Raw genomic sequence first — 57,671 nt, 5'->3', positions numbered from 1 at the left:
GATCAACAATGGCCGTAGGTATTATGCCAATTTGGACGTACTATATTAGCCATGCATTTCCGTTAGTTTGGTTATTTCGCTTTTTCCGCGATTTTGCCATGCGAGGGCGCTCACTGATTGATATGTTAGCAACTTATGGGGCTTTTATTATCTATTTAACTGTGATCGCTTTTGTCGTGATGCTGTTTGTTGATCGAGCAAAAAAACAGTTGATGTACAATAATATTAACGAAACATAAAAAACAAATTTTATACACAAACACTGTATTTTCTGAAAGTTTTTTACAAAACATTGAAATACGCTAAGCATGATCTTATTTTGAGCGTTTTGTTAAGCATACAGACGCTCGTACTGAACTAGCATGCTACTATTATCAATAATATATTAATTTTTAATACCTTTTAATAATTAATCTTATCCTTATATCAACCCATGTATCTAAAAATCTGATCCAGATCACAAAAAAAACTTTTTCAAATTGCAAAAAAAAGATTAATGGGTAACATGTTACCCGTAACAATAAGAGCATGAAGGATTAATTGTGACTAAAACAAATAAACAAGTTTTTGTATTAATGGGAGTATCAGGTTGTGGTAAATCAGCAGTTGCTAAACAAGTTGCTTACGATCTAGATGCGGCTTTTTTAGATGGCGATTTTTTACATCCCAAAGACAATATTTTAAAAATGCGCAGCGGTACACCATTAAACGATGAAGATCGGATGCCTTGGCTTAAACTAATTAGTAATGCCGCATTTGCCATGAGTAATGTTAACGATGTTTCAATTATTATCTGCTCGGCATTAAAACGAAAATATCGAGATATTATTCGCGGTGAAAATGAAAACGTACATTTTATTTATTTAAAAGGAGGTTTTGATGTCATTGCTGAACGGCTCGCTAAACGTAAAGGTCACTACCAAAAAACAGGTATGCTTCAATCACAATTTGATACTCTAGAAGAACCCACTGCTGATGAGAATGATGTCTACAATATCAACATTGAACAACCATTAAAAGAAGTTGTCCACGATACTGAACTAGTAATACGAGCAATATGCCATTGCTAAAAAATAGAAACAAAATAAAAAGAGGCCAATGTGAATCTAACTGTCCAAGCTGTAACTCAACGTATTATTGAACGTTCTAAAGCTTCTCGTGCTGCTTATCTGCAAAAAATAGAACGAGCGATACATAAAAAAGTAACGCGATCTAGTTTACCATGTAGTAATTTAGCCCATGGTTTTGCGGCTTGTTGTACCGATGATAAAAATGATCTAAAAAACATTTTAAAAAGTAACATAGGGATTATTAGTTCTTATAATGATATGCTATCAGCTCATAAACCGTATGAGTTTTATCCTGAACAAATTCGAAAAGCACTTCACGAAGTTGGTGCAGTTGGACAAATGGCTGGCGGAGTACCCGCTATGTGCGACGGTGTAACCCAAGGCGAGCCAGGAATGGAACTATCATTAATGAGCCGTGATGTGATTGCGATGTCGGTTGCTGTCGGGCTTTCACATAATATGTTTGATGGTGCTCTATATCTTGGAATATGCGATAAAATCGTACCAGGTTTATTTATTGGTGCATTAACATTTGGTCACTTACCTGCTATTTTTGTACCTGCAGGACCAATGCCATCGGGCTTACCTAATAAAGAAAAAGTGCGTATCCGCCAGCTTTACTCGGAAGGTAAAGCCTCGCGTCAAGACTTACTTGAATCAGAATCTGCATCTTATCATACTAGCGGTACTTGTACTTTTTATGGTACAGCAAATAGTAACCAAATGGTTATAGAATTAATGGGACTACATTTGCCAGGGACGGCCTTTGTTCATCCTGAAACAGCATTACGTTATGAATTAACCAATGCTGCTGCTAAACAAATTACTCGCCTAACCAACCAATCAGGAAACTATATGCCTATTGGTAAAATGGTAGATGAAAAGGTGATTGTCAATGGTCTAGTTGCACTACTCGCAACTGGCGGTTCAACTAATTTAACAATGCATATTGTGGCGATGGCTAAAGCAGCAGGCATAATTATTAATTGGAATGATATTTCAGATCTATCAACAGCAGTACCACTACTTTGCCGAATTTACCCGAATGGTCCAGCCGATATAAACTATTTTCAAGCCGCTGGAGGGACATCTTTATTGGTTCGCGAACTATTATCTGGTGGTTTATTACATGAAGATGTTGAAACTGTAGTAGGACGTGGACTTAGTCGTTATACTCAAGAACCTATTTTAGAAAATGGCAAACTTACTTTCCGTGAAGGCCCAACAAAATCATTAGATGACAGCGTCATTGCGTCAATCAAAAAACCATTTAATTCTCATGGAGGATTAAAAGTGATGTCAGGTAACCTTGGCCGTGCAATTATGAAAACATCAGCCGTTGCACCTGAACATCAAATTATTGAAGCACCAGCAGTGATCTTTAATAGCCAATATGATTTAGATGCCGAATATAAAGCAGGCAAACTAGATAAAGACTGCGTAGTTGTTGTCCGTTATCAAGGACCAAAAGCAATTGGTATGCCGGAATTGCATAAACTGATAACGCCGCTAGGTGTTCTGCAAGATAAAGGTTATAAAGTTGCGTTATTAACTGATGGTCGATTATCGGGAGCTTCAGGCAAAGTGCCCGCCGCAATTCATGTCACCCCCGAAGCTTATGATGGAGGTTTACTCAGTAAGGTACAAGATGGCGACATGATCCGTGTTAATGGTCAAACTGGCGAAATAACATTATTAGTAGACGAAGCAGAATTAGCCAAACGTGAACCTTATTCTTTCGATTTAGCGGATTCACATCTCGGTTATGGGCGTGAACTATTTACCGTTATCCGAGAAAATTTAACTTCCGCAGAAGAAGGCGCCGTTAGTTTTTAATTCATTTATTCTGCCGCAAATCAGCGGTAGATCCCCCCAAATTATACTGAAACACCCCTATTTCCTGAAACTTTTTAACAAAAAATCTCTGTAAACTTGTCATTTAAAATAAATATAAAAAATAATATAAACTATTTCTTGATAAAATTATCCACCAATAGATTTACTACATCGCCCATTTTCCCTTGCAATGAAGCTTTTACACTGTAAAGCGCCATCCCCATAACCTGCGATGCTTGAATTTCAGGCGGCATAACTAATTCATTAGAGCTGGTTTTAACATCTAATAATGCAGGACCTTGATGCGATAAAAATGATTGCATTGCTTCATCAAGAAAATCAGAATTATCGACTCTTATCGCAAATAATCCCATCGATTCAGCAACTTTTGCAAAATTAGGATTCTGTAGATCGGTATAGTGATCAACTAAACCTTCTGATTTCTGTTCCAATTCAACAAAATTAAGTGAACTATTATTAAGTACAATAATTTTAATTGGCAAATTTTCTTGAATTGTAGTTAATAAATCACCTAATAACATACTAATACCCCCATCACCTGATAAAGTAATGACTTGACGATTAGGGAATGCTTTTTGCACACCTAACGCTTGCGGCATTGCATTTGCCATTGTGCCATGTTTCAAACTAATTACCGTACGCCTTTTTCCATTGGTATTAAAATGCCTACAAGCCCAAACCATAGCTGAGCCAACATCAGCACAAAGCACAGCATCTTGTGTCGCATATTTATCAACAAGCTCGGTTAAATATTGAGGATGAATCATTGTTTGAGAAGGTACAGCTTTCTTATTCAATTTATCCATTGCTTTTATATACAATTGGCGACATTTTTCTAAAAACTTAGTATCTTGTTTTTCATTAACTAAAGGAATTAAAGCGGCTAAAGTTGGCTTACTACTACCAACAACCCCCACATTCACTGGATGACGCCGTCCAAGATGAGTAGCATCAATATCAACTTGAATAATAATCGCTTTATCAGGATAAAATTGTGACCACGCAAAATCAGCACCTAACATAATTAACACATCACACTCTTTAATCGCTGTTGTTCCTGACTCCATACCAAACATACCAGTCATACCAACGTTATAAGGATTATCATACTCAACAAAATCTTTTCCCCTTGAGGTATGCACAATAGGTGATTTTAATTTTTCAGCAAAGGCAATAAGCTCATCGTGAGCCTCACACACTCCTTGCCCAGCAAAGATAGCTATTTTATGATTATTATTAAGTATTTCTGCGATTTGATTCAGTTCTTCATTTGACGGACGAATAATAGGTTTAGGGTGATAAATCTTATGCCTACTATTATCTTCAACCTTAATTAAACTAATATTATAAGGTATCACTAAAACGGCTACACCTCGTTGATTAATTGCAGCTTGAACTGCTGCGGTTGTTATTTGTCTTGCTTGGGTTGGATCATTGATTTGCTGACAAAATACAGAACAATTTTTATAAATAGATTCAAAGTCAACTTCTTGTGGAAAATCGGTACCTTGTTGCGAAGTCACCAATTGGCTTGCCAATAAAACAACAGGTACTTTATTACGGTGTGCTTCATAAATACCGTTAATAAAATGCAAACTTCCTGGACCACAAGATCCTGCACAAGCTGTAATTTGGTCTGTTAAATAAGCTTCTGCCCCTGCGGCAAAAGCACCGACTTCCTCATGACGAACATGTACCCATTCAATATTACTTTTTTTAATAGAAGAAGTAATATGATTTAAAGTATCCCCAACAATACCATAACAATGCTTAACACCTGCTTCAGACAAAACATCAACTATAATTTGTGCAACAGATTTCTTTGATGACATATTCTCTCCTAAAGAGTTAACGATTAAATAGGTTTAGTTGCTTAAATTACACCTACTTTTCAATAATGCGAATATGTCATAAAGAAAATAGCAGAAAATGTTAAAAAACGAAAAATAACGTAAAAAAAATTAACAATAAAGTAATTATAGCCATATAAACTTTATTTAGAGATATTCCCTATTACAATAAATCAAGGTATTATGTACAAAATGTAATCTGTATCATAGAGCTACTTTTTGTGGAACATTTATCATCTGAGGATGGTTTAGTATCATCAATCGCTAAATTCTTACCTAATTATTTTATTGAATATTACCCACTTATTACCGTTTGCATATTATTATTAATAGCAATTTTAATGTTTTCGTTCAGCAAACTAAGAATGGACATTATTGCATTGCTCACAATCACAGCAATCACCATCACAGGCGTATTAACACCAGCCGAAGCCCTAGCTGGATTTAGCGATCCCAATATTATCTTAATTGCCCTTCTATTTATTATTGGTGAAAGCTTGGTTAGAACAGGCATTTCATACAAAATGAGCGAATACATATTAAAAGTCGCAGGCAAAAATGATATTCGTATTATCACCTGTATCATGTTAGGCGTTGCTTTGCTTGGATCAGTGATGAGTTCAACTGGCGTAGTTGCAATTTTTATACCCGTTGCCATTAGCATTGCTAACCATACCGGTATTCATGTAAAAAAATTAATGATGCCACTTTGTATTGCGGCATTAATAAGTGGCATGATGACACTGGTCGCCACAGCACCAAACCTTGTTGTAAACAGTGAATTAAACCGTGCCGCTTTAACTGAATTTAGTTTTTTCTCGATCACCCCAATTGGTATCGGTGTTTTAATTGTCGGGGTTATTTATTGCATATTAACACGCAATTGGTTACTCACAGCAGAACAAGTCACCCCAACCAATACCCAACCACAAAGACGAAAAATCACCGATTTAATTCGAGACTATAAATTAATTGGCCGAGCCCACCGAGCACAAATACTAGCTGGCTCACCTTTTGTTGGGCGCACAATTGATGGCTTACATTTGCGTAGTGAACATGGTGTAAATGTTATTGGTATTGAACGTTGGCGCAAATTCCACAAAGTACTAATCCCCGTTAATGGCTCAACCGAATTTCGTGAAAATGATATTTTATTACTCGATATGTCGCACTCTGAAGCGGATTATCGAACCTTCTTAACCACTAATAACCTTGAACCCAAAGTTTTACGCGGTGAATATTTTTCAGAACAAGTTAAACAAGTTGGTATGGCTGAAGTTGCCTTACTGCCCGAATCGACACTATGTGGAAAAACACTCAATGAAATTGATTTTAGAGGAAAATATTTCCTAACCGTAATTGGGATTTGGCGTAATCATGCACCGGTTGAAACAAACAACTTATTCCAAGAACGTTTAGAAATGAGTGATACATTATTAGTTTGTGGTGACTGGGGTTCGATCCAAAAACTACAAACTCGAACCAATGACTTTGTTGTATTAGACTTTCCGGCAGATATCGACGACATTGCACCAGCAAGCTCACAAGCACCAGCGGCTTTAATTAACCTAGCCATTATGATTATTTTAATGGTGACAGGTATTGTGCCTAATGTGGTTGCGGCATTAATCGCCTGCTTACTGATGGGGGCAACACGATGCATTGACATGACCAATGCCTATAAATCCATACATTGGCCAACCTTAATTCTAATTATAGGTATGATGCCTTTTGCACTAGCACTCAACAAAACGGGGGGGATTTCGCTCATATCAGCTTGGCTTGAAGTCCATTTACGCTCTTTCGGCCCATACATAGTGCTAACATTCGTTTTCTTATTATGCTCAACAATTGGATTATTTATATCCAATACTGCAACAGCAATTTTAATTGCGCCAATCGCTATTGATTTAGGACTAAAATTTGGTTACTCACCTTATCCATTTGCCATGACGGTGGCAATTGCCACATCAGCGTCATTTATTACGCCCGTATCCTCACCGATTAAAACCATGGTGGTAGCACCTGGAGGATACAGCTTTGGCGATTTTGTCAAAATTGGCATACCGTTAACTTTTTTAGTAATGGTGGTAGATATTGCTTTAGTTCCGGTGTTTTTCCCATTATAATGCGCAAATTAATAACATAATTAATGCTACTAAATTTAATATAAATAAGGAAAAGTTTATTTTTTAATTAAGGATTAGAAATTATGAAATTTTTAGAAGCTATTTTAGGTTGTGCTTTCTTACTATTTTTGTTTTTTGGCTTGTGGTTTTGTTTTGCGCATTATATTCGATTTTTAAGTAAGCTAACGTATAAAAGAATTAAAAAAGACTTGAATCAGGAAAGATTAGCGATGCAAAATTAATCCGTCGTTATAACAGTTTCAAAAAATGGAAAGATTGCAAATGGTTGGCTATACTTACGTTTGGTTTACTTTATAAAGAATATATTAAAATACAAAATATGTGGTTTGGTGCTTACAAAGAAGAAATGAGTAAACGTAATCTTCCTTTATAATTTTCACTCACCAATTTAAACTATAATGGTGACAATACCGCTATTTCGATTAAGTCATCAACTATAGTTTGTTTCAGAACAAAACATTCTCCATGCCAAACACCCCTGTTTGGCATGCTAATCTAGCTTTGTTGTCGGCGCATTCTGATACTGGAATAAGACAGACAATATAGCTAATTATTTTTCGGGATTATTTTTGTTTTTAAAAACCTAGATTACACCATGAAGAGCAATTCGTCTTAACTCCTTAGAATAAAAAGCGGCAGGGCTTTTAAACTTATGCCGTTTTCTTGGGCGAGAGTTCAATAGATATTGAATTTTCTTTATCTGTTCGTCGTCAACTAATGAAATAGCCGCTGACTTAGGTATAAACTGACGTATTAAGCCATTAGTGTTTTCATTTGTGCCTCTTTACCAGCTTTTATAAGGTTCCGCAAAGTATACGGTAGTATTTAAATAATGCTCAATAGCATGATGATAATTAAATTCGGTTCCATTATCAAAGGTGACGAATTGCACTTCATGGTGTAATTTAGGTAAAGCATGAAAATTTATTTTTATTTTTCAATGTATACGTTTATTCCTTACTTTGTAAATACCATACTGTCATTTCCATTCTTGATTTAAAATTAAGTTTTTTGAATATACTTTTGATATGTACTTTGACTGTGCTTTCAACGATACCTAAATCTTTTGCAATTAGCTTATTTGGTAGTCCTTGTACTAATAAATTAAAAATTTCATTTTCTCTTGGTGTCAATAAACTGACATCATGCATTTGTTTTGTAGTTAGTTGTTCGTTATTACGCATATAATTGAAGATAATATGTGAAATAGCATTATCCATAATTAGCTTTCCAATCGAGATTTCTTGTAGTGATTTTAGAAAATCTTCAGGCTCCATATCTTTTAATAAATAGCCATCAGCACCTGTTTTTAGTGCGGTGATTATATCTTCTTTTGCATCTGATACTGTAAACATAATAATGCGACTCGATATTTTTTTTTCGCGCAAATAGCGTAATATTTCTAATCCATTAACATCTTGCATATTGATATCAAGTAGAATAATATCAGGATCATGCTCTTCGGCTAATCTAACGCCTTCTATTCCAGAGCCAGTTTCTCCTACAATATCAAAATGGTTTACTGTATTTATCAGCTGTTTTACGCCATTTCTTAACATTGGATGATCATCAATAAGAAGTATTGAGCAATTTATTTGTTCCATTTTTACTCTTCTATTGCTTTGAATGAAATGGTTTTGTTAACCTTAAATGCTATCATAATTTGTGTCCCTTTGTGGGGCGGGCTGTTTATTGTTAAATTACCATTTAGTATTTCAACTCTATCACGCATAATGATTAGACCATAACTATTATCTTGTTTAATATTGTTTTGTAAACCAATGCCATTATCCTCAATACAAACAGAAATAATTTGATGGTCATCAATTTTTAAACTAACAATAACCTGTGTAGCTTTAGCATGTTTGTATATGTTATTTAGTCCTTCTCGAATTATTTGCAATAAATGAAATGCATATTTACTATTGATAATATTCAGCGGTAATAAATATTCAAACTGAATATTGAATTGTAATTTTTGATTAAATTCCTCAATTAATTCTATTAAATTTGCATAAAAACCTGTTTGGTTAAGGCGTAAGCGAAAAGAGGTAATTAGTTCTCTTAGCTGAGAGTAGGTTATATTGACTTCTTTACGCATTGTTGCCAATAAATCAATACTGCTTTGTGATGTTAAATCTGATTGCATTTGTAAGCAACTAAGGTGTATTTTTAAACAAGATAGAGATTGAGCAATGGAATCATGCAGTTCTCTAGCCATTGCTGAGCGTTCTTTTATTAATAAATATTGTTTTTGTTGTTCGATTTGTCTATCGAGTTTTATCGCAGTAGTCATTTGCTCAATCATCCCCATAATTAAGTTTTCTTGTTCATTGGTTAATATGATATTTTCTGGCTGCAAAGCAAATAATATTCCATATTTTTCCCCGTTTTCTTGAAGGTGCCAATGGCGTTGAAAGTTATTTTTTTGATAAGATTTTGACGAGATTAAACAAGCTTTGCATTTAGGATTTTGGCAATAAGGTAATTTTTGCTCATTATCGTAACTGATTTGTTGATAATGCTCAGGATCATTTGATTCATAAAAACGGATTTTAAATTGAGTTAATGGTACTAAATCTTCTAATTTGTGTAGTATTTTTAGAAAACGTTCACACAATGGCTCTGAAGTATGTAGTTGCTTAATTGTTTGATATTGAAATGAAACAATTTTATTGGTTTGTTGTAATTTAGCTGTTTTTTCTGCAACTTGTTTTTCTAACAATAAATATTGTGATTCGATTTGCTCGGACATTTTGTTAAAAGCTAGCCCTAAAAGATCAAATTCATTCTTTCTGCTTTTAATATTAAAACGCGCTTTAAAATTGTGGTTAGAAATTGCTTCAGCCATGCTAATTAGTTTTTGCCATGGCGCAAGAAGGCAGTAACGTAAGTAATAAATTTGAACAGCTAAAAAAATTACGATAATAACAATAAATAATTGTTGTAATTGAGAAATATAATAAATTTTGTTTTCGGTTTTTTGATCAATCCTATCTACTAAGTGGTTGATACGAGAAACATAGTTTTCAATATCAATTTTTATTTCATCGATTTTTTGTGCTTGCTGTATTTTAGTAATAAGTCGAGTATTCCAATCTGTTTCTAGTTGATTAAATTCGTTAATTAAATCGTAGCGTTTTAAGAGCGTTAAATGTTTCTGTGATGAAGAAATATTAATAAAAATATTTAAATTATCATAATCTTTCTTATTGAGTGGAATCATGGTTAGTATTTGGTAGTTCTTCATTCTTAGTAAGCCTAATTGATTAACCATATATGCCCCACCTTTTGTATCATTGGCTACCTGGATTGAAAACGATAAAGCGATTAAAGCAATAGCACCTAAACAGAACAGTAATAGTGTTAAACGATTAATAATTGATTCGGTGAGGCGAATTTTTATTTTCGACATATAAACACTCAATATTATTTTGTAATTTTATTTTAGCTAAATAGTAATTTATGGTTATTGTAGCTTGAAAAGAGTATCTATCTGATCTTTTTTGTAACTTTTTGCGATCTTTTGTTAAACAGCGCTTGCAACAAGAATAAAATTTGCGTAAAATTCACGCCCTATAAGATTAATCACGCAGACATATATGTTTAATCAAGTAATCGTCTGCTTTTTATTGCGGAGTTAAGTATGTACGCAGTTTTCCAAAGTGGTGGTAAACAACACCGAGTTAGCGAAGGACAAGTCGTTCGCTTGGAAAAAATTGAAGTCGAAACAGGCGCAGAAGTTGTTTTCGATAAAGTTTTAATGGTAGCAAATGGTGAAGACATCAAAGTTGGTGCTCCGTTTGTTGAAGGTGCAACAATTAAAGCAGAAATTGTTGAACACGGTCGTGGCGATAAAGTGAAAATTGTTAAATTCCGTCGTCGTAAACACTATCGTAAACAACAAGGTCACCGTCAGTGGTTCACTGATGTGAAGATCACTGCAATCGCTTAATAGGAGTATCGAACAATGGCACATAAGAAGGCTGGTGGTTCATCACGTAATGGTCGTGATTCCCATAGTAAACGTTTAGGTGTTAAACGTTATGGTTCTCAAGAAGTTCTTGCTGGTAATATTTTAGTTCGTCAACGTGGAACTCAATTCCACCCAGGCACTAATGTAGGTTGTGGTCGTGATCATACATTATTTGCTTTAATTGATGGACAAGTAAAATTCGAAGTTAAAGGACCTAAAAATCGTCGTTATGTTAGCGTTGTTGCTAACAGCTAATTCATAAACGGTTCAAAAGTTATAGAAGCCTCACAATTATTGTGGGGCTTTTTTCATTTCTTGAAGTTAATATAAAATTGATGGTGATATGATAAAGCAGCAAAATGTTAAATTAGGTTTTGCACTTGCCATGTTAACCGCAGTGATGTGGGGCATTGTGCCAATTGCAATGAAATATGCGCTAGTGGTAGTTGATCCATTGACATTAGCTTGGTCGAGATTGGCTATTTCAGCGCTCGGTATTACCATCTGGTTGGCTTATAAAAAGCAATTTCCTAATTTAATGATGTTTAGAAAACGTCGTCGTTTTATTTTATTGATGATTGCCGGTTTTGGGCTGTTGGGTAATTTTGCATTGTTTGCTAGTGCAGTTCAGTATCTTTCAGCTACAACCGCTCAGGTTGTTGGGCAAACAGGCATTGTGATTTTTATGATTTCAAGTGCTTTTATTTTTAGAGAGCGACTCAGACCGACTCAGATTATTGGTATTTTAGTATTATTAGTTGGGCTGGGGTTATTTTTTAATAAAAATATTGTAGATCTGTTTTCTAATATGTCTTCATATGGCATTGGCGTGTGGCTTGGTTTACTGGCTTCGGTATCATGGGCTTGTTATGCGCTTGCTCAAAAAGTACTATTACAGAAATTACGTGCAAAACAGTTACTTTGGTTGATTTACCTTATTTGTACTGTTTTTTTGTTGCCTTTTACGTCGCTAAGTAAAATTACAAATGCTGATGCAACTCAACTGTTTGCTATCATATTTTGTGGTTTAAATACTATTATTGCTTATGGCGCATTAGTGATGGCTATGGAACGATGGCAAGCAGCACAAGTGAGTGCAATAACAACCCTAACGCCATTGTTTTCGCTGATCTTTTCAGATTTGTTTGCTTTAATTTGGCCTGAAAAGTTTGCTATGCAATATTTAAATATTTTAGGTTATATTGGTGCAGTATCTGTTGTTGCGGGTGCTATGTTTGCGACCATTGGGCATTATATTTGGCATCCAAGAAAAGGCTGGCTAATTAACCGCAATAAAGGGGAAGAATAATGAAATTTGTTGATGAAGCATCAATCCGTGTTGAAGCTGGAGATGGTGGAAATGGTTGTGTCGGTTTTCGCCGAGAAAAGTATATACCTAAAGGTGGCCCTGATGGTGGTGATGGTGGTGATGGTGGTGATGTCTTTTTTATTGCTGATGAGAATTTAAATACACTAGTTGATTTTCAGTTTGAAAAAAATTACCGTGCTGAGCGTGGCCAAAATGGACAGGGTTCTGATTGTACCGGTAAGCGTGGTCGAGATATTACCGTTAAAGTACCTGTGGGAACAAGAATTACCGACAAATATACTGGTGAAATTATTGGTGATTTAACCCATCACCAACAAAAAGTATTGGTTGCCAAGGGCGGTTTTCATGGGCTTGGAAATGCGCGTTTTAAATCATCGGTAAATCGTGCACCAAGACAAAAAACTGATGGTACTCCAGGTGAAAAGCGCGATGTATTATTAGAATTATTGTTACTTGCTGATGTGGGGATGTTGGGCTTGCCTAATGCTGGTAAATCAACTTTTATTCGCTCAGTTTCAGCAGCTAAACCGAAAGTTGCTGATTACCCATTTACTACTTTAGTGCCTAGTTTAGGTGTAGTAAGAATGGATAATGAACAAAGTTTTGTTGTTGCTGATATTCCTGGTTTAATAGAGGGGGCATCAGACGGTGCAGGACTTGGTATTCGTTTCTTAAAACATCTTGAACGTTGTCGTGTTTTAGTTCATTTGATCGATATGGCACCAGTAGATGAATCAGATCCGATAGAAAATGCTAAAGTGATAATCCAAGAGGTTCAACAATATAGCGAGAAGTTAGCTAATAAACCACGTTGGTTGGTGTTTAATAAAATGGATGTATTAGGTCCTGAAGAGAGCGCTAAACGCGCGGCTGAAATAGCTAAGGCTCTTGATTGGCAAGATAAATATTATATTATTTCAGCCATTAATCAAGAAGGTGTAAAGGCCTTATGCTGGGACTTAATGGAATATATCAATGTGCATCCACGTGAAGCAGAGCAAGAAGAGTCATCGCCTGAAAAAGTGGAATTTATGTGGGATGATTACCATCAACAAGCAATGGATGAGGCTTTTGACGATGACGATGACGATGATTTTGATGACTGGGACGAAAGCGATGAAGAGGGTGTTGAATTTATTTATCAAAAATAATGAGTACTATACTCTGTTTTATTTCGCCTAAATTAACCATTGCATAGAATTTTTTATAAAAGCAGGATAGGAATATTTTGCTTATTTTTTTATATTGTTAAATATCAATCCTCTTATTATGAAATTAGTGGATAAAGCGTTTATTTTTATTTAGCTTAGAAAAATAAAAAAATGCTTGATTTTGTTAATGATAATTATTATCATTAAAAAGTACTTTGCTAGAGTTTTTGAGACTTCTAAAAAAGTATGACATTGCTCACATTGCTTCCAATGTTTACCAGCTTGACGTTATCGCTAAGCTGGTTTTTTTGTTTTGTGTTATTAACAACTACTTTTAAACATTAATCTTTAGTTAAAGTTATTTTAATTGTTGTTTTTATCTACATACTAAATTCGACACAAAGGTTTAGATAAAATTAACGGAAGGAGAGTAAAAAATTATTTTTATGATTATCCAGATAGTTAAGTTTTCAAAAACTAGCTATTTATTAGTTTGTTCTCGATATCAAATAAAATCAGAAGCGCTGCGTTGCCACCAAATTCTTTAGGCGCTTGATGAAAACAGATAACATGAGGATGCTGAGCTAGCCACATGGGTGTTTGTTTCTTTAAGATGTTTTTCCCATGTCCATACATGATACAAGCACAATGAGCTCTTTCACGTAAACATGCTGCGATAAGAGCTGCAATTTCTTTTTTAGCCTCTTGTTGAGTTAACCCATGTAGGTCTAAAAAGAATTCTGGTTCATAAAATCCACGACGCAATTTTTTTACTTCGTAGGGATCTGCATTTTCTCGACTATAGCGAATTGGGTCTTCTTGCAATAGTGGCTGATAATCATCAGAAAAATAAAATTCAGCATTGATTTTTTCATATTGCTGTTTTTGGGTTTCTATTGCTTTTTGTGAACGTTTTTGTGGTTTATGAACGACAGTATCTTGTTTTAGTTTTTTGGTGATGTTACCAATACTATTTTTAAACAAGTTTATATCATCTTGGTCTAAATTAAATTTATTTGGCATTGATTTCTACTCTGGGTAAATTTTTTCTTTAAATTCGCACAAATCTTCTATAACACAGGATCCACATCTAGGCTTTCTGGCAATACAGGTATAACGGCCATGTAATATTAGCCAGTGGTGACAATTTATTTTATATTCTTTGGGTACGACTTTCAGCAATTTTTCTTCAACAGCCTCTACAGTTTTACCTGGTGCAAAACCTGTACGGTTACTTACTCTAAATATGTGTGTATCAACGGCAATGGTAGGCCAGCCAAAGGCTGTGTTTAACACAACATTTGCCGTTTTACGTCCAACGCCCGGTAATTCAATTAGTGCATCAAAACTTTCAGGGACTTCACCCTGATATTTATCTACTAAAATTTGGCATGTTTTTATAATGTTATCCGCTTTACTGTTATAAAGACCAATGGTACGGATATAGCTTTTTAGTTTATCAATACCGAGATCCAAAATTTGTTCAGCTGTATTTGCAATAGCAAACAGTGGTTTTGTGGCTTTGTTTACACTAACGTCAGTCGCTTGAGCAGAAAGAACAACTGCAATTAATAGTTCAAAAGGTGTTTCATACACTAGTTCTGTTGTTGGATCTTTAATATGATCCTTTAATCTTTCTAGAATTTGAATTCGGGTTGATTGTTTCACAAAATAATTTTATTAAAAAATAGTAAGGTGCATATTATATACTTTTATTTACTGTTTATCTGTAAGTTGCCTTTAGTTTTTTTAATATAGATTGGAACGATGAAACATACTGATTAATAATTGTAAGACACTTTTATTTTTAATGTTGCTTAGTTTTTTGTTATTTGTGTATTCCATTCATACTCACTGACTTTTTAGCATAGTGATTTTATGATAAGCTAGAGTACTATTTTCTTAATTTTATCAAATAAGGTTTTTTAAAGATATGCCCTTACCAATGATTGTCACCTTTGCTGTATATATTTTAGGCATGATTGCCATAGGCTTTTTTGCGTTTCGCTCAACGCAAAATTTTGGTGATTATATTTTAGGTGGGCGTCGTATCGGTAGTGTTGTGACTGCACTTTCAGCTGGTGCATCAGATATGAGTGGTTGGCTATTAATGGGATTACCTGGTGCTGTTTTTTTGTTTGGTATTTCACAAAGTTGGATTGCAATCGGATTGATTATTGGTGCTTATTTAAATTGGCTACTCATTGCAGGACGATTACGAGTCTTTACTGAAATCAATCATAATTCATTAACTTTACCCGATTATTTTGCTCGTCGATTTGATGATAAAAGCTCACTTCTACGCATTATTTCAGCTGTCATTATTCTAATATTCTTTACTATTTATTGTGCTTCTGGTGTAGTTGCGGGCGCAAAGTTATTCGAGAGTACATTTGGTATGAGCTATGGCTGGGCGATGTTAGCGGGTGCAGGTGCAACAATTGCCTATACGTTTATCGGTGGTTTTTTAGCAGTAAGCTGGACTGATACTATTCAAGCTAGTTTAATGATGTTTGCACTTATTCTAACGCCAATTATGGTTATGGTGAATGCTGGTGGGCTTTCTGATGCATTGACATATATTGAATCGCTTAATTCAGATTATACCAATTTATTTGCTCATATGGATTTTATTGCCATTATTTCATTATTAGGTTGGGGGCTTGGATATTTTGGGCAACCTCATATTTTAGCCAGATTTATGGCTGCTGATTCACATGAAGTAATGAAAAACGCTCGACGGATTAGTATGACATGGATGATTTTATGTTTAGCTGGCGCAATCACGGTTGGTTTTTTTGGTATCGCCTTTTTTGCTCATAATCCAGATTTATCTTACTTGATTAACGATGGTAAACATGAACGTATTTTTATCGAATTGTCGAAATTACTTTTTAATCCTTGGATTGCTGGTATTTTGTTGGCCGCTATTTTAGCAGCGGTTATGAGTACATTAAGTTGTCAGTTATTAGTTTGTTCAAGTGCTCTAACGGAAGATTTTTATCGTGCGTTTTTTAGACCAAAAGCAAAACAAAAGGAACTGGTTTGGGTTGGTCGTATAATGGTGCTATTAGTTTCTGTTATTGCTATTTTATTAGCTATTAATCCAAATAATAGCGTACTCGATTTAGTAAGTCATGCTTGGGCTGGATTTGGTGCGGCGTTTGGTCCTATAATCGTATTTTCTGTTTTTTGGTCGCGTATGACACGGAATGGAGCACTAGCTGGAATGATAACTGGTACTGTAACTGTGTTGCTATGGATTAATTTTAATTGGTTTAATGTGTATTCACTTATCCCTGGATTTTTATTTGCTTCTATAGCTATTATTATTTTTAGTCTTTTTGATAAAAAGCCAAACGAAATAGTAGCAGATCATTTTAAACAAGCGTATAAACGTTATCACAACAAAATAAATTAGAATAAATTTTATTTAAACTAGAATATAAATGTAATAAATTTAATAGGTAAAATATCATGACAAAAAATGTGATCAAGCAACTACAAGAACGTGGGCTGATTGCTCAGCTTACTGATGAAAAAGCACTAGTAGAACAAATTGAACAAAATCCTATTGCGCTTTATTGTGGTTTTGATCCAACAGCAGATAGTTTGCATCTCGGTCATTTAGTTCCATTACTTTGTTTAAAACGTTTTCAGTTAGCTGGTCATAAACCTATTGCGCTTGTAGGGGGAGCAACAGGATTAATTGGCGATCCAAGTTTTAAAGCTGTTGAACGAAAACTTAATACTGAGGAAACAGTTATTGAGTGGAGTGAAAAGATAAAACAACAAGTGTCACCATTTTTAGATTTTAATTGTGGTGAAAATTCAGCGATAGTGGCTAATAACTATGATTGGTTTAGTGGCATGAATGTACTGACATTTTTACGTGATGTTGGTAAGTATTTTTCAGTTAATGCGATGATCAATAAAGAGTCAGTTAAACAACGTATAGATCGTGATGAGGTGGGTATTTCATTTACTGAATTTTCTTATAGCTTATTACAATCTTATGATTTTGCTTGTTTGAATAAATCACATGATGTTGTTTTACAAATTGGTGGATCTGATCAGTGGGGTAATATTACTGCAGGTATTGATTTAACCCGTCGTTTACATCAAAAACAAGTTTATGGTTTGACTGTACCGTTAATCACTAAATCAGATGGTACCAAATTTGGTAAAACTGAAAGTGGTGCTGTATGGTTAGATCCGAAAAAGACAAGTCCTTATAAATTCTATCAATTCTGGATAAATACTGCTGATGCTGATGTTTATCGATTCTTAAAATTCTTCACATTTATGCCTCTAAGTGAAATTGATGCATTGGAAGAGGAAGATAAAAATAGTGGTGTTGCCCCACGAGCTCAATATGTACTTGCTGAGCAAGTTACACGCTTAGTTCATGGTGAAGAAGGATTGATTGCAGCAAAACGTATTACAGAAAGCCTATTCTCTGGTAAATTAACTGATTTGTCTGAAGCTGACTTTGAACAATTAGCTCAAGATGGTATGCCAACATTAGCTGTTGAGGGAAATGTTGATTTACAACAAGCAATTGTTAATGCGGAATTTGCACCATCAAGAGGACAAGCTAGAACGATGATTGAATCTAATGCTATTTCTGTTAATGGTGAACGTAATACCACAACCGATTACCATTTTACTGATAGCGATAAACTTTTTAATCGTTATACTTTACTTCGTCGTGGTAAAAAATATTACTGCTTGTTAATTTGGAGTTAATTTCATGAAAAATATTTTATCGATTCAGTCACATGTTGTATTTGGTCACGCTGGAAATTGTGCTGCTGTATTTCCAATGTGTCGATTAGGGGTAAATGTTTGGCCTTTAAACACTGTACAATTTTCTAATCATACTCAATATCGCCAATGGACTGGAACGGTAATGTCTGCATCTCATCTAACGGAGATTGTGGATGGAATTAATGAGATTGATGAACTCAAACGTTGTGATGCGATATTAAGTGGTTATATGGGGTCGCCGGAACAAGGCAATGCCATTATTGAGATTGTTAAAAAAGTAAAAACAGTTAATCCTAATGCTATTTACTTTTGTGATCCTGTAATGGGACACCCTGAAAAAGGGTGTTTTGTTGCACCGGGGGTATCGGAGTTTTTATGCAATACTGCGTTACCTATAGCCGATATGATGGCACCTAATATTCTAGAGCTCGAAGAGCTTAATGGTAAACAACGTATTAATAATGTTGATGAAGCAATTTTAGCTTGTCGAGAGTTATGTAAAAAAGGGCCTAAAGCGATTTTGGTTAAACATTTAAGCAGAGCTGGATATAAAATTGATCGTTTTGAAATGTTGCTTGTAACTAGCGACGAAGCATGGCATATTGACCGTCCACTAGTTGATTTTGGTGTAAGACAACCCGTTGGGGTTGGTGATATGACAAGTGGGCTTTTTTTAGCTAATGTTTTACTTGGAAAATCATTGGTTGAAGCTTTAGAACATACTACTTCGGCCGTGTATACGGTCATGCTTGAAACCTTAAAACAAGATGAATATGAATTACAATTAGTTTCAGCTCAAAATGAAATTGAAAAACCAACACAATGGTTTAATGCAAATAAAATTGATTAATTGTAAAAATATGTAACTGTGTGTAAAGATTAAATTAGCTAACGATTAGTATTAAATTTATGAGGGTATGATGGATAATATTTCATTAGGAGTGATGCTCGTTGATTTACGAGAACAAATGGGATTAACTCAAGATGATATTGCCAATAAAATTCATGTGAGAAAAACAGTGGTTGTCGATATTGAAAATGACCAGTTGCCTCATGTCCCTCTTGTTTTTGTCAAAGGTTATATTCGTTCTTATGCTGAAATTGTTGGTTTATCAGTAGACCAGTATCAACCTTATATCGATGAGTTAACCAAACAAGCTAATTCGCAGCAAAAGAAAATTCAAACTCAAATGTTTATAACAAAAAAGCGAAGAAAGGCCCCTGTTATCTTTATTGGTATATTTATTCTTCTTTGTGCGCTTGGTGTTACTTTATATCATGGTAATAAAAATAATAAAAATAATCTCATTGAAATAAGCCACTATATTTCTCCGTCCCCTTCTACTCGTGTTAATAGTTAGCAAATTTTCTTATTCTCATACAGACATTTGCCTTAAATCTTGTTAAGATCTCTGGCTAGTTATTTTGTGATATGGTTAAGTATGTATGAGTCATCAATATTCACCAATTGTTAGACGAAAATCTACCCGAATTTATGTCGGTAACGTTCCTATTGGAGATGGTGCACCAATCGCAATCCAATCAATGACAAATACTCGCACGACTGATGTAGAAAAAACGGTAGCTCAAATTCAAGCACTTGAACGTATTGGTGTGGATATTGTACGTGTTTCTATTCCAACAATGGAGGCGGCTGAAGCATTTAAATTGATTAAACAGCAAGCCAAAGTTCCACTCATTGCTGATATTCATTTTGATTATCGTATTGCTTTAAAAGTTGCCGAATATGGCGTTGATTGTTTAAGAATTAATCCTGGAAATATAGGTAATGAATCAAGAATTCGAGCCGTCGTTGATTGTGCCAGAGATAAAAATATTCCCATACGCATTGGCGTTAATTCAGGATCACTTGAAAAAGATATCCAAGAAAAATATGGCGAACCTACTCCAAAAGCAATAGTTGAATCAGCGATGCGTCATGTCGATATACTTGACCGACTTAATTTTGAACAGTTTAAAGTCAGTGTGAAAGCATCTGATGTATTTACTGCAGTTGATGCTTATCGATTGTTAGCTAAGCAAATAAAGCAACCATTACATCTAGGTATAACTGAAGCAGGCGGTGTTCGAAGTGGTGCTATTAAATCGGCCATTGGATTAGGGTTATTGCTATCAGAAGGGATAGGCGATACACTCCGAGTGTCCTTAGCAGCTGATCCGACGGAAGAAGTGAAAGTTGGATTTGATATTTTAAAATCGCTGCGTATACGGTCTCGAGGTATTAATTTTATTGCCTGCCCAACCTGTTCTCGCCAAGAGTTTGATGTGATTAATACAGTCAATACATTAGAACAACGATTAGAAGATATTATTACACCAATGGATGTATCTATTATTGGTTGTGTGGTTAACGGTCCTGGAGAGGCATTAGCTTCAACTATGGGAGTTGCTGGAGGTCATAACAAAAGTGGTTTTTATGAAGATGGTGTACGTATTGGCCGTATTGATAATGAACAAATGATTGATGAATTAGAAGCTAGAATTCGTGCTAAAGCATTAATATTGAAAAACAGAATTGCAGCAACTGAATTATAATTTTATTAGATAGCGAATAAATAAATGACAGAGAAAAAGATCCAATCTATACGAGGGATGAACGATTTACTCCCAACAGATAGTGCAAGTTGGCAACAGATTGAAAAAATCGTTAAAGGTGTACTAAATAGTTATGGTTACAACGAAATTAGAACGCCTATTGTTGAAGATACTGCGCTATTTAAACGAGCGGTCGGAGAAATCACCGATATTGTTGAAAAAGAGATGTATACTTTCAATGACCGTAATGATGAAAGTATTACTTTACGTCCAGAAATTACTGCAGGTTGTGTTCGCGCAGGAATTGAACACGGCTTTTTTTACAATCAAGAACAACGTCTTTGGTATTTAGGACCAGCATTTCGTTACGAAAAACCACAAAAAGGACGTTATCGTCAATTTCATCAATTTGGTGTTGAGGTTTTTGGGCTTGAGGGTCCTAATATTGATGCCGAGCTAATTTTATTAACGGCTCGTTTTTGGAGAGCTCTTGGTATCGAACAGCATACTTCTCTCGAACTTAATTCAATTGGTTCGCTTGGGGCTAGGGTTAACTATCGAAATGCATTAGTTACTTTTCTTGAACAATATAAAGATAAATTGGATGAAGATTGTTTACGTAGAATGTATACTAATCCGTTGCGCATACTTGATTCAAAAAACCCAGTTGTTCAAGAGCTGCTGAATCAAGCTCCAAAATTGTTTGATTATTTAGATGAAGAGTCCAAAATTCACTTCGAAAGCTTATGCCGACTATTGGATAGTGCTGGGATAGAATATAATATTAATCAAAGATTAGTACGCGGTTTGGATTACTATAATCGAACAGTTTTTGAATGGGTAACTAACAGCCTAGGAGCACAGGGAACCGTTTGCGGTGGTGGACGATATGATGGCCTTGTAGGTCAACTTGGAGGAAAACCAACACCAGCAGTTGGTTTTGCAATGGGAGTTGAACGTTTAGTATTATTAGTTCAAGCGGTTAATCCATCATTTAATGGTGATAATTCGATTGATATTTATATGATCACCTCTGGTGAAGAAAAAACCATTTCAGTTGCTCAGAGTGTTGCAGAGCAATTGCGTGATGGTCTACCTGATTGGCGAATTATGACAAATTATGGTAGCAGTAATTTTAAGAAACAATTTACCAAAGCAGATAAATTAGGTGCTAAGATAGCAGTTATTATTGGTGAAAATGAATTAGCTAATCAGACAGTAATGATTAAAAATTTACAAACAGGCGAACAATTTGAAGTGGCACAAACAGATATTGTCCAAACTTGTTTGTCTATTAAGTAAAGGAAATAGGAGAAAAACGTGAGTCATCAGTTATCCAGTGAAGAACAAATTGAAGAGATAAAAGGTTTTTTTGCTAAAACATGGAAAATTATGGTTGCCATTATTGTGATCGGATTATTGGTCTTTTATGGCTGGCGTTATTGGCAATCATATAAAGTTGAAAAGGCGATAGCATCATCAGATAAGTATGAACAATTAATTGCTCAATTAGATGATAATAAACCAGATTCTGTTAATGAATTAGTATCTTTTGCTAAAAACAACGATACTATTTATAGCGTGTTTGCTAATTTAAGTGCTGCAAAATTTTACGTTGAAGTATTAAAAGATTATTCTGGAGCTCAATCTTTGTTAGTTGATGCATTAAAGAAAGCTGATTCAGAGCCAGTTAAAGCGATTACCAATATTCGTATAGCACGCTTACAGTATCAACAAGGTCAATATCAAGAAAGCTTAACATCTTTAGGTAATGTAACTAATGAAAGTTGGGGTGCAGTAATTAATGATCTCCGTGGTGATGTGCTTGTTAAAATGACTCGTTATGCTGACGCAGTGAGTGCTTATAATGTTGCTTTGACTTCTTCACCAACTAAAGATTTAGAAGAAAGTATTAAAATGAAGTTGAACCAAGCTGAATATTTAAAAGCAAAGCAACAAGCTGAACAAGAAGCTCTGGCAGCCAAAGAAAAAGCAGAGCAAGAAGCTAAAGCGAAACAAGCTGCATCTGAAGAAAGTAAAAATTAATTTATCCTGCTATAAGGGTCTATACAATGAAGTTATCAAAATATCTTTTTGTTGGTGTTTTTGTTTTTTCACTAGCTGGGTGTTCTTTATTCGGTAAAGAAGATGAGATTGTACAAATTGCACCGTCACCGAAAGTAGATAATCAATTTTCTATCCAACAAGTATGGAAAAATAGTACTGCTGGTAATACTCATATTTATTCATTATTAGGTCCGATTAATTATGATAATGCTATCTATGTAGCGAGTCGTAGTGGACAAGTTAAGGCAATTGATTTATCAAGCGGTAATACTATATGGGATGTTAATTTATCTAAAAGTACACTTTTCAGTAGTAAAACTGCACTATTTTCAGGTGGTGTAAGTGCTGATGATAAATATGTCTATGTAGGCAGTGAACGTGCTATTGTCTATGCGTTAGATCGTCTCAACGGTAAAGTTGTTTGGGAAAAAGCAGTGAAAGGGGAAGTACTTGCCCGCCCGGTATCTTCTGATAATAAATTAATAATTCATACTGCTAATGGAGTTCTTCAAGGTATTAATCGTGACACTGGTGATTATTTGTGGGATGTTTCCTTCGAAGTTCCAACATTATCAATAAGAGGTAACTCTACACCCACTATCGCTCATGGTGCAGCAATCGTTGGTGATGATAATGGTCGAGTAAATGCTTACTATATTAATGATGGTCAATTAATTTGGCAGCAACGTATCTCACAGCCATCAGGCTCTACAGAAATAGCAAAATTAAATGATGTTGATTCTACTCCGGTAGTTGAAGGTAATTTAGTTTATTCTGTTGGTTATAATGGTAGTGTTGTTGCGCTTGATTTAAGTAATGGTCAGACTGTTTGGCGTAAAGTTCTTGGATCTATTCATAGCTTTGCTGTTGATACCGATAGATTGTTTGTTATTGATCAGGATGACAATGTTCGAGCCATCGCTAAGAGTGGTGGCGGAGAACTTTGGACTCAGTCAAACTTTACTCATCGTTTGTTAACTGATCCTGTTATTTACCAAAATTATGTCGTGTTTGGTGATTTTGAAGGTTACCTATATTGGTTAAATGCTGAAAGTGGTGAACTTGTTGCTAAAACACAAGTGAGTAGTAGCGGATTAATATCTAAACCATTAGTTGTAAGCAATAAGTTAATTGTCCAAGCTAAAAATGGTGATATTTACGCCTTTACAAAGAATTAAAGTAATCTAGAGAAGAAACATGGTACCTGTTGTAGCGCTTGTTGGTCGTCCAAATGTTGGAAAGTCGACTCTATTTAATCGGTTAACACGAACTCGAGATGCCTTAGTGGCTGACTTTCCTGGATTAACTCGTGATCGTAAATATGGAAGAGCTGAGATCAAGGGCCATGAATATATCTTGATTGATACTGGCGGTATTGATGGAACAGAAGATGGGGTTGAAAGCTTTATGGCTGAGCAATCTCTGCAAGCAATAGAAGAAGCTGATATTGTTCTTTTCTTAGTTGATGCTAGAGCTGGTACAATGCCAGCCGATCATACTATTGCAAAACATCTCCGTTCTCGCGATAAAGCTACTTTTTTAGTAGCCAATAAAATTGATGGTATTGATGCCGATACTGCAATTTCTGATTTTTATGGTTTAGGATTGGGCGAAATTCACCCAATTGCAGCTAGTCATGGTCGTGGCGTAAGTTCATTAATTGAAACTGTATTAGATCCTATTTTCCAGTTCGATAATAACTCGGATGATAATCAACAATTAGATGATCTAGCTGAATTATGTGATGATTTTGTTTCTGAAACAGAATCATTAATCAATCAACCTATCAAAGTTGCTATTGTTGGCCGACCAAATGTTGGTAAGTCAACACTAACTAATCGAATTTTAGGTGAAGAGCGAGTCGTGGTATATGATATGCCAGGGACAACTCGAGACAGTATCTATATACCAATGAATCGAGATGAACGTGAGTATATCTTGATTGATACGGCTGGTGTTCGTAAGCGTGGAAAAGTTACTGAAACAGTTGAAAAATTTTCAGTTATTAAAACGTTACAAGCAATTGAAGATGCTAATGTAGTTATTTTAGTTATTGATGCCAGAGAGGGTGTATCCGACCAAGACTTATCATTACTTGGTTTTATTATTAATAGTGGGCGTTCACTTGTAATAGCCGTTAATAAATGGGATGGTTTATCACTAGATATCAAAGAGCAAGTTAAAACGACATTAGATGATAGATTGGATTTTATTGATTTTGCTCGTGTCCACTTTATTTCTGCGTTGCATGGTAGTGGTGTTGGTAACTTATTTGATTCGATCCAAGAAGCATATGATTGCGCAACACGTCGTGTTAATACCGCATTATTAACCAAGATTATGCAAATGGCACAAGATGACCATCAGCCGCCTTTAGTTCGAGGACGACGGGTTAAACTAAAATATGCGCATGCTGGTGGTTATAATCCACCAATTGTTGTGATTCATGGTAACCAAGTAGAAGATCTACCAGATTCTTATAAACGTTATTTGATGAACTATTTTAGACGATCACTAAAAATCATGGGGTCACCAATTCGAATTCAGTTTAAAGAAGGGGCTAACCCATTCGAAGGTAGAAAAAATACTTTAACTGCATCACAGCAACGTAAACGTCGTCGATTAATGAAGCATGTAAGAGGGCGAAATTAATTTATGTCAGGAAAATTAATGAATGTTTCTGGGAAAGAAGGCCTTTGTCCAAAGTGTCATCATAAAATGAGTGTTGTTTCGCCACAGAATTTTAATTGTCCTCATTGCAAGCAACATTATCTTGAACAGTATATTTGCCCGACTTGTTTGCAAAAAGCTCAAATGATCAAAGGCTGTGGAGCGGTTAATTATATTTGTCCAACTGATGGTTTAATATCCAGCAGTCAGGTGATATTTCATTATTTACCAGAATAGAAGCTTTATTTATATTAAAGCCATAAGAGGTTATTTTATGCGAATTATTTTATTAGGAGCACCAGGAGCAGGAAAGGGAACACAAGCACAATTTATTATGCAAAAATATAGTATTCCTCAAATTTCAACTGGTGATATGCTGCGAGCAGCAGTAAAAGCAGGTAGTCCACTTGGTTTACAAGCTAAGGAGTTAATGGATGCCGGTAAACTAGTTACCGATGAACTCGTTATTGCGTTAGTTAAAGAACGTATTACACAAAGCGATTGCGCTAATGGCTTTTTGCTAGATGGGTTTCCTCGCACGGTTCCACAAGCAGATGCAATGAAAACAGCTGGCATAAATGTTGACTATGTGCTTGAATTTGATGTACCAGACGCAGTGATTATTGATCGCATGAGTGGGCGTCGAATTCATGCTCCTTCAGGTCGTGTTTATCACATTCGCCATAATCCACCAAAGGTTGAAAATGTTGATGATGTGACTGGTGAACCACTTACTATTCGCAAAGATGATAACGAGGAAATCGTTCGTAAACGCCTTGTTGAATATCACGATTTGACTAAACCACTAATTAGTTATTATCAGCATGAAGCCAAAGAAGGGCGGACACAATATTTCCGTATTGATGGAACGCAAGCTGTAACTGAAGTAACAAAAGAACTAGTGAAAATTTTAGGATAATTTCTTCTCTATTAAAAGCGCAAGGCAGTTAATACTATCTTGCGTTTTATCATCTTGAATGAATTTATGTCACTGCTTATGCAATACTAATTTGAAAATCGTAATAAAATACATTGATTCTATAATATTTCCTAAGTAATTTTTTTGTTGTAATAAAGATGAATCTTTACTAAAACCATTCAGGTAGAATGTTGATTTTATTAATTTTTTTACCGTGTAAGAGAAAGCCTTATCTCTACCGATAAGACGCTCAATTTTTAGCAAAAGTAAAACGCTATAAAACCATTCTTACAATATCGATTTCGCCTAATTCTTTATAAAGATTTTCGACCTGATCGATATGCGTTGCATTAATGGTAATTGATACAGAATGATAATTACCTTTACTACTTGGTTTGATTGATGGCGTATAATCGCCAGGAGCATGGCGTTGAATCACTGATACCACTTTGTCTACAAGCTCTGGTTTTGCTTCTCCCATTACTTTATAGGTAAAAGAGCATGGGAATTCTAATAACTCATTTAATTTTGTTTTTTGCATAATTTTATTTTTCTCGTTTATTTGGTTCGATGTATCGTTACGACTACCAGAATAAACACTATATATAGGCAGTTTACTATTCTTCAAGTAACGAATAATAAACATTGCTTTTTAAAGTATATATTTTGATCTATGATAGAAAATTATAACATAGTGTAATTAACGTATCTTGCTATTTACTAATAAGGCTAAAATAACATGTCATCTAAGTCCAATAATAAAGAACCTTTTGGTACATTATTAGGGTATGCGCCAGGTGGCGTTGCCATTTATTCATCTGATTATGAAACTTTAGATCAAAAACAATACCCTAATGATGCATCTTTTCGTAGCTATTCTGGTTATGAATATATGGGATATAAATGGCAATGCGTTGAATTTGCAAGGCGATTTTTATTTTTAAACTATGGTATTGTTTTTACAGATGTTGGTATGGCGCATGAAATTTTTTCACTACGTTTTTTAAGGAAAGTTGTTAACGAAGCGATTTTACCTTTGCAAGCTTTTGCAAACGGAAGCAAAAAAAAACCCGAGGCTGGTGCGTTACTTGTTTGGGATGATGGTGGTTTTTTTGACCGTACAGGTCATGTGGCTATCATTACTGAAGTATTTAAAGATAAAGTACGGATAGCTGAACAAAATGTCATACATAAGCGTTTACCAATTGGGCAGCAATGGACTCGTGAACTTAAAATGACAGTGACCAGTGACGGTTACCAATTACATGACACGTTTGATGATACAAAAATCTTAGGGTGGATGATTCAAACAGACAAGACTGAATATAGCTTACCACAATCTAAAATTCTTAAGCCGTTACTTGAAATCCATAGCGCGCATATTGAAAACCAAGGTCAATTTGATAAAAATTGGTTAAATGAATCAGATCCATTAGAAAGTTCGTATGTTTCAGCGACAGGTCATGCTATTAGTCATGATGATCACTATCGCTATTTCACTATTTCTGAAAGTGCCGAACAAGAGCTTATTCGCGCAACCAATGAATTACATTTAATGTATTTGCATGCCACTGATAAAGTATTAAAGGACGATAATTTATTACTTAATTTTAATATCCCAGAAATATTATGGCCAAGATTAAGACTTTCATGGCAGCAGCGCCGTTACCAAATGATTACTGGACGGTTAGATTTTTGTATGGATGAACGAGGCTTTAAAGTCTATGAATATAATGCTGATTCTGCTTCTTGCCATACTGAAGCAGGTCATATTTTGCAAAAATGGGCTATTCAAGCTGGACTGAATATAGGAACCAATCCTAGTAGTGGTTTACTCAATTCTTTAGCTAACTGTTGGAAGCATAGTGATGCTCAATCTTTTGTTCATATTATGCAAGATAATGATAGTGAAGAAAATTACCATGCATTATTTATGCAAACAGCACTTACTCAAGCTGGATTTAATAGCAAAATTTTACGAGGACTTACTGGACTAAGATGGGATAAACGTGGTCGACTTGTTGATGATGAAGATCGCCAAGTAACTTGTGTTTGGAAGACATGGGCTTGGGAAACGGTATTAGAGCAACTTCGAGAAGAAAGCGAGGCACAAATTGCAGGGTTACCAATTCGTACATGGCATCCTGAAAATTCAGTCAGATTGCTCGATGTGCTTTTGCGACCGGAAGTCTCCGTTTTCGAACCACTGTGGACGGTTATTCCAAGTAATAAAGCTATTTTACCCGTATTATGGTCTTTATTTCCTAATCATCGTTACCTATTAGAGTCTACGTTTGAACTTAATGAAAGCCTAATTAAAAAAGGTTATGCAATAAAACCAATAGCTGGACGCCGTGGTAGTGATATTCAATTAGTGAATAATCAAGAACAGATCCTTGATAAAACAGTAGGACGATTTGCTAAACAAGAAAATATTTACCAAGAACTATGGTGCTTACCGAAAGTCGAAGATCGCTATCTACAGTTATGTACTTTTACTGTTGGTGGTCATTATGGTGGGACTTGCTTACGCTCCGATCCTTCTTTAGTTATAAAAGGTGAAAGCGATATGCAACCATTACGAGTATTAACAGATGATGAGTTTTTAAAATAATTTTGTAAAAAACTTTCAGGTAAGTAGGCGTTTTAATATAAAATTGAGCTTATCAATTGTATCGTGATTATAAATAAAAATATTATAAATTAAATAATTATTTGATTTGTTTGTGATTTGTATAAGTGGTGCTATTTATGACACAATCTATAAAAAAATGTGCTTAAAATTCATAACACCCATAATGATATCAATTACAATAAGGGCATTTTTTATTAAACTTGTCATAACTGCAAAAAAATTATAAGAAATAAAAATAATATAGAGGAATGGAAAGAAATATATGGCAAATACATTACTTCGAAGTGGTGATATTAAAGATTTCAAAGTGCTAGGGCATGATGGAAAAGCTGCTTATTTAGTCGCAGCTCAAATTCGGGAAACATTTAGAGTTAAATTAGGTAAACAATTTGCCGATTATTTAGCTATTCCTCAACGCAACGACCAAGGTAATATTATTGATTGGTATATTCCTTTTGATTCAAATCAACCAGATGGGCAATATGATATAGTTCCTTGGACATCGGCTAGTGAATCCGAACAAGAATCAGCTCTTGAGCTTTTAAAGGAATTTGAGCGAAAAGTTGTGGCTCTAGGTGAGCAACTAGCTAGTAACCCAAATATTAAAGGCGATCAGTTATTGTTCAGCCGCCTTATTTATGATCCAAAACACAATTCACAAAGTCTAGAACCTAACTTGATGGCAATACGCTTTCCTAGTAATCAATTTGTTTATATTGTTAATGGTAAACCAGTGATTACTTTTTGGGGTTTTGTTTATCCACAAACGCCTCAAGTAAATTCTCCATTCTATTGTTTAGAGCCGGCAAAAAAAGTAACGCCAACAATCACAGAAGTAGTTACTCCACAAATTAATAATAGACCATGGTGGAAACGTTGGTGGGTATGGTTGTTAGGGTTATTACCTTTATTGTTACTTTTGTTAGCATTGTTTTTGTTACGTGGTTGTTGGCTAAAACCTCAAATATCGATTAGCCCAAATGTATCTTTAGATAGTAGTAATATTAGCCAACCAGAAAAAGATGAAAAACAAGATAGAAAAGATCCAGAGCCAAAAGACGTTGTTGTTGATAATCGATTAAGTGTCACTAATAATGCTATACCAAATGGTACGATTTTAGATAATGCAAATAATATTCCTACCAATAGCAACGTGGCTGGTGATTCAGTTGATCATTCTTTACCTACAGACAATGGAAATGATAGTAATAATATTCCAGAGCCTAGTGTCAAAGATAATAAAAGCGAGCAAGATGCAACAAAAACGGATGATAAAGATGACAAATCTACCCCTTTAGATCCTGATAAAAAAGATGATACAAATGTCCAAAATGATCAAAGCGAACAAGATAAACAAGATAAAGATAGCGCTGAGCAGGCATCTTCGCCATCGGATAAAGATAATAAATCAGATTCTAATTCAGCTGTTGATCAAACTAATCATTTAGCTATGCCAGCTGATGCAATTAAACAAGGATCGACAAAATTCTTAAATGGTCAATGGTCTGTAAATGGTGGTATTCAAGATAAAGCCACTGGTAAACCATTACAATTAAGTTATAACTTTAATGATGGGAATGGCGAAGTCACTGTAACACGTAGTGATGGTGTCAAATGTACAGGTAATGTGGGTACAAACATTAAAAATGCCAATTTAGATATAACGGGTAACACTGAGGCTGTTTGTAGTGACAATACCAAATATCAATTACCAAAGATTCAATGTACACCAGACAAAAATAATAATGCTAATTGTCAGGGAATTTATAATAATGGGACTTCATTCCCAATAACAATGAAAAAACAATAAAGGTTGTATATGCTTCCAGAATTACGCAATTATGGTCAAGAAGTGACACTTATTATGAATAGTGGTATTCAGTTTCTTGACTTTGCACTTAAAATCGATTGGAAAGATAATGAATGGCGCAGTAAAGTTAATGGGTGCTTTATTGATCCCTCTGAGAGTGGTGCGCTAATTAGGTTGGTTGAAAATGTGGAAAGTGGTCAATTTTTTACACCCGATAATCCCACATTTGCTGTTAATCCAACACAGGAAATTAGTGTTGAACAGTCGTTAAAACTATACGATGGCATTTGGTTACCAGTTCCTATGTTACGTTCAATACCTTCAAATCGTTTTGATAAAGGACCACATAACTGGAGCCGAGTTCGAATCGTTAGTATTCCTGAAGGTGAAGATCCTGATGGTAATACACATCGAATCACTTTTGCTTTTGATACAAAAGTATTTGCTAACTTACAAGATGTTGCTTATCTTGCGCCAACCGAAAACGATGTGATGACTGGTGCAGTATTTAGTTTAGCACATCGCTCAGATCACGTTTCATGGTATTTAGAACTCAAATGGATAACCAGTTGGTTAATTGATCTCTTTCAAGAACTCGCGCCACAACCTGAACGTTTAAAGATACATAAAGATGATATTAATAAAGAGATTAAAAATAAATCTTATTATGCGCATTACCTAAATATCATCCACTTACTTGCCGACTCCTTGCAATTGCCAACAATTAAAATTGTGTCAAACAATAAAGATGATGTTGTTAAATCAATTCCTGTTGATATGATTTTAGATGTGGGTAATTCACGCACTTGTGGCATTTTAATTGAAGATCATGCCCAAGATAAAGATAGTTTAAATCATCGTTATGAGCTTGAAATTCGAGACTTAACCCAACCAGAGCATATTTACAATGAACCGTTTGAAAGCCGAGTAGAATTTGCCCAAACTTTTTTCGGTAAAGAACATTTTTCATTACAAAGCGGTCGACGAGATACATTCCGATGGCCAAGTATTGTCCGTGTAGGCCAAGAGGCAAGTCGGCTTGCAAGTCGGCGAGAGGGTAATGAAGGTGCAACGGGTCTTTCAAGCCCTAAACGCTATTTATGGGATCAAGATAAATATGAGCAAGGTTGGCGTTTTAATTCTCATTATGTAAAAAGTGATCATGAACCATTTGCTACAGCTGAACCTTTTTCAAGCTTAATTAATGAATACGGTGAAGCATTACATATTTTAAGTAATGATATTGAAGAAGAGTATGACCGTAAAATGCCAGTTTTCCACCCAAAATACTCACGCAGTTCTTTGATGACTTTTATGTTATGTGAAGTATTAATGCATGCATTAATGCAAATGAATAGTGTTGCTCAGCGTAATAAACTCGAGCATGCTAAAACACCACGTAATTTAAGATCTATTATTTTAACTATTCCGCCAGCTATGCCAAAACCAGAACAAGCAATATTTAAAAATTGCGTATATCAAGCAATAGGTTTGGTTTGGAAAAGCCTAGGTTGGGATAGTTCAGATAAAAATATTGATTTTAATAATCCAGAACAACTAAAAAGCGTATGGCCAAATATCCCTGAAGTGTATATTCAATGGGACGAGGCGACTTGCGGGCAAGTGGTTTACCTCTTTAACGAGACACAAAATAATTATAATGGGCGCAGTGAAGAATTTATTGCTTCAATGGTACGTCCAGGTAAAGCTAATAAACAGAAACTAACTATTGCAACAGTTGATATTGGTGGCGGCACAACAGATTTAGTGATTAACGATTACCAATTAGATTATGGTGTAAGTGGTCAAACCAACAGTAGTAATGCTTATATTGTACCAACGCAACGTTTTCGTGATGGATTTAAGGTTGCAGGGGATGATATTTTACTTGATATCATTCAAGATACCGTTCTAACCGCTTTAACAAATGGTCTAAAACAAGCTGGAATTACAGATCCAAACCCAATTTTATCTACTATTATTGGTTCACAACAACTATCTATCCAAGATGCGGTATTGCGCCAACAACTCACTTTACAGCTATTTACACCGGTTGGATTACAAATATTAAAAGCGTATGAACTTTATGATCCATTACATTCAGAGCAACATGATTATCGTTCTACCTTTGGCGAATTATTACAACATAATACTATGACTGACAATGTGCTTAATTTTATAAATGAACCTATTAGGCGCGCATTAAATAACCCTGAGTTTTCGGTACTTGATTTAAGTATCGATATTAACCTTAAACGTATACATTATTTGTTTATTCGTGGTGATTATTACAACATCTGTAAAACGTTTGATGCATTATCCGAAATTATTAGTTGTTATCAGTGTGATGTTCTTTTATTAACTGGTCGCCCTTCTCGATTACCGGGAATTCAAAGTTATTTCCGATCACGCTTATCTATGCCTGCAGGGCGAATTTTGCCTTTACATGGTTATCATACTGGTGGTTGGTATCCTTTCCATAAACAAGAACGCATTGATGATCCTAAAACAACGGCTGCTGTGGGTGCTATGCTTTGTTTTTTAAGTAAAAATTTACGATTACCTAATTTCTATTTTAGATCTTCTAATATGGATTTATATTCAACAGTTAAATACATTGGACTTTTAGATAATCTTAATATGATTAAAAAAGAAAATGTTTATTATCAAGATATTGACTTAGATAATCCTGATTATGATTTCCCTGATCTCTCATTTGAAATTAGAGGCACCACAAGACTTGGTTTTAGGCAACTCGAAGTTGAAAGGTGGCCAGCATCGCCTATTTATATTTTAACAATTGAAAATAGTGAAGTGGCCAAGCGATTAAGTGCTGAAGGCATCGTATTAGAAGTTACTCTCGGCATAAAAAACAAACAAAAAACGGTCGAAAATTTTTATATTAAGGATGTAAAAGCCTCTGATGGGCGAGCCTGTAATAAAAATCAGGATATTAAACTAAGTTTAAATACAATGGTTAACTCTGGTTTAATAAGTACGCAATATTGGCTTGATAGTGGAATGATAAAACGATGAAAAACTTAAATGAACAACTTCCTAAATCTTGGGAACAGGTCTATCAAGCATCAGCAAAGGCCATTGAGTGGGTAGATCAAACACGCCATTCATCTAAACGTTTAGATAGTGAAGCAGATAATTTAATTTTAGATTTACGTCGTTTACGTAATAGTGCAAAACGATTGGGTGATGTATCAACTAAGTCTGTTGCAGTTGGTTTTTTTGGATTATCACAGGCAGGTAAATCGTACCTTATTTCAGCGCTAGCTGCGGGTGAAAATGGTAAGCTTGAAACGGTTGTTGATAACGAAGTTTTAGACTTTATTGATCATGTAAACCCTGTAGGTAGTGGTAAAGAAGCGACAGGTCTTGTTACTCGTTTTAGCCGTATTGCTAAAGGTGGTATAGCTAACTATCCGTTAGAATTAAAATTATTTAAAGAGATAGAAATTGTAAAAATCTTAATAAATGCCTATTTTAAAGATTTTGACCAACAAAAAGTATCCAATAAAATTGAGTTTTCACAGCTAAATCAGTTGATTCAACGTTTAGAAAATAAAAAACAAACCAACTATATTGGTGGTATTATTGAAGATGATATTGTTGATCTTTATGATTATTTATCTGATAACTTCGGTAACTCGCTTGAAGGTTTGAAAGGGGGATACTGGGAAAAAGCAACGCACCTTCTTCCTTATTTGCCTGTATCTGATCGTGGTGAACTGATTTCGGTTTTATGGGGAGGTATTTCTGAACTCACCACAATCTATACCCAACTAGCGACGACCTTATCATGTTTTAGTCATGCTGAAACGGTATATGCGCCACTTTCTGTCTTAATCAAAGATAATAACGGTACTAAGTCACAAATTGACAGTATTATGAATGTTGATATTCTTGAGCGACTAAATACCGACAAAGATTCATCTGTCACTGTAACGCCATTAAATGGTTCACCAACAACTATATCTTTAGCTCAATTGGCTTTTTTAACTGCCGAATTAATTTTTCCATTAGTCAATAAAACCAGAGTACCGACATTTGAAAATGTAGATTTACTTGATTTCCCTGGATATCGGGGCCGTCTAAACTTGATATCGATTTCTGATGTTAAAGAAGGTAATCCAATTGCTCAGCTTTTATTGCGTGGTAAAGTTGCTTATCTTTTTGAAAAATATACTGACAGCCAAGAAATGAATGTGCTAGTTGTTTGTACTCCATCAGATAAACAATCTGATGTTAATGATGTAGGTCCAGTACTTGAGCGCTGGATTGATAAAACCCAAGGTGAAACAGCTGAAAAAAGAGCTACTAAAAAGCCGGGATTATTATGGGCAATAACCATGTTTGATAAACGCATTGGCACATCATTAACACTATCTGAAGATAATTTAAAAAATAGCTGGGGCAAAGGTGGTTTGTTACAACAAACTATCTTAGAACGTTTTGGTAGTTATGATTGGTTAAGTAATTGGTCAAACAATCACAAATTTAATAATATTTTTCTAGTTCGAAAACCAGGATTTGATGTGCCATTTTTAAATGTCGAACCGAGCACTAGCCAAGAGATTGATTATAGAGAAAATTATCAAAATAAAATGAATGTATTAAAAAATACATTTGTGCAAAATAGTGATATTAAAGAATATGTGTTCCAGCCAGAAGAAGCATGGGATGCCATGTTAAAACTTAATGATGGCGGTATAGGCCGAATTAGCCAATACTTGGAGCAAGTTGCCATTACGGAAGTAAAACAACAACGTATTGTTGAACAACTTAATGAGAAAATTGATTACATTATTAATATGCGTTTTGATACTTGGTATCAAGCGGATAGTGATGAAGAGCTAGTTAAGAAAAAGCAAGTAATTGCTGATGCAGTTAAAGAATTGCAAAGTAAAGCGCTATTATTAGGTGAACTACTTAAAGTGTTTGAATTGCCAGATCAAACAATTAGAGCACTTTATCATTCCAACACAATAGAAAATGAAACACAGCAAGATAGCAATGATAATTTGTTAGATAATTTATCGAATGATTTTGGTTTAAATGCTGATTTCGAGTTATTTTCTGATGAGAATTCATCATTGACAACTAAACAAGTTGCCACATTACCAACCGAATCAAAGTTTGCCAAAACTGTTTTTTCGGCATGGTTAGAGCATTTAAGGAATATCGTATTAGATAAGCATATTTTGCAGTTTTTTGGTATCAATCAAAAATCACTCTCTTTTATTGTAGAAGAACTTATTACTGCAGCAAATCGAATGAAACTTGAAGCAAGTTTAACCGAGCATATTTTGAATAACGAAAATACTGGTAGTAAGCGTGATGATCTAGAATCTAGACAAATTAGTACTATTCACACTTTACTAGCCGACTTTATTGCATGGCTTGGTTTTATTCAAGGGCAGGGAAGTGATATACCAATGAGTAAAGTTAATCAGGGGAAACCGATATTTTCTTCACCGCTAAGTGAATTGAATGTCCAATCATCACATTCATTACCGAAACTGGACGATAAAACTAAAAATTATTCTCAGTATGCGATATTTGATTGGTTTGTTGCATTTGCAATGCTTGCGCAAGAAAATGTGGGGCACCATGCAGGGCGAGAAATTAGTCAAGAACAAAATAGCCGATTGGGTGAAATTCTTAATTTTTTCAAACAATCGCAGATTAATTAAAATTAAATAAAAAACAGAGTAATAGGGAACTATTATTTGAGTTGAAAATGTTTCCCTATTCAATAGAACGAATGAATAATACTCGCGTATTTGAGTATAAAAATAGAGGATATCATGGCATTAAGAATTGAATTAGATAGTTATAAACCCGGTATTGCGAAGTTTTTAGCTCAAAAATGGAGTGGTAGTTCTCAAATTGATATACTTGTACAACGCAATCAGGATGGCTATTACTTATCTGGTTTGAATCAATGGAACCCCGAAAAAAATTGGCATACTCTTGAAAATATGTCAGTTGAAAATGAAAAATTAACGGGATATATCGGTGAATGGTTGGTCGACTCTTTGGTGACACAAGAAAGTCAGCTCCGATTTCTTATACAAATTCGTGATAAGCAAAATCAAAGTTATGTTGATGGTGGTGTTGTTAGTATTGCAGAAACTGTTTTTGCCTCAACAGCATTAAACGCACAAACAACTTTATCTAATGAAGAACAAGTTATAGAACATCCTGAGCCAGTTAATGATCCTATTGTTGAAGATGGAACGCCATTAATTGAAGAATCTACTATTACTCCTCAAAAAGAAACTTTAGTCGAACCTATTGAAACCGACCCTGAACCTAAATCTGAAATAACACCAGTGGAACCAGTTAAATCGAAAAGCCACCTAGGGCTAATTGTTTCTATTGTTGTTGGATGTATGATGCTAATCGGGCTAGGTCTTACGGCGTGGTATTTTTTATTTTTCAAAAATCAATTGCAACCTAACCCAACAGTGGAAATTAGTGGACAATGTAGTTTAAACAACACTTCAACTGATGATTTAACATTTATTCAACAATGTTTACAGACCAAACCTGAAACGGAAGCAATTATTCAGATAATTACTGAAGCTAAAAAAGCAGAAAAATGTAATATAGCTCAGCGTTTATATGCAAATCAAGCACAAACAAATGCTAACATTGCTATGTTATATGCAAAAGAGTATGACGAAAAATTTTATGAAGCGAATAATTGTTTTAAAGCTGATAAAGAAACGGCTATTTATTGGTATGAAACATCTTTGACTAACGATCCAAAGAATACATTCGTTAAAGATCGTTTAACCCAACTACAAAAATAGTGAGGAGCAAGAATGAATAAACTAGCTATCTCAAAACTGATTTCCACAATAGGTTTAACATGTTTACCATTAATTGGTTTTGCCGCAGAGCCACTTAAGCAGGTAGGTAAAAAAACGCTATATCAGCGTGTACTAAGTACGCCAACATGCGAATTAAAAAGTAATATTGCTGATCCTACTGGTAAATCTTTACCTGCATTTTCACGTTATTATGTTTATGAGCGCAAAAATCAGAATAATCAGCAATGGCTTAATGTAGGACCAGATTCTTATGGAAAAACTATTGGTTGGATTAATGATTCATGTACTATTGCTTGGAATATGCAAATGACATTAGTTTTTACTAATCCAGTTGATCGTGATCCTTTGCTATTTTTCAAGGATAAGGCTGCATTGACTGCGATTGTTGATGCCGATAAACCTGAAACTTTATTAAAACCTATTCGTGAAGCTCTAAAAGCGAATAAAGCAGCTCCAGAAGTGCTTGCTCAAGAACCTAAAGAGTTTGTAGATTTTAAAAGTAATTTCTATTTATTACCTATTTTGCAAGGTGAAGAAGTAATGAATGGGCGAGGGTTTTATGAGCGAGTGCTAGAGGTCGCATCAGTAAGTAAACAAGAATCATTGATAAAAAATAACCCAAAGCAAAACACTGCTCAAACTGCTGATGATAGTGCAAATCAAGTAGTACCTTTTAAAGCCGCTATTGTGTTTGTTATTGATTCAACTATTTCTATGGATCCTTATATTTCAAGAACTAAAGAAGCGGTAACGCGAGTTTATCAGCATATTGAAAAAGAAAAGCTACAAGAACAGGTTAAATTCGGATTGATATCATTCCGCTCAAGCTTAAAAGCATCGGATAAGCTCGAATTTGTTACCAAGATTTTTGCTGACCCAAATAAAGTTAAGGATAAAGAAGACTTTAAAAAATTAAGTGCTTCACTTAAACAAGCTTCTGTTTCTACCTCGTATTTTGCGGAAGATTCTTATGCGGGCATTGCTCAAGCATTAAATGATATTAATTGGAATAGTTTTGGCGCACGTTATATGATTTTAATAACAGATGCTAGTGCGATTCCGGGGGATGATAAGCTTTCTAGTACTGGCATGGATGCAGCGCAATTAAGGCTTGAAGCTCAGCATAAAGGAGTTGCCATTTATGCACTACATTTAAAAACGCCAAGTGGTGCAAAAGATCACCAAGTAGCGGCAGCACAATATTCAGACTTAACTTATAACGATTTCATTCATAAATCACTTTATTACCCAGTTAATGCTGGTGATGTTAATGAATTTGGTAAAAAAGTAGATTTATTAGCGCAAGCACTATCTGAACAAGTCAAACTTGCATATAAAGGTGAAGCTTCTGTTGGTAATGCTCTAAATGCAAAAGATGATAACTCTGATATATTAAAAGATGCATTGTTATTAAGTAAGGCAATGCAACTTGCTTATTTAGGGGATGTAAAAGGTACTAAAGCACCGTCAGTTTTTAAGGCTTGGATTGCCGATAAAGATTTTGTCAAACCAACTATACCAACAGCAGAGCCACGTATATTATTAACAAAATCACAACTGAGTGATCTGAGTGATGTTGTTAGCAAAATTGCAAATGCAGCTAATGATGGATTGATTTCTGCCGATGATATGTTTTCGCAACTTCGCTCTGTTGCTGCCGCAATGGGGCAAGATCCAAGTAAATTAAAATCAGATTCTGTCACAAAAATTGCAGATTTAGGTTTACTTGGTGAATATTTAGATAATATCCCTTATAAGAGCGATGTAACGGGGCTTGATCAAGATACATGGAAAAGTATGAGTGGGCTTGAACAAGAAAAATTTATTCGTAATTTAAATAGTAAAATTCGTTATTATCAAAAATGTAATGCAGATGTAGATCGTTGGATTTCATTAGCTGAAGGTAGCGACCCTCGTGAGAATGTTTATCCTATACCATTAGAAATGTTGCCATAAAGTTGTATTGTTAGAAAATATGTTAACCATCAATCAAATTGCAATTTCACGCTCAACAGGCAAATCCTTTTTTAGTGTTTGCCTACCAAAGCTAACTGTAAAAGCTGGTGAGGTGGTCGTTATTCAGGGCGACAGTGGTGCTGGTAAAAGTACCTTACTTGAAATGGTGGGGATGATTCTAAAACCAGACGAAATTGGCTGTTATAATCTGGCTATAGATAGTTGTGATATCGATATTGCAACACTCATCAAACAAGATAAAATAGATCAATTGGCAGATGTTCGTGCTAAGTATTTAGGTTTTATGTTACAAACAGGTGGATTACTGCCATTTTTAACGGTTCGTGACAACATTTTATTATCGTTAAAGTTATTACAGAAAAAAGTGGATAATGATCGCTTTGATTATTTAGTGCAAAAACTCAACATTATTCATTTACTAAATAAATATCCTAAACAGTTATCAATTGGTGAAAGGCAACGAGCTTCCTTTATTCGCTCTATTATTCATAAACCTGCGTTATTACTCGCCGATGAGCCGACTTCGGCATTGGATCCCTATAATGCGAATTTACTTTTTGATTTAATTATAGAACAAGCTCAGCAGGATAATATAGCTGCCATGATTGTAACACATGACCTGCAGCGTATAGCTAACAAAGGATTATTTACTTTATCGGCTAAATTAACCTCCTCACAATCTTCGGAATTTCTACCATTACAAGATAAGGCATAAAAGATGACTAAAGCAATATCAAAATGGTTACTTATAACTCGTTTGTCTGTAGCTGACTTATGGTATGACAAAAAAGTTTCATTTTGTATTATTGCCTCAGTAATATCAGTAATTACACCGCTATTATTGCTATTTAGTTTAAAATATGGTGTGGTTTCTCAACTTCGAGAGCAATTGCTTAATGACCCGCAAAATTTAGAAGTAAAAATAGTTGGTAATTTACAACTAAAAGATGAAGTATTTGAGTGGATAAAGAAACAACCTGAAACTGCTTTTGTTATACCATTAACTCGTTCATTAAATACGCAAGCTGATTTAATGAAAGATGCTAGCCATTTTGTTAATAATGCCGAAATTATTCCTACAGACAAAGATGATCCAATAACAAAAAACTTGCCATTACTTAATAATAAAAAACAAATTTTATTAAGTTCATTATCGGCCGAAAAAATGCAAGTAACAGTAGGAAGTCGAGTCAAGATGGTGATTACTAGGCAGCTTGATGGAAACCTAGAAAAAGGCATGACTGAATTAGATGTGGTTGGCATTATTCCCGAAAACCGTTATAGCCGTGCCGCAGTTTTTGTTACTTTAGAATTACTTATTGATATGGAAAATTATTATGATGGTTATCAAAGTGACATTTTTCCAACCTCAACAGGACAATTAAATCCACCTGAACATACCTCATTTGCACGTGCCCGTATTTATGCAGACTCACTTGATAATGTATCACCACTAGCATTTAAATTAAGAGAAAAACACATTGAAACACGTACACAGGCTAATGCAATTGAAAACATGCAAGCGATTAATAGAGTACTTAATTTTATTTTTAGCGTTATTGCAATTACAGCGATTTTGGGGTGTGTTTTATCATTTACAGGATCATTTTTATCAAATATTGAACGTAAACGTAAAGATATTGCCTTTATGCGATTAATTGGTTTTCGCTCTAAAGGTGTTATGCTTTATTTAATAAACCAAGCTATGATTTTAAGCTGTTTGGCTTTTGTTGCCTCTTGTGCTCTTTTTGTAATAGGTAATTATGCGTTTAATTTAGTTTTAGGTAAAAATTTGGTTTCACAATCTGTTGTAAGTCAATTACAATTTTATCATCTTATCATTACCTTTTTACTGACGTTATTTATTGCTGCAGGCATTGTGCTTATAGGAGGGCGACGTGCTATCAAAATTCAACCAGCAGAAAGCTTACGTGAAGCATAATTGTACTCGATACGTCCGACTAGCTTGTTGGGGATTGGCTGCAATTAATCTACATCCATCATTAAGTTTTGCTCAACCTTGGGATAGTAAATTTTATAATCCCAAACCAGCAAAAGATGACGTGATTTTACCTATGCCATGTGATGGCAGTTTAGTGATGAAAAAGGTTTTTACCCCGACCAATAAACCGTTAGATGATATTAAAATCATTTTAGGCAGTAACCAAAAAGAACTCGGTTTTGCCGAGTATGCAACACCTAATTATATTGCTGGTAGTTTTTCTGATGCAGGTAAAGAACGGTATTACCTGATAGGTAAATATGAGATTACCGCATTGCAATATCAATCAGTAATGAACGAGACTTGTCCAACTCCTAAAGTAAATCTTTCTTTTCCCATTACTGATATTAGCTGGTTTGATGTCATCGCCTTTACGGATAAATATAATCGTTGGTTAATTGAAAACCAATCAAAAATAAAATCAAGTAATTTACCTAATGGTTATGTTCGTTTACCTAATAATACCGAATGGGAGTATGCCGCACGCGGTGGGTCAAAAGTGACAGAATCGGAGTTTCGTGAATCCCTATTTCCGATGAAAGGTAATCTCGAAAGCTATGCATGGTTTTCTGGCGCAAAATCTGCTAATGGTAAATTACAACTGATTGGTAGGTTAGAACCTAACCCGCTAGATCTTTATGATATTTTGGGTAATGCAAGCGAAATGATGTTTGATTCGTTTCGAATGAATAAACTAGATCGCTACCATGGTCAACAAGGTGGAGTGATTGTCCGTGGTGGGAGCTATTTAACACCAGAATCATCAACTACCAGTGCTTTTCGTACCGAAAAACCTTTTTATGATGATAAAGGTGGGTATAAAAGTAAAGATGTTGGATTTCGTTTAGTTTATACAACCGAGGTGATGAATTCGAATGACAAAATCAAAGAGTTAGATAAAGAATGGAGTCAATTAGGTAACGAAACAGACAGCACAAAAAATGGTAATGTCGTTAATGAGCTTGAAAAAATCACCAAACAAGTTGAAGATGAAAAAACAAAAAAAGAATTAAATAAACTAAATACGCTTTTAAGAAGTGCTAATCAAGCTCGAGATGAACAACGAGATCGTTCCATTCAATCGGCATTACAACTAGGCGCATTTTTGTGCGCTAATGTTTCAGATTTAAACAGCAAATTTGAATATAATGACAATTTATATAAAACAATGGCCAATGAGGTTTGTGATCCAAAAGAAACAGACGCATTGGAAGATGACAATATGTGCTCAAAAGCGAAGCTAGATAATTTAAAAAAAGTTGTTGATGAATCTAAAAGTGCACGGGATTTTATATTGAAATATTATTCCGACACAATAGTTAATACTGCGTCAAATTACGAAAAAAATACGATTAATGATCAAGCCAAATCAACTCAATTTATTTTAGAAAATAGTGGCAAAGCTAATATGAGTGATTATTTAAAACTTTACTTCAAACATATTAATCAATATATGGAGTCAGGAAAAATCGAACGAACGGTTTGGCTACAAACATGTACCGAAATAAAAGGAAATAAATGATGAATAAAATTATCGTAACACTTGCTTTGTGTGTGTCGCTTATTCTAACAGGATGCCAAGGTTCTGGCGGAGTAAGCTCCAGAAATGTCGATCCTGCATTGGCCAAAAGTAATACAGCTAAATTTTTTAGTAAATCCGCATGGCAATCCTGTGCTATTGGTGCTGGTTTGGGCGGTATTGGCTGTATGCTAGCAGGAGGGAAAACGGGTGTATGTCTTGCGTCTGCAGCTGTAGGTTGTGGTGTTATGATGGGAGCAAACTATTATCTTGACAACAAACGAGCAGAATACGCAGATGCTGAAATGCGCCTTGATGTTTACATCCAAGATATTCAACAAAACACTTACGAAGTACAAGCTGTAACTGAAACAGCTAAGGCTGTATTAGATAAGAATTTAGCAACACTTAATGTATTAAATAATCAAATTAAAAAAGACACCTTAAATAAAAAACAGGCTCAAAAAGATTTAGTTCAAATTGATGCTAATATTGCTTATTTACAAGATAAATTACAACGTATGAGAGAAGTTGAAAATGATTGGATTTCAATATCATCTCAGGAACGACAATCAGGTATGAATATATCAAAACTTGATAAACAAATAAGCCAATTGCATAAACAAATTTCAGTACTTGAAAATCAAATTAATCTTGTTACAAAACAACGTTCAGCGGTTAAGGTTAGCTAATTATGAAAAAAAAATATCTTCTATTACTCAGCCCGTTTATTTTTTTAGTTGGTTGTTCAACAACGCCCGAACAGTGTGATCCAACTAATACTAACATTGGTATTATGGACAAAATCAGCTGTAATTATTCAGGGAATTACCAAACTCGAATTGATCAAAAAAAGCAAATTCTAGAAAATGAAGTAAGAGCTAATCAGCAGTTTAAAGAAATTTATGCCGTAATTGAAAAACAAAAAAATGACACTTCATTAAGCATTAAACAAAAACAGGCACAGCGACAAAAATTAAAAACTGATTTAACTAAACTAACTGATGAAGTTAAACAAAAAGCTCAAGGCCGTGACGATCTACAGTCTCAAGTCAGAGATATAGAACAGCAACTGAAAAAAGTTAACAATTCAGGTAGTTCTGAACTTGAAAAACAAGTTGAGTTAGAAAAGTTAAACAAAAAACTTCAACAATTACAAAAGGCACTGAATATATAAATATATTCTTGTTTAATCAATATTCAAACAAAAACTGAAGTTAAATAAAAGGGAATAAATAGGCAATGCAGCGAATAACAAGAGTTATGTGTGATCGTAATAATTCTGAAAAGATATCTTTATTAGATCAATATAATTCATTGTTAGCATTGATTAAACCATATTTAACTGATCGTACTTTTTCTATCTTAGCAATAGCAAGATTGATTGACGACAATCAATATATTGGTTGGTACACCGAGTTAGAAGGACAACCTGTTTTATTGAACGAAATTAGTAATCAGTCACTTAAAGCTAAGATAGAAAAAACGCTACAAGATCGTATTAACGATATCGAAAAAACTGTTAAGCTAATACCCATAACAGCTGAGCAGCAGACATTTATTTCATCATGGTTACCTAGAATTAAAAGTTTAGGCAATCATATTTATGTTATTAATGATGAACCGGTTATTGTTAATACCTTTGAAGACCCTGTTTTACCTGCTCCAGCACCAGTTATTCTTCCAAAATCATTTTGGCGTTGGTGGCATTTTTTACTTCTGGCTCTATTATTACTTTCTTTGCTTGGTATTCTTTGGTATTTATTTTGCCCATATGGAAAAGCAAAACCTACGGTTTCTGATACAAAACCTGTAATTACTCAGCCAGTTGAAGAAAAGAAATCAGACCCACCAAAAGAAGAGCAACAACCTGTTGTAAAATCGGAGCCTGAACCGATACCAGCACCTAAAAGTTGTATTACTCGTGAAGAAATTGCGAATAATACAGACACACCAAAAATGGTTATGATATTTGACAATTCAGCATCGATGTCATTGACTTTAATGGAAACTCAGGCATCCATAAATCAATACTTGCATGCTGATTTTTATTCAATGACACAACAAGAAATTGATGAATATGAAAAACGAATGACTCGCTTACCAAATCGGTTATCAACAAGTAAAAAAGTAGCATTGTCGAGCATTGATAAAATACAAGCAGACGTTAATATTGCGCTAGTAACTCTTTCTGCTTGTCCTGTTGCACAAACTACACCATTTTATCATTATGAAAATAGAAGCAAGTTAAAAAATAAAATAAGTAGGTTACAACCATTAGAAAATAAAAGCGCAACACCTTTATATAGCGGTATAAAACAAGCAAGTAAAATGCTTGATGGTGTAAACCGTGATGATTACATATTAGTTATTAGTGATGGTGAAGATAACTGTACCAAAGCTAATATTTGTGCTTTAGCGAACAAAATTGCCGCTCAACAACCTCGTTTAAAAATAAATATTGTTGATATCGCAGGACAGCATAAAATTGATTGTGTGGCAAACAAAACTGGAGGTAAGGTTTATATAGCTCAAAGTCCAAATCAGATAATTAACCAAATGGATAAAGCTATTTCAAGTATGAATATTAGTAAACCTATATGTGAATAATCAATTTTAAATAAAACGATGCAATTAAATAAATCGAATGTATCGTTTTTTATATTTTTATCTATAACAACGAGTTATCTTTAGCTTATTTTTAGAGTAATAATATGAGAATGTAAGGAATTAAATCAATAATGCAACGAATAACGCGGATAGTCTTTGATTATAATAATCTAGAGAAAATTTCTCTATTAGAACAATATAATTCCTTAATATTATTATTAAAATCACATTTAACTGATCGTACTTTTTCGGTTTTAGCAATACCAAAATTGATTGATAACAATGAATATATTGGATGGTACACTAATCTTGAAGGGCAACCTATATTACTTGATAGTCTTGTCGATGAATCGCATAAAAACAAAATAGCCAAGACATTACAAACACGTATTAATGATATTGAAAATGCTATTAAACTAATGCCATTAAACGATGAAGAACGAAATTTAGTTTCAGCATGGCTTCCAAGAATTAAAAGTTTAGGTAATCTAATTTATGTTATTAATGATGAGCCCGTTATTATTAACACCTTTGAAGAACCAGTTTTACCTGTAGTAGCCCCAGTTATTCCACCAAAACCATTTTGGCGTTGGTGGCATTTTTTACTATTAGCCTTATTACTTGTTGGTTTACTTGGTATTCTGTGGTATTTATTTTGTCCTTTTGGTAAACCTAAAACGGTTGTTCCTGAGCCAATAGCTATTGTTGCACCAGCTGTTATAGTGAAGAAACCTGAACCTAAACCGGCACCTGAGCCTGTTCCTGAGCCAAAAGATACCGTGCCTGAAGAATCTAAGCCAATTGCAACATCAGAGCCTAAAACAGCATCGGTACCTGAGCCACCGTTAAAGCCAAAGGTAAAAAATCCACCGAACTGTATAACCAAAGAAGAGATGAATAAAGATCCTAATCCATCTAAAATGGCAATAGTGTTTGATAATTCATTATCGATGACAGTAACATTAAATGAATCGCCATCAGCGGTTGAGCAATATTTTCGATATTTGACGTATGGTAGTAATATGTCAGAAGAAGAAAGAATCAAATACGAAAAGCGTATGACCCGTTTACCAACTCGTTTATCAAGTAGTAAGAGTGTGGCTACATCGAGTATTGATAAGATACAACCGAATATTGGTATTTCACTGGTAACATTGACTAATTGCCCTGCAGCAGATGTTACGCCGTTTTATAATTACAAAAATCGCCCATCACTAAAGCATAGAATTAGAAACTTAACACCGACTGCAGCTGGAGGAGGAGGAACACCTTTATATAATGGTTTAGAAAAAGCTAGTAAAATGCTTGATGGCATAAACCGTGAGGATTATATTCTTATTATTAGCGATGGTGAAGATAATTGTACAAGGAAAAATATTTGTACATTAGCAAATTATATAGCTGCACAAAAACCACGATTAAAGATTAATATTGTGGATATTGCTGGTGAACACAAAATTGACTGTATTGCTAATGCAACAGGTGGAAAAGTTTATATTGCTCAAAGCCCTAAGGATATGATTAAGCAAATGAATAAAGCGGTTTCAAATTTGAAAGTTGATAGGCCTGTGTGCCAATAAATAACAAAAAATTATATTAACTCATTTTATTGAGTTTTTTAATTCAATTATACAGCTATACAGTTATTTGAGCTCGACAATGTTTCGGACTTTTTTATAGAATAAATAACATTCATACTAACGTCCGATTTGGCGAATTTTATGCGAAATTCCATAAGGCCAAGCCAACAGGAATGTTTGGCTGCTAGTCAAGAACGGATTATAGCGGATGAGTTAAAACCGAGCGCTGGCGGATATATTTTCTGTAACAAATTTGAATATCTGAGCAAAGTGAAGATTATCTCGAAAAGGCGAGTATCAGGATAATATGAGTAAATATAAGTAGGCTTCATTCTGCACAGCTAAGCATGAGATTGTTAAATGGGATCTGGCAATTCGCATAGCTTGCTTGCCACTATTGCTATTTATTCCACCAAAAGGCTAAAACGTCTAAAACCACTAAACCAAACAAAATTTTAGCACGCTATAACCAACAGATTTAATTTAAAAAAGCAAAATCAAAACATAATCAAGCCTACCAAGCACATGAGGCGGTGACACTGGCTCGGAAAAGGCGAAAAAACAGCGATAATGGTAAGCCAATAGTGGCTTCGGTATGGTGTCAAGTTGAAAAATACCTAATACATTATTACAGCCCAGAGCAGATTGCCGCATGTTTAAAAAAGTGAGTGCCCAATCAAGCTATAACTATATTTATCAAAATAAAGTGCGCAATGAACAATTCAAACCTTATCTAAGGCGAAAAGGCAAAGCTTATCGGCATTGCAAGGCGCCGAATATTAAAGAAGGAAACCGCGCCGATATAAACGGTCAATTAAACAACGTCTAAGTTATGTAGAAAACCGAAAAACACAAGGACATTGGCAAGGCGATACCATTATTAGCTGTAAAGATAAGCAAGCATTGGTGTCGTTAGTTGAACGCAAAACCGGGCTAGTATTAATTGGGCACCTTAATCAACGCACTGCCTCCGAAACGAGAAATATGATAATAAAATTGCTAACGCCGTTTAAAAAATGGTTAAAAGCATCCCTTTGATAATGGAACCGAATTTAATTATCATCATGCTATTGAGCATTATTTAAATACTACCGTATACTTTGCGGAGCCTTATAAAAGCTGGCAAAGAGGCACAAATGAAAACACCAATGGCTTAATACGTCAGTTTATACCTAAGTCAGCAGCTATTTCATTAATTGACGACGAACAGATAAAGAAAATACAATATCTATTGAACTCTCGCTCAAGAAAACGGCATAAGTTTAAAAAACCTGCCGCTTTTTATTCTAAGGAGTTAAGACGGATTGCACTTCATTGTGTAATCTAGGTTTTAATAAAAAATAATATTTTAGTTTATTCATTTTATTCCAACGTCAGGATGTGCCGTCACCTAAATGAGGTTAGCATGCCAAATAAAAATGTTTGGCGAAGCGTTGATATAAATGTTATTTCTTTCACAAAAAGACTAAAAATTAAACACACATTTTTATCTGTACTATTTCAAGCAATTACGACATAATGTTATAAAAATAACAGTATTTAGCTATATTTGTTATTTTTATAACATCACTATTTATATACTACATCTAACAATATTTAATTAAACATTATTACAAAGAAATTTTAAGGATCTCGTTATGAGTTATGCAAAGTATATTGATCATACTTTACTCGCAATGAATGCGACCGAAGATCAAATTCGTAAGCTTTGTGATGAAGCAAAGGAATATCATTTTTATTCAGTTTGTGTAAATTCAGGTTATGTGCCTTTAGCGGCAAGGTTACTTAATGGCACAGACGTAAAAGTGTGTTCAGTGGTTGGCTTTCCACTTGGTGCAATGCTAACTAGCGCTAAAGCCTTTGAAACCGAAATGGCGGTTAAAGCAGGCGCGCAAGAAATCGATATGGTTATCAATGTCGGTTGGTTAAAAAGCAATGATTGGGATGCGGTTAAACAAGATATTGAGGCGGTATTTAACGCTTGTGGCGCTGTGCCATTAAAAGTGATTTTAGAAACCTGCTTATTAACTAAAGACGAAATTGTTAAAGTCTGTGAAATCTGTAAGCAAATCGGCGTTGCTTTTGTTAAAACCTCAACAGGATTTAGTGTATCTGGCGCAACGGTTGATGATGTTAAGTTGATGCGTGATACCGTTGGCAATGAGATGGGCGTTAAGGCATCGGGTGGTATTCGTGATCGCCAAACGGCTGAAAAAATGGTTCAAGCGGGGGCTTCGCGTTTAGGGGCTAGTGCTGGTATTGCGATTGTTTCTGGTGATGTAACTTCGACCAGTGATTATTAATCAATGATATCAATTAATAAGCTACTTATGTAGCTTGTTATTATTGATTTATGGGATCAGCATGGAAACACAATCACAAAAAAGAGTGAATGATCTTATTCAACTTTTAAAAAAAACAGATAAGATTCATTTAAAAGAAGCCGCTAAGTTGTTGGCTGTTTCAGAAATGACCATTCGCCGAGATTTGAGCAATTTTGGTTGTTCCCTAAGTGTTTTGGGTGGCTATGTTGTTAGTGATGCTCGTCATCAAATTACCCCGTATTTTTTGTCAGACCAACAAGATAAACAGGTTTATGAAAAACAATATATTGCCAATATAGCTAGTAAATGCATTGTAGAAAACGATACCGTTTTTTTTGATTGTGGTACCACTATTCCTTTTATTATTGATGCCATTGATGATGAGATAAATTTTACTGCTATCTGTTATTCATTAAACGCATTTTTAGCATTACAAAATAAATCTAATTGTAAGACAATTTTATGTGGAGGTCATTATCAGGCTAATAATGCGATTTTTAGCGCTATTGGACAGCATAGTGGATTAAATTCGATTTGCCCAAATAAAGCATTTATTTCGGCCGCAGGGATTGATATTGAACAAGGTGCAACTTGTTATCATTTTGATGAACTTGATATGAAATTGCAGGCTATAAAAAAATCAGGTCAAAATATTTTGATTGCCGATCATACTAAATTTAATCAAGTTAAACCGGCTTTTATTGGTGAGTTAACTCTGTTTAATCAAATTATTACAGATAAAGTGCCAACCAAGGAATTTATTAATTTTTTAGCTAATCATAATATAGATTTAATGTATTAATATGAAAAATATCACAATTTTAGGTTCGACAGGTTCAATTGGTTGCAGTACGCTAGCGGTTATTGCTCAAAATCCACATCTATTTAAAGCTTATGCTTTAGTAGGAGGTAATAATGTTGCCAAAATGACTGAGCAATGTCTGGCTTTTAAGCCTAAATACGTTGCCATGGCAACAGCGCAAGCTGAGATGGCATTAAGAGCAAATCTTGCCAATCTAAAATTGGATATTGAAGTGTTAAGTGGTGAACAAGCCATTTGCGAATTAACGCAGTTGTCCGAGGTCGATCAAGTGATGGCCGCAATCGTTGGAGCCGCAGGATTAAAACCAACTCTTGCTGCGATTAAAAAAGGTAAGCGTATTTTGTTGGCCAATAAAGAATCGCTAGTAACCTGTGGACATTTATTTATGCAAGCGGTTAAAGAGTATGGTGCTGAGTTGTTGCCGGTAGATAGCGAACATAACGCTATTTTTCAAAGTTTACCAACGACGGTACAGCATGATTTAGGTTTTGCTAACCTTGCTGAGCATGGTATTACTAAAATCGTGTTAACAGGTTCTGGCGGACCATTTCGTGATTGGGATTTAGCTAAACTGGCACATGTCACCCCCGAGCAAGCGGTTGCTCACCCTAATTGGTCGATGGGTAAAAAAATATCTGTCGATTCAGCAACGATGATGAATAAAGGGCTGGAATATATTGAAGCTCGTTGGCTATTTAATGCCAGTGCCGACGAAATGGAAATTATTATTCATCCGCAATCAATTATCCATTCAATGGTACGTTATCAAGATGGTAGTGTGATAGCTGAACTTGGTGTGCCTGATATGTGCACGCCAATTGCTTATGCCATGTCTTACCCCGATCGTGTTCCTTCAAGCGTACCACCTTTAGATTTTACGCAAATTTCGTCGTTAACATTTAAACAACCTGACTTTGACCGTTATCCATGTTTAAAATTGGCAATCGATGCCTTTAATCAAGGGCAAGCGGCTACCACGGCGCTCAATGCCGCCAATGAAGTTGCGGTTGAAGCATTTTTGCAACATAAAATTGGTTTTATGGATATTGCTAAAAATGTATCAAAAGTATTAGATCAATTGGCTTTCCCTGAGCCATCGACAATTGATGATGTTTTTATGATAGATCAATGGGCAAGATCACAATGCAGTCGGTGTTAAATGCTATTTGATTTTATAAACAGTAATTTAACTAAATAGTTAAGTTATTGAGTGGTAAAGGGCAGTCAATAACAATTATATTTTGAAACTATTGTGCTCAATCTTGCTGCCCTATTAGTAAGTTTTTACTATTTTTATTATGCCATTTGTTTTGCTGTTAATGTTGGACTATCGCTAATAAATGATTGTAAAAATGTACTATCAGGTAGTGCAGTTAATGCGCCTTTTTTGGTTGTAGCTAAGGCTCCACAAGCACTGGCAATGGTCATCATGCTTTCTAACATCAGTTTATCATCAGGCATGCCTGATGATGCAATACTGCTGAGTAATCCTGCGACAAAAGCATCACCTGCACCGGTTGTATCAACACTATTTACATGGTACGAATCAAACGAAAATGTTTTGCCTTGCCATAATACAATGCTGCCATCTTTACCTTTGGTAATTAATTTTAATGATGCTTCATAGTGTTGTTGTAGTTTATTTAATGCTTCACTCCAATCATTGCTTTGAGTTAACCAAAATAGTTCTTCGTCTGATAGTTTGAGGATATCAGCATCATGACAAAATTGGGTAATGGTGGTGCGCATTTCGTCTTTATTGGCCCACATCTGTTCGCGCAAGTTAACATCAAAGCTGATTAGGCCATTTTTAGCGGTAAGCTGTTCAATCGCAATTTTAAGTGTTTGACGGCAGGTGTGGCCAACTAGCGCCAAAGAGCAAAAGTGTAAAATATCTTGGTTAAAATTAGGAATTGCTTGCTGAGATAAAAATTGATCAGCTGAAGGTGAAACCAAAAAAGTAAAACTACGTTCACCGTTTTTTCCTAAATCAACAACCACAGTACTTGTTCGATGATGTTCATCTTTTTCAAGGCTTTGACAATCAACGTTATATTGGCGGAATGTGGTTTCCATAAAATCACCAAAAGGGTCATTACCAACACGACCAATAAACGCTGAAGGCAACCCTAATTTTGCAACACCAATTGCAACATTTGCAGGTGCGCCACCAGCACATGCTTTATAATTCATATCACCAAATGGCAATAAATCAATAACGGCATCCCCAAGGGACCAAACTTTAGTATTATTCATTTTTTAACTCGATTATAGTTAGTTACTGCGGTAATCTAGTATAGAGACAGATTACTTGAGTTTTTTGAAATATGTCATCTTTTTACTTTTTAGTAAAGTCATTAATAGTTAATCTGTTGTTGAATTTATAATAGTCATTTTTTAAAAGTCCGCCATAGACTAAATCATTTGACAAAAAATTCATTGTTAACGTTAAAAATATGTGACTATCATCACATATTTTATCGCTAATTTCATTAACAGTTAACGTTAATAATTAAATTAAGATACTATTAAATAAAGGTATCTAATATTGGATAAAAAAGGGGTTTTTATGTCTACTGCTATTGATAAAGCCAATCTAGCTGTTAAAAATTTAGAAAAAGTAATGAATAAACAATATTATCCACATTTTCATTTAGCTCCACCAGCTGGTTGGATGAATGATCCTAACGGTTTGATTTATTTTAAAGGTCAATATCATGCCTTTTATCAGCATCATCCTTATAATGAAAATTGGGGACCAATGCATTGGGGACATGCTGTTAGTGATGATTTAATCACATGGCGAAGGTTGCCAATAGCTATTGCTCCCGATCAAGAATTTGATAAGTCAGGCTGTTTTTCTGGATCGGCCGTAGATAATAATGGTGAGTTATGCTTAATTTATACTGGTCATATATGGTTGAGTGGCCAAGGTTATGATGAACAGATTCGACAAAGCCAATGTCTTGCAACTAGTAAAGATGGCATTCATTTTGAAAAGCAAGGCACAGTACTTATACCCCAAGACGGAGTAATGCACTTTCGCGATCCTAAAGTGTGGCAACAAGATGGTAAATGGTGGATGGTTGTTGGTCAAAGAACGCCAAATAATGTTGGTCAAGTTTTACTATTTAGATCTGATGATTTAAATGAATGGCAATTGGATCATGTTGTAGTGAGTGATATCGATCCTGATGTTTATATGCTTGAATGCCCTGACTTTTTTCCACTTGGTGATAAATGGGTTTTGATGTTTTCACCACAAGGGTTGAAAGCAAAAGGTTATCAGTATCGTAATCAATTCCAATCAGGCTATATAGTAGGTAATTGGCAACCTGGGCAGCAATTTTCAATAGTTAAACCCTTTCAAGAAATGGATTTTGGACACGATTTTTATGCACCGCAATCATTTCTTGCCGCTGATGGACGTCGTATTATTTTTGCTTGGATGGATATGTGGCAGTCAGCCATGCCAAGCAAAAAAGATAAATGGGCAGGCGCATTTACACTTCCTCGTGAACTGATTTTAGATCAAGATAATAAAGTCAGAAATCGCCCAATAAAGGAACTTGAAGCATTGCGCGAAAAGCCAAAATCATTTGATGAAATAATGCTCAATAGTGAGCTTAAAAATACCAATATTGAGTCAATTTGTTGTGAACTTTGTGTTGAATTTGATCTAAAAGAAAGTGATGCTGAGCGTTTTGGTTTGCAACTTGCTGCCACTGAAAATGGTAAACAAGCAACATTACTATATGTTGATTTACAATCTAATCGTATTGTTCTTGATCGTAGTTTATCTGGTCTTGAATTAACTGGTTATCGTAGCGTACCATTACCAGAGAGCCAAAAATTAACTTTACATGTGTATGTTGATGCTTCATCTGTAGAAGTATTTGTTAATGGTGATTTATATAGCCTTTCAAGCCGTATCTATCCAAAATTACCAGCAGAGCGAGTAGTTAATTTATTTGCTGAAAATGGTAGCGCCAAAATAACCAAAGTAGATAGCTGGCAGCTAAAAACTATTTATGCGTAATTGATGATTGAATTGATCGCCATTTGGCGGTCAATTTAAGTAAGCTATAATGAATTCCTTTCTAAATAAGGTGATGCTACCTGTATTATCTGTTTTTGGTTTTTGTTATTAATTATATGTAAAGCTGCTTGTTCTCCAATCTCATAATGAGGCAATTGCACTGTTGTCAGGGGGGGATAAAATAGTTCTCCAGTACCTACCATGTTATCGTAACCTAATACAGCCACATCAGAAGGAATATGAAGTCCTTGACCGAGTAAATATTGATAAGCAACAAAAGCTATTCGATCATTACCACAAATTAATACATCAAAATCGGGTTTTTTATTACAATGCTGTTTGAGTATATCAACCGTCATCATATATTCTTGAGAAAGATCATCTGATAAAGTTGAGGTATGGTAACTAGTAATCTTATTTAAATTGTAACCCGCATCTAACCACGCTTGCTCAACAGCTTTACGTCTAGTTTTCCCTGCTAATGTGGTTTCTGATAAATAGATGCATAATGGTTTTTTATAGCCTTTCTTTATTACCTGTTGCATGGCTTGATATTGACCAAAATAGTCATTTGGAATGTAGCAAGCTAGTTGTTTTGAATCACTTATACAGTTGGCTAATACAACATTTTTATCTAATAACTTTTCAGGAAGTTCAACTTTTCTTAATCCCATCGTGGTATAGATAATACCGTTAGGGCGATATGATAGCAGGGTGTTTATTGCATGATCGGGATCTTTATCATCAAATAAATTAACTATAAAGGTATTCCAGCCATGATCTTGTGCAGTCTTTTCTATGGCTTGTAGTAATTCTACCGAAAATGGCGTCATTGCTGTTTCTAATGCCAAAACACCAATTGCTCTTGGTCCTGAATTATCACCACGAATCTTCCTTGCCGATAAGTCAGGTACGTAATTAAGGTGCTCAATAGCTTGTTTAACGCGTTTGTAAGTTTCTTTATTTAATTTTTCAGGGTTATTTATTGCGCGTGAAACCGTCATCAATGAAACAGATGCTAGCTTTGCAACATCCTTAAGTGAAGCCATAGTTAAATCCTTTTGTTTAACAAGATAAAAATGATTATCAGCCATTACTATGCATGATGATACCACAAATAGAAATGATAAAAAGTGTGAGGTAAGTAACATTTATGACAATTGGTTCTATCTATTTAGTATCAAATATGACAATAATGTTAACGTTAAACTTCATCGATTTTCAACAATATAAGAGTAATAAACATGAATATGATAAAAAATAGAAACTATTGGTTCTCGTCTGGTTACCTTATTACTTTTTATGCTGCGTGGTCGCTGTGGTGGTCTTTTTACGCAATTTGGCTAAAAAGTAAAATTGACTTATCCGGTGAGCAGTTAGGTATTGTTTATGCGGCTAATTCTGCCGCAGCCATGTTTTTCATGATTTTCTATGGCATTATCCAAGATAAATTACAAATAGGTAAAGCCGTAGTGACCTTCCAAAGTATTATCATGGTTCTTATTGGCCCTTTTTTAATTTATGTGTATGAGCCTTTATTAAAAAATGATTTTATTTGGGGTGTTTGTATCGGTGCACCAGTTTTAAGTGCCAGCTTTATTTCGGGCAGTGCTTTGATTGACTCTTTTATTGAACGTATTAGTCGATTATTTGGCTTTGAATTTGGTCCTGCTCGTTTTTGGGGATCATTTGGTTATGCTGCTGCAACGTTTGTTGCGGGTATTTTATTTGGCATTGATCCTCATATTAACTTTTGGATGGCGTCGGGTGTTGCGGTTATCTTTTTCACCATTAATATGATATTTAAGCCAAAACAATATCAAGCATCACCAACTGAAAATAACGATACTACTTTAGTAGAAAAAACAACGACTATACCAACAATGGGCGAAATCTTATCGCTGTTTGGTTTGCAAAAATTTTGGTTGTTTGTGTTGTTTGTTATTGGTACTTATAGTTTTTATACTATCTATGATCAACAGTTATTTCCTAATTTTTATACTGGTTTTTTTGAAAAACCAGAAGATGGCTATCAAGTTTACGGTTATTTAAATTCCTTCCAAGTCTTTTTAGAAGCAACTTGTATGATTATTGCTCCTTATTTTATTAACAAAATGGGAGCTAAAAAATCGCTATTAGTTGCTGCACTAGTTATGATTTGCCGAATTGCATTATCTGCAACGTTAGATAATATTTATCTGATATCATTCGTTAAGTTATTTCATGCAATTGAAATTCCATTATTTATTTTGGCGATGTTTAAATATATTGTAGGTAATTTTGATGCTCGGTTATCTGCTACACTTTATTTAGTTGGTTTTAATATTTCATCAAATCTTGGCGTTATTGTGTTGTCATGGTTTGTGGGTAAATTATTTGATAATACAGGATATGCGACAACATTTTATGTGCTCGCAGGTGTTGTTTTGATTACTTCGATAATAGCTATATTTACTTTAAGTGACGAAAAAAAAGCAAAACAACAATGATTTTAAATTAGCTCTAATAATTATAAAAATGGGGACATATTGTTTCCATTTTTCTTTTTATTGATGTCAAATCAATACAACCCTTGCTTCTAAGGAAAGTTTGCGAAACAATATTAGCAATTTAGATAATATGTATAGGGACTTGTAGTGAACGATGTAAAAGTAGTTGTTAAACCCGAGATGTTATGGCAAACCATTCGACAAGAAGCTTCTGAATTAGTTGAAAGCGAGCCGATGTTAGCTAGTTATTTCCATGCAACATTACTCAATCATGAAGATCTGGGGAGTGCTTTAAGCTATATTTTAGCTAATAAGCTTGTTTCTCAGGTTATGCCCGCTATTGAAATTCGTGAAATTGCCCGTCAGGCTTATCAAGCGGACCAAAATATTATTCAGTCAGCTATATGCGATATCATGGCTGTTTATATTCGCGATCCAGCCACTAATTACTATTCAACACCACTTCTTTATTACAAAGGATTTTTATCCTTGCAAGCTTATCGAATTGCACATTGGCTTTGGAAGCAAAATCGTAAGTCATTGGCTATTTTTTTACAAAGCCAAATTGCGATTGTATTTGGCGTTGATATTCACCCTGCGGCAAAAATTGGCTGTGGAGTAATGTTTGATCACGCAACAGGTATTG

General features: G+C 34.8%; 48 protein-coding genes and 1 pseudogene (2 of these 49 running past the window's edge). 41 read left to right on the top strand and 8 right to left on the bottom strand.

Annotation, left to right across the window (positions count from 1 at the left end):
• The 3 genes from A9G25_RS01355 to edd all read left to right on the top strand — a co-directional run.
• A protein-coding gene (locus tag A9G25_RS01355; protein WP_065625488.1) for an ABC transporter permease crosses the window boundary here: on the top strand, positions 1–239 show its 3' portion. It extends 934 nt beyond the left edge of the window; only the last 239 of its 1,173 coding nucleotides appear in the window; the start codon falls outside the window, past its left edge; it ends in the stop codon at positions 237–239.
• A 336-nt stretch (positions 240–575) separates the two neighbouring features.
• Positions 576–1,070: a gluconokinase, GntK/IdnK-type gene (locus A9G25_RS01350; protein ID WP_065625487.1), complete on the top strand. Its 495-nt coding sequence runs from the start codon at positions 576–578 to the stop codon at positions 1,068–1,070.
• 30 nt (positions 1,071–1,100) lie between these two features.
• Positions 1,101–2,906: a phosphogluconate dehydratase gene (edd, locus tag A9G25_RS01345; RefSeq protein ID WP_065625413.1), complete on the top strand. Its 1,806-nt coding sequence runs from the start codon at positions 1,101–1,103 to the stop codon at positions 2,904–2,906.
• Between the two features lie 131 nt (positions 2,907–3,037).
• Here edd and A9G25_RS01340 read toward each other — a convergent pair whose 3' ends face one another.
• Positions 3,038–4,759 (bottom strand): thiamine pyrophosphate-dependent enzyme, encoded by a 1,722-nt coding sequence (locus tag A9G25_RS01340; protein WP_065625412.1) that lies wholly within the window; start codon positions 4,757–4,759, stop codon positions 3,038–3,040.
• 305 nt (positions 4,760–5,064) lie between these two features.
• Here A9G25_RS01340 and A9G25_RS01335 point away from each other — a divergent pair, with 305 nt between their 5' ends.
• Positions 5,065–6,906, top strand: a complete 1,842-nt coding sequence (locus A9G25_RS01335) for an SLC13 family permease (protein ID WP_442903074.1) — start codon at positions 5,065–5,067, stop codon at positions 6,904–6,906.
• A gap of 83 nt (positions 6,907–6,989) precedes the next feature.
• Positions 6,990–7,148: a hypothetical protein gene (locus A9G25_RS12725; RefSeq protein WP_176701050.1), complete on the top strand. Its 159-nt coding sequence runs from the start codon at positions 6,990–6,992 to the stop codon at positions 7,146–7,148.
• Positions 7,149–7,877: 729 nt separating this feature from the next.
• Here A9G25_RS12725 and narL read toward each other — a convergent pair.
• On the bottom strand, positions 7,878–8,531 hold the full coding sequence (narL, locus tag A9G25_RS01330) for a two-component system response regulator NarL (protein WP_065625411.1): 654 nt from the start codon (positions 8,529–8,531) through the stop codon (positions 7,878–7,880).
• Between the two features lie 2 nt (positions 8,532–8,533).
• Positions 8,534–10,342 (bottom strand): nitrate/nitrite two-component system sensor histidine kinase NarX, encoded by a 1,809-nt coding sequence (gene narX, locus A9G25_RS01325; RefSeq protein ID WP_065625410.1) that lies wholly within the window; start codon positions 10,340–10,342, stop codon positions 8,534–8,536.
• A 231-nt stretch (positions 10,343–10,573) separates the two neighbouring features.
• Between narX and rplU the strand changes: the two genes are divergently transcribed.
• The 4 genes from rplU (at position 10,574) to cgtA (ending at position 13,384) form a co-directional block, all read left to right on the top strand.
• Positions 10,574–10,882, top strand: coding sequence for a 50S ribosomal protein L21 (gene rplU / locus A9G25_RS01320; RefSeq protein WP_025314436.1), 309 nt, complete (start codon positions 10,574–10,576; stop codon positions 10,880–10,882).
• Between the two features lie 15 nt (positions 10,883–10,897).
• Entirely contained in the window at positions 10,898–11,158 is a 261-nt protein-coding gene (gene rpmA, locus A9G25_RS01315) for a 50S ribosomal protein L27 (RefSeq protein ID WP_065625409.1), read from the top strand.
• Positions 11,159–11,246: 88 nt separating this feature from the next.
• The gene (locus A9G25_RS01310) at positions 11,247–12,212 is read left to right on the top strand and encodes a DMT family transporter (RefSeq protein WP_065625408.1); all 966 of its coding nucleotides are present in this window, start codon (positions 11,247–11,249) and stop codon (positions 12,210–12,212) included.
• The gene (gene cgtA, locus A9G25_RS01305) at positions 12,212–13,384 is read left to right on the top strand and encodes an Obg family GTPase CgtA (RefSeq protein WP_065625407.1); all 1,173 of its coding nucleotides are present in this window, start codon (positions 12,212–12,214) and stop codon (positions 13,382–13,384) included. Before A9G25_RS01310 ends, cgtA begins: the two co-directional genes overlap by 1 nt.
• Before the next feature lie 477 nt (positions 13,385–13,861).
• Here the strand turns inward: cgtA and smrB are convergent, their stop codons facing one another.
• Positions 13,862–14,407 carry an endonuclease SmrB gene (smrB, locus tag A9G25_RS01300; RefSeq protein ID WP_065561077.1) on the bottom strand — a complete coding sequence of 182 codons (546 nt, stop codon included), beginning with the start codon at positions 14,405–14,407 and terminating at the stop codon, positions 13,862–13,864.
• Between the two features lie 6 nt (positions 14,408–14,413).
• A complete protein-coding gene (nth, locus tag A9G25_RS01295; protein WP_065625406.1) occupies positions 14,414–15,052 on the bottom strand; it encodes an endonuclease III in 639 nt (212 codons plus the stop codon).
• Positions 15,053–15,317: 265 nt separating this feature from the next.
• On the opposite strand from nth, the gene putP reads away from it, so the two are divergent.
• From putP to adk, 11 genes are all read left to right on the top strand, one after another.
• Positions 15,318–16,805: a sodium/proline symporter PutP gene (gene putP / locus A9G25_RS01290; RefSeq protein WP_176701049.1), complete on the top strand. Its 1,488-nt coding sequence runs from the start codon at positions 15,318–15,320 to the stop codon at positions 16,803–16,805.
• A gap of 56 nt (positions 16,806–16,861) precedes the next feature.
• Positions 16,862–18,133, top strand: coding sequence for a tyrosine--tRNA ligase (tyrS, locus tag A9G25_RS01285; protein ID WP_218057502.1), 1,272 nt, complete (start codon positions 16,862–16,864; stop codon positions 18,131–18,133).
• Positions 18,134–18,137: 4 nt separating this feature from the next.
• Positions 18,138–19,004 (top strand): pyridoxal kinase PdxY, encoded by an 867-nt coding sequence (pdxY, locus tag A9G25_RS01280; protein WP_065625404.1) that lies wholly within the window; start codon positions 18,138–18,140, stop codon positions 19,002–19,004.
• A gap of 67 nt (positions 19,005–19,071) precedes the next feature.
• The gene (locus tag A9G25_RS01275) at positions 19,072–19,515 is read left to right on the top strand and encodes a helix-turn-helix domain-containing protein (RefSeq protein ID WP_081297095.1); all 444 of its coding nucleotides are present in this window, start codon (positions 19,072–19,074) and stop codon (positions 19,513–19,515) included.
• Positions 19,516–19,600: 85 nt separating this feature from the next.
• Positions 19,601–20,710, top strand: coding sequence for a flavodoxin-dependent (E)-4-hydroxy-3-methylbut-2-enyl-diphosphate synthase (gene ispG / locus A9G25_RS01270; RefSeq protein WP_065625402.1), 1,110 nt, complete (start codon positions 19,601–19,603; stop codon positions 20,708–20,710).
• Positions 20,711–20,734: 24 nt separating this feature from the next.
• Positions 20,735–22,012 (top strand): histidine--tRNA ligase, encoded by a 1,278-nt coding sequence (hisS, locus tag A9G25_RS01265; RefSeq protein ID WP_065625401.1) that lies wholly within the window; start codon positions 20,735–20,737, stop codon positions 22,010–22,012.
• Positions 22,013–22,030: 18 nt separating this feature from the next.
• The gene (locus A9G25_RS01260; RefSeq protein WP_065625400.1) at positions 22,031–22,756 is read left to right on the top strand and encodes a YfgM family protein; all 726 of its coding nucleotides are present in this window, start codon (positions 22,031–22,033) and stop codon (positions 22,754–22,756) included.
• A 26-nt stretch (positions 22,757–22,782) separates the two neighbouring features.
• Positions 22,783–23,955, top strand: a complete 1,173-nt coding sequence (bamB, locus tag A9G25_RS01255; RefSeq protein ID WP_065625399.1) for an outer membrane protein assembly factor BamB — start codon at positions 22,783–22,785, stop codon at positions 23,953–23,955.
• 19 nt (positions 23,956–23,974) lie between these two features.
• A complete protein-coding gene (gene der / locus A9G25_RS01250) occupies positions 23,975–25,429 on the top strand; it encodes a ribosome biogenesis GTPase Der (RefSeq protein ID WP_065625398.1) in 1,455 nt (484 codons plus the stop codon).
• Positions 25,430–25,432: 3 nt separating this feature from the next.
• Entirely contained in the window at positions 25,433–25,684 is a 252-nt protein-coding gene (locus tag A9G25_RS01245) for a YfgJ family double zinc ribbon protein (RefSeq protein WP_081297094.1), read from the top strand.
• A gap of 37 nt (positions 25,685–25,721) precedes the next feature.
• Entirely contained in the window at positions 25,722–26,366 is a 645-nt protein-coding gene (gene adk, locus A9G25_RS01240; protein WP_065625397.1) for an adenylate kinase, read from the top strand.
• Positions 26,367–26,640: 274 nt separating this feature from the next.
• Here adk and ybeD read toward each other — a convergent pair whose 3' ends face one another.
• Entirely contained in the window at positions 26,641–26,907 is a 267-nt protein-coding gene (gene ybeD / locus A9G25_RS01235) for a DUF493 family protein YbeD (RefSeq protein ID WP_034913328.1), read from the bottom strand.
• A 198-nt stretch (positions 26,908–27,105) separates the two neighbouring features.
• Here ybeD and gss point away from each other — a divergent pair, with 198 nt between their 5' ends.
• From gss to ispC, 18 genes and pseudogenes are all read left to right on the top strand, one after another.
• Positions 27,106–28,980 (top strand): bifunctional glutathionylspermidine amidase/synthase, encoded by a 1,875-nt coding sequence (gene gss, locus A9G25_RS01230; protein WP_065625396.1) that lies wholly within the window; start codon positions 27,106–27,108, stop codon positions 28,978–28,980.
• A 283-nt stretch (positions 28,981–29,263) separates the two neighbouring features.
• Complete coding sequence (locus tag A9G25_RS01225) at positions 29,264–30,811, top strand: SrfA family protein (protein ID WP_065625395.1); 1,548 nt, start codon at positions 29,264–29,266, stop codon at positions 30,809–30,811.
• A 9-nt stretch (positions 30,812–30,820) separates the two neighbouring features.
• Complete coding sequence (locus A9G25_RS01220) at positions 30,821–33,847, top strand: virulence factor SrfB (RefSeq protein ID WP_065625394.1); 3,027 nt, start codon at positions 30,821–30,823, stop codon at positions 33,845–33,847.
• Complete coding sequence (locus A9G25_RS01215) at positions 33,844–36,516, top strand: putative virulence factor (protein ID WP_065625393.1); 2,673 nt, start codon at positions 33,844–33,846, stop codon at positions 36,514–36,516. The genes A9G25_RS01220 and A9G25_RS01215 overlap by 4 nt, the downstream gene beginning before the upstream one ends.
• 114 nt (positions 36,517–36,630) lie before the next feature.
• Positions 36,631–37,641, top strand: coding sequence for a hypothetical protein (locus A9G25_RS01210; RefSeq protein WP_065625392.1), 1,011 nt, complete (start codon positions 36,631–36,633; stop codon positions 37,639–37,641).
• A gap of 12 nt (positions 37,642–37,653) precedes the next feature.
• On the top strand, positions 37,654–39,618 hold the full coding sequence (locus tag A9G25_RS01205; RefSeq protein ID WP_065625391.1) for a vWA domain-containing protein: 1,965 nt from the start codon (positions 37,654–37,656) through the stop codon (positions 39,616–39,618).
• A 19-nt stretch (positions 39,619–39,637) separates the two neighbouring features.
• Entirely contained in the window at positions 39,638–40,354 is a 717-nt protein-coding gene (locus tag A9G25_RS01200) for an ABC transporter ATP-binding protein (RefSeq protein ID WP_065625390.1), read from the top strand.
• A 3-nt stretch (positions 40,355–40,357) separates the two neighbouring features.
• Positions 40,358–41,581, top strand: coding sequence for an ABC transporter permease (locus tag A9G25_RS01195; RefSeq protein ID WP_065625389.1), 1,224 nt, complete (start codon positions 40,358–40,360; stop codon positions 41,579–41,581).
• Complete coding sequence (locus tag A9G25_RS01190) at positions 41,571–43,163, top strand: SUMF1/EgtB/PvdO family nonheme iron enzyme (RefSeq protein ID WP_065625483.1); 1,593 nt, start codon at positions 41,571–41,573, stop codon at positions 43,161–43,163. Before A9G25_RS01195 ends, A9G25_RS01190 begins: the two co-directional genes overlap by 11 nt.
• Positions 43,163–43,852, top strand: coding sequence for a hypothetical protein (locus A9G25_RS01185; protein ID WP_065625388.1), 690 nt, complete (start codon positions 43,163–43,165; stop codon positions 43,850–43,852). The genes A9G25_RS01190 and A9G25_RS01185 overlap by 1 nt, the downstream gene beginning before the upstream one ends.
• Positions 43,853–43,854: 2 nt before the next feature.
• The gene (locus A9G25_RS01180) at positions 43,855–44,337 is read left to right on the top strand and encodes a hypothetical protein (protein ID WP_065625387.1); all 483 of its coding nucleotides are present in this window, start codon (positions 43,855–43,857) and stop codon (positions 44,335–44,337) included.
• 65 nt (positions 44,338–44,402) lie between these two features.
• The gene (locus A9G25_RS01175) at positions 44,403–45,770 is read left to right on the top strand and encodes a VWA domain-containing protein (protein ID WP_081297093.1); all 1,368 of its coding nucleotides are present in this window, start codon (positions 44,403–44,405) and stop codon (positions 45,768–45,770) included.
• A gap of 131 nt (positions 45,771–45,901) precedes the next feature.
• Complete coding sequence (locus tag A9G25_RS01170) at positions 45,902–47,350, top strand: VWA domain-containing protein (RefSeq protein ID WP_065625385.1); 1,449 nt, start codon at positions 45,902–45,904, stop codon at positions 47,348–47,350.
• 652 nt (positions 47,351–48,002) lie between these two features.
• A complete protein-coding gene (locus A9G25_RS12720) occupies positions 48,003–48,179 on the top strand; it encodes a hypothetical protein (RefSeq protein WP_176701048.1) in 177 nt (58 codons plus the stop codon).
• A gap of 216 nt (positions 48,180–48,395) precedes the next feature.
• A pseudogene (locus tag A9G25_RS12495) lies at positions 48,396–48,677 on the top strand (IS30 family transposase); the annotation flags it as partial.
• Between the two features lie 310 nt (positions 48,678–48,987).
• Positions 48,988–49,653 carry a deoxyribose-phosphate aldolase gene (gene deoC, locus A9G25_RS01165; protein ID WP_065625384.1) on the top strand — a complete coding sequence of 222 codons (666 nt, stop codon included), beginning with the start codon at positions 48,988–48,990 and terminating at the stop codon, positions 49,651–49,653.
• Positions 49,654–49,714: 61 nt separating this feature from the next.
• Entirely contained in the window at positions 49,715–50,476 is a 762-nt protein-coding gene (gene deoR / locus A9G25_RS01160; protein ID WP_065625383.1) for a DNA-binding transcriptional repressor DeoR, read from the top strand.
• A 1-nt stretch (position 50,477) separates the two neighbouring features.
• Complete coding sequence (gene ispC / locus A9G25_RS01155) at positions 50,478–51,656, top strand: 1-deoxy-D-xylulose-5-phosphate reductoisomerase (protein WP_065625382.1); 1,179 nt, start codon at positions 50,478–50,480, stop codon at positions 51,654–51,656.
• Between the two features lie 137 nt (positions 51,657–51,793).
• Here the strand turns inward: ispC and A9G25_RS01150 are convergent, their stop codons facing one another.
• Complete coding sequence (locus A9G25_RS01150; protein ID WP_065625381.1) at positions 51,794–52,753, bottom strand: aminoimidazole riboside kinase; 960 nt, start codon at positions 52,751–52,753, stop codon at positions 51,794–51,796.
• 313 nt (positions 52,754–53,066) lie between these two features.
• On the opposite strand from A9G25_RS01150, the gene A9G25_RS01145 reads away from it, so the two are divergent.
• The gene (locus tag A9G25_RS01145) at positions 53,067–54,536 is read left to right on the top strand and encodes a glycoside hydrolase family 32 protein (protein WP_065625380.1); all 1,470 of its coding nucleotides are present in this window, start codon (positions 53,067–53,069) and stop codon (positions 54,534–54,536) included.
• Between the two features lie 44 nt (positions 54,537–54,580).
• On the opposite strand, the gene A9G25_RS01140 is transcribed toward A9G25_RS01145, so the two are convergent.
• Entirely contained in the window at positions 54,581–55,585 is a 1,005-nt protein-coding gene (locus A9G25_RS01140) for a LacI family DNA-binding transcriptional regulator (protein WP_065625379.1), read from the bottom strand.
• Positions 55,586–55,780: 195 nt separating this feature from the next.
• Here A9G25_RS01140 and A9G25_RS01135 point away from each other — a divergent pair, with 195 nt between their 5' ends.
• Both A9G25_RS01135 and cysE read left to right on the top strand, forming a co-directional pair.
• Entirely contained in the window at positions 55,781–57,025 is a 1,245-nt protein-coding gene (locus A9G25_RS01135) for an oligosaccharide MFS transporter (RefSeq protein ID WP_065625378.1), read from the top strand.
• A 180-nt stretch (positions 57,026–57,205) separates the two neighbouring features.
• A protein-coding gene (cysE, locus tag A9G25_RS01130) for a serine O-acetyltransferase (protein ID WP_065561301.1) crosses the window boundary here: on the top strand, positions 57,206–57,671 show its 5' portion. Its footprint extends 296 nt past the window's final position; the window shows 466 of its 762 coding nt (coding positions 1–466); its start codon is at positions 57,206–57,208; its stop codon lies beyond the right edge, outside the window.

It is taken from the genome of Gilliamella sp. Bif1-4, assembly GCF_001690535.1.
GTDB classification, from domain to species: domain Bacteria; phylum Pseudomonadota; class Gammaproteobacteria; order Enterobacterales; family Orbaceae; genus Gilliamella; species Gilliamella bombi.
This window is presented reverse-complemented; position numbering and strand designations above follow the sequence as displayed.

Coding starts and splice junctions, on each gene's coding strand:
- A9G25_RS01220 (WP_065625394.1), top strand. CDS start 30,821: ATGCTTCCAGAATTACGCAATTATGGTCAAGAAGTGACACTTATTATG.
- A9G25_RS01170 (WP_065625385.1), top strand. CDS start 45,902: ATGCAACGAATAACGCGGATAGTCTTTGATTATAATAATCTAGAGAAA.
- A9G25_RS01175 (WP_081297093.1), top strand. CDS start 44,403: ATGCAGCGAATAACAAGAGTTATGTGTGATCGTAATAATTCTGAAAAG.
- A9G25_RS01350 (WP_065625487.1), top strand. CDS start 576: ATGGGAGTATCAGGTTGTGGTAAATCAGCAGTTGCTAAACAAGTTGCT.
- rpmA (WP_065625409.1), top strand. CDS start 10,898: ATGGCACATAAGAAGGCTGGTGGTTCATCACGTAATGGTCGTGATTCC.
- narL (WP_065625411.1), bottom strand. CDS start 8,531: ATGGAACAAATAAATTGCTCAATACTTCTTATTGATGATCATCCAATG.
- ispG (WP_065625402.1), top strand. CDS start 19,601: ATGAGTCATCAATATTCACCAATTGTTAGACGAAAATCTACCCGAATT.
- A9G25_RS01145 (WP_065625380.1), top strand. CDS start 53,067: ATGTCTACTGCTATTGATAAAGCCAATCTAGCTGTTAAAAATTTAGAA.
- A9G25_RS12720 (WP_176701048.1), top strand. CDS start 48,003: ATGTTTAAAAAAGTGAGTGCCCAATCAAGCTATAACTATATTTATCAA.
- A9G25_RS01310 (WP_065625408.1), top strand. CDS start 11,247: ATGATAAAGCAGCAAAATGTTAAATTAGGTTTTGCACTTGCCATGTTA.
- A9G25_RS01245 (WP_081297094.1), top strand. CDS start 25,433: ATGTCAGGAAAATTAATGAATGTTTCTGGGAAAGAAGGCCTTTGTCCA.
- cgtA (WP_065625407.1), top strand. CDS start 12,212: ATGAAATTTGTTGATGAAGCATCAATCCGTGTTGAAGCTGGAGATGGT.
- A9G25_RS01205 (WP_065625391.1), top strand. CDS start 37,654: ATGAATAAACTAGCTATCTCAAAACTGATTTCCACAATAGGTTTAACA.
- ybeD (WP_034913328.1), bottom strand. CDS start 26,907: ATGCAAAAAACAAAATTAAATGAGTTATTAGAATTCCCATGCTCTTTT.
- pdxY (WP_065625404.1), top strand. CDS start 18,138: ATGAAAAATATTTTATCGATTCAGTCACATGTTGTATTTGGTCACGCT.
- ispC (WP_065625382.1), top strand. CDS start 50,478: ATGAAAAATATCACAATTTTAGGTTCGACAGGTTCAATTGGTTGCAGT.
- bamB (WP_065625399.1), top strand. CDS start 22,783: ATGAAGTTATCAAAATATCTTTTTGTTGGTGTTTTTGTTTTTTCACTA.
- deoC (WP_065625384.1), top strand. CDS start 48,988: ATGAGTTATGCAAAGTATATTGATCATACTTTACTCGCAATGAATGCG.
- A9G25_RS01140 (WP_065625379.1), bottom strand. CDS start 55,585: ATGGCTTCACTTAAGGATGTTGCAAAGCTAGCATCTGTTTCATTGATG.
- smrB (WP_065561077.1), bottom strand. CDS start 14,407: ATGCCAAATAAATTTAATTTAGACCAAGATGATATAAACTTGTTTAAA.
- der (WP_065625398.1), top strand. CDS start 23,975: ATGGTACCTGTTGTAGCGCTTGTTGGTCGTCCAAATGTTGGAAAGTCG.
- A9G25_RS01135 (WP_065625378.1), top strand. CDS start 55,781: ATGAATATGATAAAAAATAGAAACTATTGGTTCTCGTCTGGTTACCTT.
- deoR (WP_065625383.1), top strand. CDS start 49,715: ATGGAAACACAATCACAAAAAAGAGTGAATGATCTTATTCAACTTTTA.
- A9G25_RS01150 (WP_065625381.1), bottom strand. CDS start 52,753: ATGAATAATACTAAAGTTTGGTCCCTTGGGGATGCCGTTATTGATTTA.
- narX (WP_065625410.1), bottom strand. CDS start 10,342: ATGTCGAAAATAAAAATTCGCCTCACCGAATCAATTATTAATCGTTTA.
- A9G25_RS01215 (WP_065625393.1), top strand. CDS start 33,844: ATGAAAAACTTAAATGAACAACTTCCTAAATCTTGGGAACAGGTCTAT.
- A9G25_RS01210 (WP_065625392.1), top strand. CDS start 36,631: ATGGCATTAAGAATTGAATTAGATAGTTATAAACCCGGTATTGCGAAG.
- tyrS (WP_218057502.1), top strand. CDS start 16,862: ATGACAAAAAATGTGATCAAGCAACTACAAGAACGTGGGCTGATTGCT.
- A9G25_RS01195 (WP_065625389.1), top strand. CDS start 40,358: ATGACTAAAGCAATATCAAAATGGTTACTTATAACTCGTTTGTCTGTA.
- A9G25_RS01180 (WP_065625387.1), top strand. CDS start 43,855: ATGAAAAAAAAATATCTTCTATTACTCAGCCCGTTTATTTTTTTAGTT.
- putP (WP_176701049.1), top strand. CDS start 15,318: ATGCCCTTACCAATGATTGTCACCTTTGCTGTATATATTTTAGGCATG.
- rplU (WP_025314436.1), top strand. CDS start 10,574: ATGTACGCAGTTTTCCAAAGTGGTGGTAAACAACACCGAGTTAGCGAA.
- A9G25_RS12725 (WP_176701050.1), top strand. CDS start 6,990: ATGAAATTTTTAGAAGCTATTTTAGGTTGTGCTTTCTTACTATTTTTG.
- gss (WP_065625396.1), top strand. CDS start 27,106: ATGTCATCTAAGTCCAATAATAAAGAACCTTTTGGTACATTATTAGGG.
- A9G25_RS01225 (WP_065625395.1), top strand. CDS start 29,264: ATGGCAAATACATTACTTCGAAGTGGTGATATTAAAGATTTCAAAGTG.
- A9G25_RS01340 (WP_065625412.1), bottom strand. CDS start 4,759: ATGTCATCAAAGAAATCTGTTGCACAAATTATAGTTGATGTTTTGTCT.
- A9G25_RS01200 (WP_065625390.1), top strand. CDS start 39,638: ATGTTAACCATCAATCAAATTGCAATTTCACGCTCAACAGGCAAATCC.
- hisS (WP_065625401.1), top strand. CDS start 20,735: ATGACAGAGAAAAAGATCCAATCTATACGAGGGATGAACGATTTACTC.
- adk (WP_065625397.1), top strand. CDS start 25,722: ATGCGAATTATTTTATTAGGAGCACCAGGAGCAGGAAAGGGAACACAA.
- A9G25_RS01185 (WP_065625388.1), top strand. CDS start 43,163: ATGAATAAAATTATCGTAACACTTGCTTTGTGTGTGTCGCTTATTCTA.
- A9G25_RS01275 (WP_081297095.1), top strand. CDS start 19,072: ATGATGGATAATATTTCATTAGGAGTGATGCTCGTTGATTTACGAGAA.